Raw genomic sequence first — 55721 nt, 5'->3', positions numbered from 1 at the left:
ATGATGACGCGTCCCCAGCCGCTGACGGGCTCGTGCGCCTCCGCGATCAGGTTGAGGAACGATCCGCCGATCGCGAACGACGTGAAGGCTTCCTGCGGGCCGCCGTACAGAAGCGGGAAGCCGAGCGTCTGGTAGAAGCGCACCGCGCGCTGCATGTCGCGGGTGACGAGCGTGATGGCGCTCAGGCTTTCGAAGCTCGGCTCGGTCAGCTGGTTCATCGTCGGCGGTCGTCGGGGTCGTCAGTGATGATGGTGCTGCGACACGAGCGGCAACACGGAAAGATCCGGATGCGTGCCGTCGATGATGGTCTTGCCCACGTGCCGCGCGTCGTCGACGGCGTCGTCGGCGGACTTGAACTCGTCGTTGCCGTCGGCGTGGAAATGCACGGCTTCGCCGGGCGCATTCGCATTCGCTCCGTGCCGGCACACGTGGCCGATATACACGTAGCGCTCGATCGTGCGCGGCGGCGCGTGCTCCGGTGCCATTTTCAGCTGCGGCAGCACATGGATTTCGAAGCCTTCGTATTCAAACACGTGCCATTGAGCAGGTTCGTCGGGCATGAGCGCCTCCTTGTTGCCGAAATTTGCGGAGCGAACGTGTGTGTCGAACGCATTCCGGACGAGCGGCGAGATGCCGGGCCGCTCCGGTCCAACGTTACTCCAGTTGACGGTTCGAATCCATCGAACGGTGCGGCCGAAAGCCGGCTACCACTGTTCGATGCGGATCAGCCGCGCATTCAGGCGTCGCGCGAGCGCATGACCGCCTTCGCGCATGATCGCGTCGTGGTTCCAGCGAAAGACCGGACGCGCGAGCGGCGCGAGCAGGTTCATCCAGGCGCGTGTGGTGCGCACGTGCCAGTCGTAGCGGACCTGCGTTCCTTCGCCGAGCGCGCTGAATCGCCAGCAGCCGGTGCCTTCGACCGTGCCGCTCGCTTCGCCTTCGAGCGCGCTCAACGGCTCCACGCGGGTGATGCGCATGTCGAAGACCACACGATACGGCAGCACGCCGCGCCACACATAGTGATGCAGCGCGCCGACGCCGTCGTGGTCGCCGCTCTTCAGTTCGACGGTGCGCTCGACGTTCTTCCACCAGTCGGGCCAGCGCGCGGCGTCGTGGATGACGTCCCACACGCGCTCGATGCTCGCGTCGATGCACCAGACGGTCGAGAAGCGGTATTCGGTGAGTGGCATGATTCGTCGCGAATGTCCTTTGTAGCTACGGGTCGTGGTTCTGCGCTGCGATGTTCAATGCCCCGCGAGCGCCTCGTCGACGGCGGGCAGATAAGCCATCAGGCCCGCTTCCTCCAACTCGCCGCGCACGCGCGCGAGCTGTTGCTGTGTGGCTTCGTCGTCGTGTCCTTCCCGGGCAGCGGCCAAGGCCCGTCCGCGTGACGCGAAGAGGCTCGCCCACGATAGCGGCTCTTCGCGCGCGTACGCTTCCAGCGCCTCTGCATGACGACACGCACCGGCCGTATCGCCGGCCGCGAGCAACGCCTCGATCGCATCGCGATAAAACCACAGATGGTTGTGCCCGACCGCGCCCTGCCGCAGCAATTCGGCGCCTTGCGCCAGCATCCGCGCGCATTCGAGCGGGTCGCCGGACGTGCGCGCGAGCGCGCTCAGCGCCTTCGGTGCGCTGAACTGCGTGCCGACTTCATCGCAGATCGCAAGGGCCTCGCGCAGCAACCGGGCGGCGCGCACGGGTTCCTTCGCATCGATCAGAAGGCGCGCACGCATCTCCAGATTCTGTGCCTCGAAGCGACGCGCGCCGAGCTGACGGATCAGCCGCATCTCGCGGTCGAGATGCTCGCGCGTGGCGTCGGCATCGCCGAGTTCGTGCGCGGCGAACGCGCCCATCGTCTCGCCGAGCAGTTCGGCGCGCGGCTGGCCGACGAGCGCCGCCGCCCGCGCGGCCGCCGCGCCGTCCTCGCGGGCGAGCCGCGCCTCGTTCAGGTAGATGCGGCTGAAGCCCACCATCGACCGGTTCGCGACCTCGATACGCCCGAGGCCGTGCTCGCGGGACAGCGCGACGCACTGGCTGAAGTGCTCGAAGGCGGTGCGCATGCGGCCCTGCGCGTAGGCCGCGTCGGCGAGGCCGCCGAGCGCGCGTGCTTCCGCTTCGGGCGAACCCGAGCGCCGCGCGTGCGCGAGTCCGCGCTGATGCTCTTCGCGACAGCCATCGATCCGGCCGAGAGGAAACAGGATGTTGCCGCGCAGATGATGCAGACGCGCGAGTTCGGCGACCATGCCGTGACGTTCTGCGATCTGCTGCGCGGCGTCGAGCAGCGCCTGCGCCTCGGTCAGGCCTTCGCTCACCCGCAGGCTTTCCGCGAGCCCGAGTTGCGCGCGCGCGGTGCACGGTTCGTCGGGCGCGCCGGCCACCGCCAGCCGGTACGTGTCGATCGACGCAGCGATCTCGCCCAGATCGCGCTCCAGTTCGCCCCGCAGGCAGGTCAGCGCGTGGCGGTCGGCGGGCTCGCCCGCGATCTCGATGCCGCGCGCGATCAGGCGCAGCGCGGCATCGGGCAGCCACGCGGCGCGCTGTGCGAGCGCTGCTTCGAGATAGGCGCGCGGGGCGCCCGCGTCCTCGGCGCGGTCGAGATGCTGGGCGCGCAGCACGGGATCGCTTGCGGCGAACCAGTCCGCCGCCCGCCGGTGCAGCTCGCGGCGGCGCGCGCGCAGGAGCGTCGAGTACGCGCCTTCCTGAATCAGGGCGTGCGCGAACAGGAAGCCGTCGCCTTCGGGCAGCACGAGCGCATTCGCGACGAGCCCGTCGCACGTATAGTCCGGCGCGTCGGTCAGTTGCCGCAGGAGCCCGAGTCCGAAGCGCTGGCCGATCACGGCGGCCGCCTGGAACGCGAGCCGGTCGATGGCGTGCAAGCGGTCCATGCGCGCGAGCACGAGGCTCTGGATCGACGCGGGCACGGCTTCGCCGCGGCCCTCTTCGGCGTTGCGCAGCAGTTGTTCGAGAAAGAGCGGATTGCCGTCCGCCCGCTCGATGCACGCGAGTGCGACGCGCTGGGTCGCATCGATGAAGCCGTCCGCGAGACTGAGCGCCTCGTCGCGCCGCAGCGGGCCGAGGTCGATCGTCGCGAATGGCGTGCCGCGGCAGCCTGCGCGCCACGCGGCGTCGAGCGGATCGCCTTCGACGCGCGAGGTCATCACGACGAGCCCCGGCCCGTTCGCGACCGCCGCCGCCATCGTCGAGACGAACCCGAGCACCTGCGGATCGGCCCAGTGAAGGTCCTCGACGACGATCATCGCCGGCCCGCGACGGCAGGCGCCTTCGATGAGCGCAGCCACCAGTGCGCGCTTGCCGCGGTCGCGCGCGGCGTTGTCCATCGCGTCGTAGAGCGTGCGCCATTCGCCTGTCTGCGGCAGGTCGAGCAGGTCGTGCAGGAACATCAGCCGGTCGGCGCCGATGGTGCCAACGGCTGCGACGCGCGCGGCGGCCTCGCGCCGCTGGTCGAGGTCCGCGCCCGGCGCGAGCCCGAGCAGACTGCCTACGATCGCGCGCACAGGGTCCTGGCCGCGTCCCATGCCGAAGTCGAGCACGCGCCCGTGGTGGACCGCGAAGCCGAGCGGTTCGCCGAAGCGCCGGATCTCTTCGACGAGCCGCGACTTGCCGATGCCCGCCTCGCCGCGCACGCAGACGGCGTGACCCGCGTGGGCAGTCACGCACGCGCGCGCGATGCCGCGAAACTGTTCCAGTTCCGCATGGCGGCCGACGAAGCGGCTACGGTTGCCGTTCGAGCGCTCGCCCTCCAGGCTGGTGACGCCGGTGAGGCGCCAGACGCGCACGGGCGCGTCGATGCCCTTGAAGCGCAATTCGCCGAAGGCGTCGGCGCGGACCGCGTCGCCGAGCGCGCGATGCACCTCGCTCGCGATCAGCGTCTCGCCGGGGCCGGCGGCATCGACGAGACGCGCGGCGAGATTCACCGAGTCGCCGATCACGGTGTAGTCGTGAAAGCCCGCGCGGTCGTGCGCGCCCGCGATCACTTCGCCGCTCGCGATGCCGACATGCGCGACGAGCGGCCGCGCCGCCGTCTTCGAGAGATTCGCGAGTGCCGCGTGGATGTCGAGCGCGGCGCGGGCGGCGCGCAGCGCGTCGGTGTCGTGCGCGCGCGGGGCGCCGAAGAGCGCCATCACGGCATCGCCGATGTGCTTGTCGATCGTGCCGCCGAGACCGAGCACGATGTCGTCGACGAGCGCCGTATAGCGGCCGACGTGCTCGCTCAGTTCCTCGGCGTCGAGCGTGCGCGACAGCGCCGTGAAATTGCACAGGTCGGCGAAGAGGATCGTGACCTGACGGCGCTCGCCTGCTGCGGGCGCCGGTGCGGCAGCAGGCGGCGCGGCGACGGCGGCGCGCCCGGCAATCGCGGCGAGCAGCCGCTTGCGATGCCCGAGCGACGCCACGCCGATCTCCTTCAGGTCGGCGTCGTCGAGTTGGGCGAGCATGGCGAGATCGACGTCGTTCTCGGCGAACGCACGTTCGTATTGCCCGAGCCCGAGGGCATCGAGCCATTGACCGATGTCCATCGCCTGTGCCTTTTTGCCTTGGTCGCCGGCCGTCTCGTCAGATGAATGGGGCGATGCGCCTCACCGCCCGTTGCCTCTACAGTGTAGGTCGCGCCGTCCGGGCACGATATGCGCGGGCGCACGCGGAAAATTGACATGCCGGCGCGGCGCGGCGGATACTCGTCGGCGGACCGCGCGCCATGCGGCTGCGGCGCAAACCCGCATCCCCGCAGGCGCGAAAGCGCCGTTGCACGTTCAGCACCGTATCGCCGACACGCATCGGGAGAGCGCTGTGAAGCCAGCCACCGCAGGTTCCGGGAGCGATCGAAGCGACGCGCGCATCGCGCGCCTGTTCGGCGACCTCGCGGCCGGCACGCTCTCGACGCTCGTCATGCTGTGCTACGCGATGAGCCTCGGCACGATGATCTTCAGCGCCGACCTCGCGCGCTACGCCGAACTCGGCGTGCCGACCGCGCTCGTCAGTTGCGTCGTGACGGCGCTCGTCATCGCGCTCACGAGCTCGATGCGCATGAATATCGGCGGCCCCGACAGCAATGCCACTGCGTTTCTCGTCGGCGTGGCGGCGGGGGTCGCGAGCAGCGTGCGCGCGAACGGCGGATCGCCCACCGCCATCCTGCTAACCGTGCTGATCTCGATCGCGCTGTGCTCGATCGTGACGGGCATCATCCTCTTCTCGATCGGGTCGTCCAAGCGCAGCCGGTCGCTGCAATTCCTGCCTTATCCCGTGATGGGCGGCTTTCTCGCCGGCACGGGCTATCTGCTGCTTACGGGCGCGTTTCGCGTGCTGACTGGCCACGCGCCGAGCTGGCAGGCGGTTCCGCTGCTCATTCACCTGCACTGGCTCGCGTGGGTGCCGGCGCTCGTCGTCGGCGCGCTGGCGACCATTCTTCATCGCGTGTGGAAGCATGCAGCCGTGCTGCCGGCGACGCTCGGCTTCGGCATTCTGCTCTTCTATGTGCTGCTGCACGTGGCGGGCATCCGCATCGACGATGCGCGCGACATGGGCCTGTTGCTTCAGCACGTGCCGATGCATGCGCTGCAGCTTCCCGAACTGCACCTTCCGCGTTCGCTCGCGCAGGGCGAGGTCGACTGGCACGCGATCGGCGCGCATCTGCCGGAGACGCTCGTGGTGACGTCGGTGTCGGCGATCACGATCCTGATGAACTCGACGGCGATCGGCGCCGCGACGGGCCAGGACGTCGACCTGAACCGCGAGATGCGCGCGGCCGGACTCGCGAATATCGCGAGCGGGATGCTGGGCGGCATGGTCGGCTACCAGTCTTACAACCGCTCGATGCTCAACGCGCGCGCCGGCGCGACGAGCCGCGTCGCCGGCGTGTTCGCCGCGCTCGCGTGCCTTCTCGTGCTCGCGGTGTCTCCGGATCTGGTCGCGCTCTTTCCGGTCCCCGTGCTCGTCGGCCTGCAGATTTTCATGGGGCTGCGCCTCCTGATGGACTGGCTCGTCGGCGCGTGGGGCAAGCTCGACTGGAACGAGTATCTGCTCGTGCCGCTGATCCTCGGCGTGATCGCTGTCTATGGCGTAGTGGCGGGCGTCGTCGCGGGCGTGCTTGCCGCATGCGTGACGTTCGCGTTGCTCTACGGGCGCGTGAGCTGCGTGCGCATGGAGTTCGACGGCAGCACGCGCACCTCGAACGTCGAGCGCACCATCGAGCAGGCCGAACGCCTCAAGGAGCATGGCTCGCAGGTGTGCGGGACCTGCCTGCAAGGCTTTCTCTTCTTCGGCACCGCCAACTCGATCCTGCATCGCGTGCGCGAGCGGCTCGGCCGCAACGCACCGATGCCGGTGCGCTACGTCGTGCTCGACTTCGGTGCGACGAACGGCGTGGATGCTTCCGTGTCGGTCAGCTTCATGAAGCTCAAGCAGGTGTGCGAGGCGCGGGGCGTCCTGCTCGTCCTGACGGGGTTGCCCGCGCGCTCGCGGCAACTGCTCGCGCGAACGGGCACGCTGAGTCTCGGCATCCACGAGTTCGACACGCTCGATGCGGGGCTCGAATGGATCGAGGAGCGCCAGCTCGACACCGACGCCGGCAAGCATCACACCGACGAGGCCGATTTCCACGCGACCCTCGCGCATCACTTCACGCCGCTCGCGCTCGAACGATTGATGGCGTGTCTCGAGATGCGCGAGATCGGCGCGGGCGAGCTGCTGTTCCGGCACGGCGAGCCGGGCGATGCGATATTCCTCGTCGAGCGGGGGCACGTAAGAGTCTCACTGACGCTCGCGGACGGGCGCGCGGTGCGACTGCGCTCGTTCGGACCGGGAACGATCGTCGGCGAGATGGCGGTGTATTCGCAGCGTCCGCGCAGCGCGGACGTGATCGCCGACGAGCCCGCGCGGCTGTGGCGGCTGTCGCTCGCGGCGTTGCAGCAGCTGGAGCGCGACGAACCGCTGACCGCGCAGCAGTGGCACCGGTTTGTCGTGAAGGTGATGGCGTCGCGGCTCGCGATTGCGGACGACGCATTGCGCGTGGCGTTGTGAGCGGTGCGGTGACTCGGTGCAGGGTCACCGCACGCCGCGCATGCTTCAAAGATACGATCCCTTGATGCGGCCCTCGAAGATGGCAGTGTTGATCTCCCAGTCGTCGACCGTGCCGACACCGTTGTTGTCGACTCGCACCTGAACGGCCCGGCCGCCGGTAAGGCGCTTCATCTGCTCGCGGTCCAGGGTGGCTTCTTCGTCGGAAAAGGGAAGGTCTTTGATGATGAGTGCGCGTTCCATGATGGGCTCTTTGAGGTCGGACGCAAGCACGGCGTGTGCTCGCTGCGTGTTTTGCAAGGCCTGTGCCAATCGTGCGAAGAACGGTCGTCGCCTGCGTGAAGCGAAGAGGGATAAGGCTCGCGGCCTTCATGCCATGTGTGTGCGATACCGCTCGTGTTGGCTTCAGTCGAACAAGGGGCGCGCTGCAGTTGGTCCGCATGCGACGCATGCGCGTTGAATTACTGCCAGCGTTGATTTAACTTCGATCCCACGCACAGTCGTCTGGAAAAGGAGAACCCATGACCCGGCAGACCATCGCCTGCACCATTGCCGCGTGCCTCTGCATGCTCGCTTCGCCGTCGCAGGCCGCGCCCAGATCGATTGCGGTCGTCGACTGCGCGCTGATCGACGACAACGCCGCCTACAACGATGCCGAACTCACGCGCATTCAGAACGCGCGGCTCGGCATGATCAGCAACGAACTGCGCGACCAGTTGCGCTCGCGCGATCTCTTTCATGTCGCCGACAACGCGCCTGCCGGGAATCTGATCGCGAGCCTGCAGGCATCGCAGGATCTCAACGCGTGCAACGGCTGCGAGCTGGAAGTGGGGCGCACGCTTGGCGTCGAGCGCGTGGGCGTCTGCTGGGTGCAGAAGATCAGCAACCTGATCCTCAACATCAACCTGCGCGTGGAGGATGTCGCGACGGGCAAGGCGGTGTTCCAGCGCTCCGTCGACATTCGCGGCAATACCGACCAGTCCTGGCGACGCGGCGTGAAATCGCTCGTCGATCTGCTTGCCGCCGACGCCGACGCGACACGCTGACTCCGGCCGCTCGCAGCCGAATTCGGGAAAATCTCCCGCCATCTGCCATTGTCAAGCGAACGCCTGATGGGCTAACTTGGCTATCGGGGCTCGCGCATCGTGGCGGCATTGCCTGTGCGCGGCAAAGAACAATACGCCGGAGACGAACATGCAAGACAGATACAAGGCGGCGCGCCTCGTGCTGCTTTCCGCGACGACGCTTGCCGCAAGCGCCTTCAACGCCGCCCACGCTGCCGCGCCGGTGGCCTACGTGACGAGCGAGACGGCGGGTGTCGGCGTGATCGACCTCGACCAGATGACGCTCACGAAGACCATCTCGCTCGGCAAGGACGGTCCGCGCGGCCTGAGCCTGAATGCGGACGGCACGCGGCTCTACGTCGCGAACAAGGCGACGGGCGATCTCTCGGAGATCGATACGTCGACGGGACAGATCGTGCGCCGCGCGAAGATCGGCCAGAATCCGGAGTTCGTGCGGGTGTTCAAGGGCTACGCGTATGTGACTTACGAGCCGGGCGAGAGCGGTCCGCCGGGACAGCCGCCGCAGGAAGAGAAGGAAGATGAGAATTCACCGCCGGCGGAGGTTGCCATCGTCGACCTGAAGAGCCTGAAGGTCGTGCATTCGGTGAAGAGCGGGCATGAGACGGAGGGCGTCGAGTTTTCGCCGGATGGCAAGGAGATTCTCGTGACCAACGAGGGCGACGATACGGTGTCGGTGTATCGCGTGGGGACGGGCAAGCCCGTCCGCACCGTGAAGCTTGCGAAGGGGTCGCGGCCGCGCGGGATCAAGGCTTCGCCGGATGGCAAGCAGTATGTCGTCACGCTGGAGAACGCCAACAAGTTCGTCGTGCTCGACGGGCGCAGTCTGAAGACGGTGAAGACCGTCGATACGAAGACGGGGCCGTATGGGATTGCGTTCGGGCCGAACGGTAAGCGGCTCTTTGTGGCCGCATCGCGGGACAAGACCTTGCAGGTGTTCGATGGCAAGACTTATGAGCATGTGAGCGATGTTCCGGTGGGGCAGCGGTGCTGGCACTTCAGCTTTACGCCGGACGGGGGGAAACTGCTGCTCGCCTGCGGGAGGTCGAATGCGGTTTATGTGCTCGATGCCGAGAACTATCAGACGATCAAGCAGATCGGGGACCTGCCATTGGCCTGGGGGATCGTTACTTATCCCCCTTCGGCGGGGTCCATCGGACGGTGAGGTTTTTGCTGGCGCTTTTTGAACACCGTTTGATTTTGCTTCGCTTCTATGGAACTTGCTTTCTTGGCGGTCTATTAGCTCTGCCCCTGTCCGGGGCGGGACTTACTTTCTTTGCTGCTGCAAAGAAAGTAAGCAAAGAAAGCAGCTTTTCTGGCAGCAGTCACAGCACGTCAACGCCCTCGCACAACTGACTGGCCCAGCCCCTAAGTGTCGCCCTCAAAGGACCGACCCGGTTTGGCGCGCGCACGCACTGCACCCCTCGCAGTCCAACAAAGTGGTAAGCACTTCGTTCCGGTCCGTCCGCGCTTCGCTCGGACGACGGGCACAACCGAAAACCAGCGGTTTGCAACCTCGACCGCGAACCTCAACCGCGCGACGAATGTACCTTTCGTCCAGCGAAGCGAAAACGGATGAATGACTGCTGTGCCAACTTGTTCACTGTGCGATGTCACGGTGCGTGCCGCGCGCCAAGCCCCTGAAGTTCTTCGAGGGCGACACTTAGGCGGCATGTCCACTCAGTACTTCAAAGGCGTTGCCGTCCTAAGACTGCTGCTTGAAAAGCTGCTTTCTTTGCTTACTTTCTTTGCAGCAGCAAAGAAAGTAAGTCCCGCCCCGGACAGGGGCAGAGCAAATAGACCACAAAGAAAGCAAGTTCCATAGAGGCGGCAGAAACATCAAACGGTGTAAAAACCCAGTAGCACGAGCCATCACGAACCACGCGGTTTATCATCGAACGGCAGCGAGGCAACGAACGCATCAATCGCGCTGATGAGCGACGCGCGCGACGCGCCGTCGTGCGCCTGAACGGAGATGCCGCACAGCACGGTGACGCACAGCGCCGCGAGCGATTCGGTATCGACGGAAGGTGCGAGCTGGCCGTCTTCCACGGCTTTCAGAAGCCGCTTTCTGATCATCGAGGTGAGGCCAAGACGGCCTTTGCGCAACATGGCGCGCAGCGCCTCGTGTTCGGCGCCAACCCGGATCGTACCGAGAATCAGCATGCAACCACGCGCCCTGCCGGGCCGCGTGAACAGTTCGATGTTGCGTCTGAACATGGCGGCGATCGCTTCGCGCCCGCCTGCGTTTTCTTCGAGCGCCCTGCGCGCAATCGCCCCTTCCGCGCTTCCGTAAAGCCCGAGCGCCTCGCGAAAAAGATCTTCCTTGCCACCAAACGCCGCGTAGAGGCTCGGCGAATTGATGCCCATTGCGTCGGCGAGATCGCTCATCGACGTGCCGTCGAAACCCTTCTCCCAGAACACTTCCATCGCGCACCGCAAGGCGGCGTCGCGATCGAAGGCGCGCGGCCGGCCGCGTGGCCGCCGTGCCGCTTCCTCATTCACCGATGACATCTGCGCTCCTGTTCAACGGACGCCCGTTCGCGGCGTCTTCATTATTTATGTATCGAGCATAACAAAAATGCTGGACAGACACCAGCCGGTTCGACTAATATATGTATCAATCGTTACATAAATCAGATGACCGGCTTTTGCCGGCATCGTTCTGTTTTAAGGAGTTGTCTTCATGAAAGCACTGATCCGCGCGGCCATCGCCGCAGCCATTCTCGCCGGTCCCGTCGCTTCGTTCGCGCAGGCAGCTGCCGTCGCCGTGTCCACCGATTCGGCCAAGACCTTCGACATCTTCGTCGATCAGCCCACCGGCTTCACCTTCGTGAAAATGCCCGGCGGCTGGAAGTTCGTCGGCGCAGTGAACAAGGAAGAGGCGAAACACCTGCCGGCTACCGTTCTGACGTCGGTGCTGCCGGCGCAAGCGTCCCAGCAGGCGAGCGCCACCGTGCGCCAGTAACGCCGTTTGATCCGATCGAGCATGTTCATGAGTCTCACCGGCATTCACGAAAAACGCAGCGCCCGCTAAATTACGTTCCATCGACGGCCCGCCGCAACAAAGTGGGCCCGTCGCAATCCTTTCGGGAGGAACGGCGGTGAAAAAGAATCGTGGACCGATGCCGGTGGCGTTCTTCGGCATTGCGGTGGGCGCGCTGGCGATGGCGAATGCGTGGCGGGTCGCGGAGAGAATCTGGCCCGTGCCGGCCGCTGCCGCACACTGGCTGACGCTCGCGGCGCTTGCGGTGTGGGTCGCGGTGCTGGCCGGCTATGCGCACAAGTGGATCGTGCATCGCGACGCAGCGGTGGCCGAGATGCAGCATCCGGTGCAGTCGTCGTTTGCGGCGCTCGGGCCGGTGTCGAGCCTGCTCGCCGCGCAGGCGCTGATGCACTATGCGCGGCCGCTGGCCTTCGCGGTGTTCGTCGTCGCGGCAGCGAGTGCGCTCGCGCTCGGCGTCTACCTGCATGGCCGCTTCTGGCAGGGCGGACGCAAGCCGGAATTCACGACGCCCGCCATCTACCTGCCTTCCGTAGGCACCAGTTTCGTCGCCGGAACGACGGCGGCCGCATTCGGCTGGACCCAGGCCGGCGCGCTCTTCTTTGGCGCGGGCGTGCTGTCGTGGCTTGCGCTCGAATCGATGATGCTGCATCGCGCGGCGGTGCATGATCCGCTGCCCGACGCGCTGCGGCCGACGCTCGGCATCCAGCTTGCGCCTCCCGTAGTGGGCGGTGTGACGTATATGAGCATCACGAGCGGCACGCCCGACGGGTTCGCGATGATCCTGCTCGGCTACGGTCTCTATCAGGCGCTCCTGCTGTTGCGCCTCCTGCCGTGGATTCGCAAGCAAGCCTTCGCGCCGTCGTACTGGGCGTTCAGTTTCGGCGTCGCGGCACTGCCGACGCTGGCAATGCGCATGGTCGAGCGCGGCAGCACCGGGCTCGTCGCGTGGCTCGCTTCATCGCTCTTCATCGCTGCGAACGTGGTGATCGGCATGTTGGTCGTGAAGACGGTCGCGCTGATGTTGCGCGGCGAATTGCTGCCGCCCGCCGTCGCGCAAGCCGAGCCGCCGAAGGCCCGCGAAGCCGACGATCAGCGGATGAACGTGCCGACGCCGTCCTCGTCGTAATACTCGAGCGTCACGCGGTTGCTCAGGAACAACGCCTTCGAGATCGTGCCCGGCGATGCGTTCTCGTTGACGAGCGTGAAGGTGAAGACATCGCCGTCCCAATGCGTGAGCGGCAGCATCATCGGACGCGGTCCGATCGAGAGCACGAGCGAGCCGCCCCGATCGATCACCTGGATCGGCCCGTAGTAGTCGTTGCGACAGGTCCCCGTGTAGGTGGAAAGCGCCCGGGCCGGCAGCGGCGACGCGGGCGGCGCCACGCCGACGAGCGATCCCTCCGGCTTGCTGAGCGACGCGAACGCATTGGCGTAGAGCTTCGCCCAGTCGCGCTGGATCGAGCCGAACTGCACGAGATCGAAGAACTGTGCGGTCAGTGTCTCAGGCACGCCGATCGGATAGCCGTTGGTGAGCGCGATGATCGCGACTCCCGTCGACGGCACAACCAGAAAGTTGGTCGCAGCGCCCGCGCCGAACGCGCCGGAGTGACTGAAACTCGGGCGTCCCGCCGCAGTCGTGCCGACATTGAAGCCGTAGCCGTAAAAGCTCGCGGGATGGCCGTCGCCCTCCGGCACGGACTGCACCTGCGCGCTGGTGGCGGCGGCGAGCGCCTTCTCGTCGACGATGCGGCGGCCGTTGAACACGCCCTTGCCGAGCATCATCGCGAGCCACTTTGCCATGTCGTTGACCGACGAGCTGACGCCGCCCGCCGGCGATTGCGCATCGGGCGTCGTCCCGAGGCCCTGCACCCACTTGCCGTTCACCTTCACATGCCCGAGCGCGCGGTTGCTGCGCGCGGCGAAGTCGGCGTAGCGCGAACTCGTGCTGCTCATGCCGAGCGGCTGATAGATGACCTGCTCCGAGAGCGTCGCCCAGTCGATCCCCGCCGCCGCCGCGACGGACACCGCCGCCGCCGTCACCCCGAAGTTCGTATCGAAGTATGAGTTTCTGAACGGATGCAGCGGCAAAAAGCGCAGACGTTCGAGGATTTCCCTCTTACCATAGCCCATGTCCTCGAGACGGTCGCCGGCGTGATCGGGCAGACCCGAGCGGTGCGAGTACAGGTCCGCGATCTCGATGGTCTGACTCACTTCGGGATCGGAGAGCGCGAACCACGGCAGATGCGCGCGCACTGGCGTGTTCCACGCCACACTGCCTATCCCGACCTGATGCGCAACCACGCTCGACCCGACCGACTTCGATACCGACGCGAGCTGGAAGACGGTGTCGGCGTCGACCGGCTGGCCCGAGCCGACGAGCCGCGTGCCGAAGCCTTTCGCGTAGACCGTCTGGCCGTTGCGCACGACTGCCACCGCCATGCCCGGGACGCCGGTGCTCGACATCAGTTCGGCGGCGAGTTTGTCGATCTGTCCGATCGCGTCGTTGATCTGTTTCTCGGGGACGGGGACGGGAGCGGGCTGTGACTCGCCGGCGTTCGAGTTGCTGCCGCCGCACACTGCGAACGCGCCGCACAGCGTGGCGCCGAGAAAGCGGCGGCGTCCCTGCAAAGGTGTCGATCCCATCGAGGCTCTCCCCGGCCAAGCCGAAGCTGCGGCGCACGTGCGGCGCGATCCGGCTTCGAAGCTTCAGGCGCCCCGTGCGGAATCATCTGTGCGTAGCCGCTCACACGGCGATGGAATTCGTCCTGGTCAAGACTGCGCATGTAATCGATTGTCGCGCGGCTTTTCTCGCGCACGGTGCGCGAAAAGCGCGAACATGTCGTGCACAGTCGGACGACGCCAAACGGGCGCTCGTCCCGCCCTGATTCGACTGGATCAGCCCTTGACCCGGCTGGTCGACATCCATCCTTGCGCGACACCGACTTCCGCGATCTGCTTCGCGATCGAATCGCCGAGATGCTTCGCGTCGGCGGACACGCTGTCGCGCTTCGCTTCGGTCGCGCCGTGCAGGCCCGCACCCGCCGCGGCCGATACCCCCGCCGTTTCCGCGACGCCGGGCATCTTGCCGCTGTCGGCGCTCGCATCGAAACTCTGCACGAGCTGCGCGCCACCGCCCGCCGGCTTGTAGAGAATCTGCACCGACGTGCTCACCTCGCTCTTGCCCGCACCCAGCCCGACGAGCGTGCGGCGGCGGCGGCTGCCGGCATCGATGTCGTCGAAGTGGCCGGTCACGAGCAGCACGTTCTCGCCGGCCGGCGCGGGTGCGTCGGAGCGGACCGCATGCAGGCCCATCGACTGCAACTGCTTGACGATCTCGTTTGCCACGTCCTCGCGGACTTCGGCGGCGTCGACGGACTGCTCGTCGGCCGCCGACTTGCCTTCGACCCGCGCCTTCATCTTCTGCATGATGCCGCTGTCGAGCTTGACTTCGCCGGCTGCGCTGTCGAACGCGTACACGTAGATGTTGTCCGGCCGCGCCGCGGGTGCCGCCGAATATTGCGCGGCGGTAGCGCCGGTGCCTGCGCATCCCGCCAGCATCATCGAACTGAAGGCGATCGCCGCCGAAGCCATCCGCACACCCTTGCGACCCGCAATACCGAAAGAACCGATCGAAGCAAACATGTTCACCCTCTCAACCGACACAGCCGTGTCTCTATCGTGATCGACGTATCGCCGGACAATCCGGACATCGTTGTGCGATGTCGTTGCTGCGCGATACTCCTCGGCTGGCGCGCTTTCTTTCGTGCTCCAGCGACAGAGGCGAGTATGGGTGAGCGGCTTCGCGAACTCCATTCAACAATTATTTCGCGGTATGTCACGTGGCGCCGAGCCTTATGCGGCGGCCTTTTGCGCGGGATTGAAGACCGCCGCCGGCGCGCCGCCGAGGTCGGATGCGGAATACCTCAGCGGCCCGATTTTCGAGAGCATCCGCGCGTACTCCTCGCCCGCGATCTGGCGGAATTTCATCTGCACGAGCCCGAGCGGAATGTCCTTGTCGCCCTCCGCGACAAGCCTCGTGCGCACGGCTTCGGTCGCGACCGCGAACCCGTCGCCTTCGCTTTCCCGCTTCACGAGGTCGCAGATGGGACCGGCATCCGCGAGACCGAGCGGCACGAGTTCGCGTGCGCGGTCGCCAAGATGACGCCGCACGATGGCCTGTCCGCCGAGCCGGAGCACGAAGCGAAACGGCAGGCCGGTGCGGATCGCGAGCAGCACCGGGTCGGATGCGGCGATCTGCTCCACCGAATACACGCCCTCGGCAAGAAACAGCCCGACGACGGGCGTCGTCACGCCGGCGAGCGTCAGCAACTGGTCGCCCTTTTCCTCGGGATTGGTCTGCGCGAGCGACGCCGGATAGGCAAGGCGCCGGATCTCCTTCATCAGCACGTCGACCGGCAGCATCGCGACGGCGAATGCGAACACCGGCTTCATGCTGTCGCCGGGCGCGGCCGCGAAGAGCGTCGCGATGGGCAGGGCGAGAAACGCGCGCAACGCGTACCAGTAGACGTCGGACACGTTCAGCGAGCGGCGACGGATGTTGATGACGGCGTCGCTCACCGCGAACATGTAGGCGCCGGCAATCGCGCTGATCACGAGTTGCGCGCCGGCGCCGAAAATTACGCCGTGGCACGCGGGCGAATCGCCACCGCAGGCGCGCAGCGGCGCCAGCAGGACGGCTTCGGCATAGGTGATGACGACGAGCAGCAGGAACGGCGGCAGGAACGAATAAAGCCCGAACTCCTCGTGATAGATGGTCTCGAAGACGCGGCCGCTCACGTCCGCGTGGCGGGATTCGAGCGCCTTCCACGTCGCTTCTTCGCCGAGCGCTTCCTCGCTCGGCCGCTCGGCCGACGGACCGCGATGGATTTCGCCCAGGAGACGCACCGACCGGAAGCGCCGCAGGTACGCGAAGAGCGCGCCGTCCTGCAGGCTGTTGCGGAATTCGTCGAAGCGCGCGAACCAGCCGCGCGTGAGAAAGCCGATGAAGGGCGCGGCGATGAGCATCGAGGCGATCGCCGCCAGCAGGATCGCGACGACAAAATCGTCGGGTGACATGAGTCCGCGCAACGCGTCGCCGTGCGCGGGCGAGCGGCCGACCATGCCCCACAGCCACGAGCGCACACTTTCGGCGATGCCGCACTGCTCGTCCTGCCCGCAGTTGCCGGGCGGCATCAGCAGCCAGAGGAAGACGCCGCCCGCGATATTCACGAGCAGCACGAATGCCCAGAGCAGCCACGAGCGGCCGACCGGCCCGGCGAGCTTGACCGGTGCGCGCGCACCTTTTCTTCGCTGGGTCGCACGCGGCTCTCGTGCTGCGCCCGTGTAGCCGCGCGTTACCGGCTGCATAAAGTTGTCTGAAGGCATGTCGTCTCCTGTCGCCCGGGATTCGCGTCGCACCGACGCCTGGCGTCTTTTGCGCTTTATCCCACGACGACCGCCTTCGCACATCCCCGCTTACGGATGCCTACCTGCAGACCCGTCACGTTGTGCACCGCATCGATCGGCACGTGACGGAACGCTCACTACATTCATTCGTCGACGATCACCTGGAAGCCGCCGTAGATCAGACGGCGGCCGTCGAATGGCATCGGGTTGACGTCGGGCTGAACGCGCGGGTCGGCCATCACGGCTTTCATGCCGGCGTCGCGCGTCTCGCGCGACGGCCAGATGATCCACGCGAACACCACGACCTCGTCGCCCTTGCGCTTGACCGCCATCGGGAAGGACGTCAGCTCGCCGTCCGGGACGTCGTCGCCCCAGCACTCGACGAGCTTCAGCGCGCCGTGCTCCTTGAACACGGCCGCGGCGAGGCGGGAATGCTTCACATAGGCCTCGCGATTGGCGACGGGCACCGCCGCGACGAATCCATCGACGTAATTCATGTACCACCTCCAATTTCCGATGAGGGAACGGGCGCGCAACGTGCGCCTCCCATCGATACGACGAACGGCGCGCGCCGGAATCGACATCGTCCCGGCTCCCGATTGTTGCGATCGCCGCGCTCTGCCGGTGGCCGTAGACGTCGCGCCAACAGGTCTAGAATCGGACCAAAGAACACGGAGCTGCCGATGGAGCATGCCTATTTCAAGTTGCTGCATATGCTGTCGGGGCATCCCGGGTGGGCGCTCGCCGTGGTCGCGCTTGCGGCGCTGCTGGAGTCGGTCGCATTCATCGGAACGTTCGTCCCGGGAAGCACGGCGATGTTCGTCGCGGGCGCGCTCGTCGGCACGGGCACGCTCAATCTCGGCTGGGTATTCGTCTGCGCGATCGCGGGCGCCATCGCCGGCGACGCTGCGAGCTACTGGGTCGGCGCGCGCTACCAAGAGTCGCTCCGGCAGATCTGGCCGTTTCGCACGCATCCCGCGGTGCTCGCGGCGGGCGAGAAATACTTCGTGATGCACGGCGCAAAAAGCGTCGTGACGGCGCGTTTCCTGCCGCCGCTGCGCGCGGTCGTGCCGGTAGTCGCGGGCATGCTCGGCATGGCGCCCGCGCGCTTTTTCGCGGTCAACGTGCTCTCCGCGCTGCTGTGGGCGCCCGTGCACATCCTGCCGGGCGTGGTGTTCGGCGCGTCGATCGAACTGGCGGGCGCGGTGTCGTTCCGGCTCGTGGTGGTCGTCGCGATCGTCGCCGTCGCGGCCTGGCTCACCTACAACGTGATCCGCATCACGGTTTCGCACGCGCGCTCGTGGACCAGCAGCTCGCGGCAACGCCTGATCGCATGGGCCGAGCGGCATCCGGGGCGCTCCCGGCGCGTCGTGATGCGCGCGCTCAGTCCCGAGAGCCCGGCGGCCGGCCTGATCGCGACGATCTCGGTGTTCCTGCTCGTATCGGCGGCGGTGTTCTTCTCGACGCTCGAGGACATCGCCCACGGCGACCCCATCGTGCAGGTCGACATGTCGGCGTACCGGTTCCTGCAGTCGTTCCGCTCGACCTGGGCCGACGACCTCCTCGCCGTATTCTCGACGCTCGGCAGCCTGCCGACGCTCTCGGCGCTCGTCGTGCTGGTGATCGCGTGGATGGCGCTAGAGCGGCGCTGGCGCACCATCGCTTACTGGCTCGCGGCCGTGGCGTTCTCGCAGGTGCTGATCCTCGCGATCCAGATCGCGACGCGCCATTTGCCGCTCGGCGCGCTGGCGTCGAACGCGCGCGCCTTTCCGAGCAACCACGTCGCGGCGGCCGTCATCATCTACGGTTTTCTCGCATTTATAGTGGAGCGGCGCGTGGGCACGGTGGCGCGCGTGCTGGTCGCGGTCGCGACGGTCGCGGTCGTCTCGGCCGTCACGCTCGCCGGACTCTACTTCGACCGCTTCACGCTCTCCGACGCGCTCGGCGGCGCGGCGCTCGCGGCGATCTGGGTGTTCCTGGTCGCGTTGACGGCGGTCTGGCGCCATCCGGAAAAGCCGCGCGCGCGACCCCTGATGCCCGTGGCCGTGCTGGCGGTGATCGGCGTGGCGGTCGCGGTCCAGCTCGCGACCGGGAACGCCTTTCCGACAGCCGAGGGCGCGCAGCGTCCGGAGGTCATCGTCGTGACCCCGGGGCAATGGACCGACAAGATCTGGCGCACGTTTTCGTGCTATCGCTCGAACATGGAGGGCGACCGGCGCGAACCGATCACCGTGCAATGGGCCGCGACCGCCGAGCAGATGAAGGCGCAACTCGAAAGCCGCGGCTGGACCGAAGGCACGCGGCTGTCGGCGCACAGCCTGTTGTCGCTGGTGTCGCCGAACGTCACGGCGACGGCGTTGCCGGTGCTGCCGCGCCTGAACAACGGCGAGCCGTCGCAGCTCGAATTCGTGCGCTCGCACGAGGGCGACGACCAGCGCGACGTGCTGCGCTTCTGGCCGACGCGTTATGCCGTCGAACGCCAGGACGGCTCGCCCGCCGCGCCGATCTGGCTCGGCTCGCTGGTTCACGAGCGCCTGCGCCGCCCGTCGTGGCCGTTCAACGTGCTCCGTCCGACCCGGCAGGTCGAGCCGATGATCGCCGAGCACGGCGAAGGATCGCCGTGGCACGACATCGAGGTGGCGCGCAGCATGGGCTGCGAGGGTGTACGGGTGACGCTGATCGCGTCGCGCGCGCAGTGACGCGGCGGGCTCGCCCCGGTGGGGCTCAGCGAGGTGCGGCGGTGCATGCAACAATGAAACGCGGCCGCGCGACGGTGCAGCAGCAGCGGGAAACGATGGAAGGAGGCGGTAATTGATACACGTCACGCCAGCAGCGGTCACGGCATGGGGCAGCGAGGCCGTGTTCGTCAATGTGTTGTGCACGCGTCTCGGCGTGCCGGTGCCGGCGGTGCCTGTGCTCGTCTTCGCGGGCTCGGCGGTGGCGCACGGCACGCTCTCGTTCACGCACGTCCTGCTCGCCGCGGTGCTCGCCGCGCTCATCGGCGACGGCGTGTGGTTTTCGGCGGGGCGCGTCTACGGACGGCCGCTGATCAACCGGCTCGCGCGCTTTTCGCTTTCCATCGACTCCAGCGTGCAGACGACGCGCTCGCTCTTCGAGCGCTTCGGCGTGCCGATCGTGTCCATCTGCAAGTTCGTGCCGGGGCTCGCGCTCATCACGCCGCCGCTGATGGGCACGACGCGCATCGCGGCCCGGGCGTTCGTGACGTGGGATGCAATCGGCGCCGTCGCGTGGGCGGGCTTCTGGCTGCTCGGCGGCGCGCTTTTCAGCCGGCAACTGGCGATGCTGCTGCGCACCGTCGAGCAGCATGGCGCGACGGTCGTCGACCTGCTGCTGGCGCTTGCGCTGCTCTACGTCGGCTATCGGTACCTGCGGCGCTGGCGCCTGCGCAAATGGCTGCAGGACCTGACCATTTCGGCGGAACAGCTCGACGCGATGATGCATTCCGCCGCGCCGCCCGTCGTGCTCGACGCGCGGCTTGCCACCGCGGTCAGCCAGGAGCCGTACCGCATTCCCGGCGCGCTGCTGCTCGACCCGAACGCGCCGCGCGCGCTGGGCTCGGGGTTCGCGCAACGCGAGGTCGTCGTGTATTGCGTGTGTCCGAACGATGTCACCGCGAAGAGGGTCTGCGGGCGCCTGCGGGGCGAGGGTTTCGAGCACGCGCATACGCTCAGGGGCGGACTCGACGCATGGGTCGCGCGCGGCTATCCGGTCGAGCCAGTGCCGGCGCGGCCGGAACCCTTTGGGCGGTCGTTCGCGCGGCAGTAAGGTGCAGGGCGGTTGTAGCAGGCATTCCGGCGAGGCGCGACGGCCATCTCGCGGAAGTCGCCGGGGCGCACGGATTCGCCGCGTACGCGAACGCGGCGAATCCGGCAAAGCGGCCGCAGCGGCGCTCAGGCCGAGAGGCCGAGCGCCGTCAGGATGAAGCGAAGGCCGAAAAAGCACACCGACGAGCTCAGCGGCAAGCCCAGAAACGCCGAGCCATACCGAAGGCCGACCACGCAGGCCGAAGGCCACAGACGCAGCCCGGACGCGAGGGAATCGGCGACTCTTCGCCTGAGTCGGTTCATTTTCGTTCCACCACGACTTCGAGATACTCGCTCGGCAGTACGAGCGTCGCGTCGCCCGACCGGTTGCGGCTCTCCATCAGCGCCATCAGCTCGCCGAGGAACGCGGCCTGCCGCTCGCCTTCGAGCGCGGCGAACGCCTTGTTCATCGGCCCGTAGTAGGTGCGGAACACTTCGATGAAGTGCGCCGGCGACCGGTAGCGGAACGTGAAGTCGCGGCTCGTCGCGACGATGCTCGCGGCGCTGCCGCCGAAAAGCTCCTCCAGCCGGGCTTTCGTGCCCCAGAGCGCCGGCGATTTCACGCCTGCGGGCGGAGCGATGTACTTGCCGATCGTCTTGAAGAGCTGGCCGATGAAGCTCTCCGGCGTCCAGTTCGCCAGGCCGATCTTCCCGCCCGGCTTGCAGACGCGCGCGAGTTCGCTCGCCGCCTTTTCCTGGTTCGGCGTGAACATCACGCCGAAAGTCGACATCACGACGTCGAACGAGGCGTCGGCGTACGGCAGCGCTTCGGCATCCGCTTCCTGGAACTGCACCGCGAGGCCTTCGGCCCCGGCGCGCGCGCGGCCGGCGTCGAGCAGCGAAGCGACGTAGTCGGTCGAGGTGACGTCGCACCAGCGGCGTGCGGCGGCTAGCGTCGCGTTGCCGTTGCCCGCGGCGACGTCGAGAACGCGGCTGCCGGCGCGCAGGTCGAGCGCCTCGCAAAGATTTTCGCCGACGATCTGCAGCGTGGTACCGACGACGGCATAGTTGCCCGTCGACCAGGCGGCCTGTTGACGGACCTTGACGGCGGCGAGGTCGGCGGCGGGCGAGAAAGCGGTATCGACTGCGGACATGGCGATGCTCCTGAGAGGCAAGATGGCAGCGATGCGGGAGTGCATGGTCTTGCTGCCTGTTCTAATGTCGCCGCGGCTTCGGACTGCGCGTGACCCGCGCGGCGGGCGGGCAAAGGAAAGCGTGAATGCGAGGGACGCGGGACGGCTACTCGGCGACGCCGATGCCCGAGCCGCCCATTTCCTTCGGCAGGTCCTTCAGTTTGGGCAGGCCGTCCTTGATGGGCAGCCTCGATTCGGTGTAATGGACGTGCACGCCGGCTTCATACGGAAAATCGGGAATGACGGCCGCGTAGACATCCGTGAGCCCGAGCCCCGGATGCTCGGTAAAGAGATGTCCGCCGCACGTCGTGCACCATTTGCGGTAGCTGTGCTCGGTCTTGTTGTAAGTGCCGATATGGTCCGCGCCGCGCGTGACGCGCACGGACTCCGGCTTCCAGAGCGTGAACGCGTTGACGGGTCCCGCCGACCAGGTCCGGCACGACTCGCAATGGCAATAACCCATGCCCGCGGGTTCGCCGCTCACCGTGAACTGCACTGCACCGCAAAAACACTGGCCGTGATAGGCATCTGCGTGACTCATGTCGGTCTCCTTCGAGGGTGTGGGTTGCAGGTTCCGCCGCGAGCGCTTGACCGTTCGTTGTTGCGGAATCGCGTGAGTGCTAGTATCAGCGCGCGAGCGGTATCGATGAATGACCAGGCGTCCAGATGTTTTGCGCAGGACGCCGAAACTGATGGGCCTGTCATGGATGCTTTATCCGACGTCCTTCGCGTGGTGCGTCTCGGCGGCGCGGTTTATCTAAACGGCGACTTCACCGCGCCCTGGTGCCTGTACGGCCAGGCGAACGCGGCGTTGTGCGCCGCGTTCCTGCCGCGCGCCGAACGCGTCGTCTCCTATCACCTGATCACCGAAGGAAGCTGCTGGGCCGGTCTCGCGGACGATCCCGCGTCCGCCATCCGCGTGGATGCGGGCGAACTGCTGGTCGTGCCACAAGGCGAATCGCACCTGATGGGCAGCTCGCTCGAACTCGCGCCCGCGCCCACGGGCGATCTGCTGTCGAGCCAGCTCGAAGCGACGCCCGGCCAGGTGATGAAGCTGAGCTATGGCGGCGGCGGGGCGCGCACGCGTCTCGTGTGCGGCTTTCTCGCCTGCGACGACACGCTGAGCAATCCCGTGCTGTCGTCGCTGCCGCGCATCTTCAAGATCGACATGCGCAACGATCCGCAATCGGCATGGCTCGAATCGTCGCTGAAATTCGCGGCGGCCGAAGCGGCCGAATGGCGCGTCGGCAGCGCGATCGTGCTCGCGCGGCTCTCGGAACTGCTCTTCGTGGAAGCGGTGCGCCGCTGCATCGACGCGCTGCCCGCCGATCGAAAGGGCTGGCTCGCGGGCGTCGGCGACCGTTTCGTCGGAAGGGCGCTCGCGTTGCTGCACGCGCAGCCGGCGCATGCCTGGACCGTCGACGAACTTGCGCGCAAGGCCGGCCTGTCACGATCGGCGCTCGCACAACGCTTTACCCAGCTGCTCGGCCAGCCGCCGATGCAGTATCTCGCGCGCTGGCGCCTGCAGATCGCGTCGCAGGAACTGCTCACCGGCACCCGGTCGCTCGCGGCGGTGGCGGAACGGGTGGGGTACGAATCTGAAGCGGCGTTCAATCGCGCGTTTAAGCGTGAATTCGGCATGCCGCCCGCCGGATGGCGACGCAACCACGGCAAGGCGGATAACACCGGTTCGCTGTCCGAATCGGACGAGACGAGCGGTCTGTCGATCGCCGAATTGGCGCCGGTACCCGCAGGCGCGCCCGACACGCCCGCCGTTCCCGCACCGGCCGCGCTCTCCGACGGCACGCCCCGCGCTCCGCTCGCGTAGCCGCAGAGGCCCGGGCGACGGGCCTCTCGCGCGCGTGAAATCCCGTGAAATAAGTTTGCGACAGACCGCGCCGCCGCGTTCTTCTATAGTCCATTCCGTCGCCACGCCGCACCGCGCGAAGTGGCCCGAACCGCGAAGGACATCCCGTGAACATCTCATCGTCTGTCAGCCCGAATGCCGGCGTCACGTTTGCCGCACCGGCCGCACGCATCAACCTGCGCCACCTCGTTTTCGCGGCGGCCGCCGCCGTGTTCGCCTTCGCGAGCGCGCCGGCTTCAGCAGGATGGGCGCAGCACGGCACGATGTCGACGTCGCGCGGGGTGTACAACGGCGCGCACTTCGGTTCCTGCGGCGGTGGAAGCTGCTCGCACGCGGGCGGTGTCGCGGGACCCTTCGGCGGCGTTGCCACCAACACCGGCACGGTGACCCGCAACTCGCCCGGACAGTTCTCGAACTCGGGCACCGCGACGGGCCGCTACGGCAACTCCGTCCAGCACGCGGGCGACACGAACTGCGCGGGCGGCAGCTGTTCCCACTCCGGCAACCTGACCGGTCCCGACGGCAAGACGGCCACCACCGACGGCTCCGTCACGCGCACGGCGCCCGGCCAGTATTCGTCGTCGGGGACGATCAACGGTGCCAGCGGCAATACCGTCGGCCATTCGGCATCGACGAACTGCGCGGGCTCGACCTGCTCGCGTTCGGGCACGGTGACGGGCAACGACGGCGGCACCGTCGAGCACGGCGGCAGCGCGACGCGCGTCGCACCGGGCGTCGTGACGACGACCGGCAGCGTGACCGGTGTGCACGGCAGCACGGTCACGTCCAGCGGCACGGTGACGAGATCGTCGACCGTCACGACGGGCAGTGTCACGACGACCGGCACCACGGTGGCGGTCGTCGCCACGGCGCCGGTTGTCGTCGTGCCGCCGCCCCCGCCGCCGTCCACGGTCGTGGTCGTGCCGCCGGCGCCGTCGACCGTGGTGGTGGCCGCGCCGCCGCCCGCGCCGGTTGTCGTGACGCCTGCGCCTGCGGTCGTCGTGGCTCCGCCGCCGCCGTCGCACGTCGTGTATGTCGCGCCGGCACCGCGTCCTGTCGTATGGGTGCCCGCGCACTGGGTGGGACGGGTGTTCGTCCCGGCGCACTGGGCGTGACCCGCGTCGCCGATCGTGGATTGTTCGGCTGAAACGACATCTTTGTTTGTTGCGCCGGCGTTTTTCCCCAGCATCCGATGACGTAGCATGATCGGATGGTCGGCCAGTCCCGGCGGCCTCGTTGCAGGAACATGTTCACGTCATGTCAGGAGCCGAATCGAATGCAGACGCAAACCAGAGTCAAGCGAATCCCGGGGCCCGATCATCCGATCGATATCGCACCGACATCTTCACGAGTCGTGGTCAAGGTGGCGGGCCGCGTGATCGCCGATACGCGCGACGCGCTCACGCTGCGCGAGGCGGCGTATCCGCCGGTGCAATACATTCCGCGCAAGGATGTCGACCTGTCGCTTTTGGCGCGCACCGATCATCAGAGCTATTGCCCGTACAAGGGCGAGGCGTCGTACTACAGCGTGAGCGTGGCGGGCGAGCGCGGCGTCAATGCCGTCTGGACGTACGAGGCGCCTTATGAGGCGGTGGCGCAGATCGGGGAGCATCTGGCGTTCTATCCCGATCGCGTCGATTCGATCGAGGTGCTGGCGGACTGACGCTGCGGCGCCGCACGAGGCGTTCGGCCATCGAAAGTAAAATGGTGCGACCGCACAGGCTTTCGAAGGCATCGGCTTGACTCAGGCACCTCAGGAACGGCAGGCACAACAGGGTTTTCTTCTGACCCGTCACTGGCGCGACACGTCGGCCGGGACGGAGGTCGAGTTCTGGCTCGCCACCGACGACGGCCCGCGACGCATCCGCCTCGCGCCGCAGCCGTCGGTCGCGTTTGTTCCGGCGGAGCAGCGCGAGCGCGCGGAGGCGATCATCGGCGGCGCGCGCGGCGTCGAGTTGCGGCCGCTGCCGCTTTTCGACTTCCAGCATCGCCCGGTGCTCGGGCTCTACTGCCAGCAGTACCGGCAACTGGCCGCGCTCGACAAGGCGCTCAAGGATGGCGGCGTGCAGGTCTACGAGGCGGACATCCGCCCGCCCGAACGCTATCTCATGGAGCGCTTCATTACCGCGCCGGTGTGGTTCAGCGGCGAGTCCAATGGCGACGGCCCGCGGCTGGCGAGCGAACTGCGAGCTGCGCCGGAGTATCGTCCGCGCCTGAAGGTGGTCTCGCTCGACATCGAAACGAGCGAGCACGGCGACCTCTATTCGATCGCGCTCGAAGGCTGCGGCGCGCGTCAGGTGTACATGCTCGGCCCGGCGAACGGCGTCGACGGGCCTCGCGATTTCGATCTCGACTACTGCGAGAGCCGCGCGCAACTGCTCGAACGGTTCATCGAATGGATGAAGCGGCACGATCCCGATGCGATCATCGGCTGGAACGTCGTGCAGTTCGACCTGCGCGTGCTGCAGAAGGAAGCGGACCGCCACGGTGTCGCGCTGCGGCTCGGGCGCGACGGCAGTCTCGTCGAGTGGCGCGAGCACGGGCTCAAGCAGAATCACTACTTCACGTCGGTGGCGGGGAGGCTCGTCATCGATGGCATCGAGGCGCTCAAGTCCGCGACGTGGACTTTTCCGTCGTTCAGCCTCGAATTCGTCGCGCAGGCGCTGTTGGGCGAGGGCAAGTCGATCGAGAGCCCGTATCAGCGCATGGACGAGATCAACCGCCGCTTCGCCGAGGACAAGCCCGCGCTCGCCCGCTACAACCTGAACGACTGCGAACTCGTCACGAAGGTCTTCGCGAAAACCGAACTGCTCACCTTCCTGCTCGAACGCGCGACGGTCACGGGGCTCGCGGCGGACCGCAGCGGCGGATCCGTCGCGGCGTTTACGCACCTGTACATGCCGCGCATGCATCGCGTCGGCTTCGTCGCGCCGAATCTGGGCGACGTGCAGCTCGAATCGAGTCCCGGCGGCTTCGTGATGGATTCGAAGCCCGGCCTCTACGATTCCGTGCTCGTGCTCGACTACAAGAGCCTCTATCCGTCGATCATCCGCACGTTCCTGATCGATCCGGTCGGACTGGTCGAAGGCCTGCGCCATCCCGACGACCGCGATTCGGTACCCGGCTTTCTCGGCGCGCGTTTTTCGCGCAGCAAGCACAGCCTGCCGGCGATCGTCGGACAGGTTTGGGAAGGCCGCGACACCGCGAAACGCCAGCAGAACAAGCCGCTGTCGCAGGCGCTCAAGATCATCATGAATTCGTTCTACGGCGTGCTCGGGTCGAGCGGCTGCCGCTTCTTCGATCCGCGGCTCGCTTCGTCGATCACGATGCGCGGGCACGAGATCATGCACCGCACGCGCGAACTGATCGAAGACGCGGGCTTGCAGGTCATCTATGGCGACACCGATTCCACCTTCGTGTGGCTGAAGCACGCGCGCTCGGAGGACGAGGCGCAGCGCATCGGCGGCGAACTGGTCGAGAGGGTCAACGGCTGGTGGCACGCGCATCTGCGGGAGCAGTTCGGTCTGGAAAGCGCGCTGGAACTCGAAGTCGACACGCATTACCGGCGCTTTTTGATGCCGACGATCCGCGGCGCCGAGCAGGGCAGCAAGAAGCGCTATGCGGGCCTGACCGTCGATGCGCGCGGCGCCGACGAGATGGTGTTCAAGGGCCTCGAATCGGTCCGCACCGACTGGACGCCGCTCGCGCAACAGTTCCAGCAGCAGCTTTATCTGCGCATCTTCAAGGGCGCGCCGTATCAGGAGTTCGTGCGCGACTACGTCGAGCGCACGTTGAGCGGCGAACTCGATGCGCTGCTCGTCTATCGCAAGCAGCTTCGGCGGCGCCTGTCCGACTATCAGCGCAACGTGCCGCCGCACGTGCGCGCGGCGCGCATCGCCGACGAATTCAATCGCCGGCAAAACCGTCCGCTGCAATACCAGAACGGCGGCTGGGTCAGCTACGTGATGACGGTCGCGGGACCGGAGCCCGTGGAGACGCAGCGCTCGCCGGTCGATTATGGCCACTACCTGACGCGTCAGCTTCAGCCGGTCGCCGATGCGATCCTGCCGTTCCTGCGCGACGACTTCGCCACGCTGATGACGGGGCAGCAGGAACTTTTCTAGCCCACGCCGCGCAATGAAACACACAGGTTAGACGCACGGCGCAATATCGCCGGCGTTGGCATCCGTTATATTCTGTCGTATATTACGCAAGGACAAAATAGCGACTGGGATGCTGGAAAAGCGTATGCCGATGCGCAATCAAACGAGAGTGCCGGAGCGCCGGACGGGCATCGGCACGAGCGAGCGCGATTACACCGCGACGATCGTGCCCCTCAAAACCACGCCGGATCACGAGCGGGCCGAACTGATCCGCGCGGTCGTCGATGCGTACGGGCGTCTGCAGGACAGCGTGCGCCGCTTTCTGCTGATGCTGGCCGATGCGCTCGCCGATGTGCGTCCGGGCGAGGCGCTCGCGTCCGCTTCGTTCGACGATCTGCTGACGCTGCTCGCCCGGCACGCGAAAGCGGTCAGCTTTGGACGCATCGTCGAATTGACCGAAGCGATCGACGAGGCACGCAGCGCCGAAGCGCGCCGCAACGTCGTGTTTTCGAGCGCCTTCAGCCACGATGCGGCGGCGCTGCGCGCGGCCGCAGCGATGCTCGAACGGCTGGATGCGGTCTTCGTCGGGCTGTGTGTCGATCATGTGCTCAAGGCCCATTCGCGCTCCGCGCTCGCCAGCGCCTACCCGGACTAGTCCGGACACGAGGTCAAAATGGAAACTCCGCCGTTTCGCCTTGCCCGCTCGCCCGGCGTGAGCATCGCCGACAGCCGCGATCCGCTGCGTATACGTTCCGCCGACGCATGCTGCCAGCCCGCGCAGCCGGCGCTTCGACTGTTGCGGCGGCGCGTGCGCCTCGCGGAACTGGACTCGCATCTGCATTGCTCGGTCATCGGCACGTGCCTCAGCACGAACGAACTGCGCAAGCTCGTGCCGAAGTTCGCCGAGATCGATCGCCAGCGCGCGAGCGATCTCGAGATCCATCACACGGCGGTTGAGCTGGCCATCGCCGACGGTCCCGGCAGCAAGGCGCTGCACAAGGCGCTCGACGAACGCTACGCCGGCGCGATCCGGCGCTTCGAGACGGCCCGCGATCCGCAGGCCGTGCTCGCGCTTTGGGAAGAAGCGTGCAGGAACGGTGACATCCCGCCCGCTTACTGGGCGCTGATGACGCATCCGCAGTCGACGATAGAAGTGCGGCAGACCGCGTTCGGCGAGTTGCACATGCTGTCGCATCTCGTGGGCGCGGCGAATCGCGCAGACATCCGGCGGCTCGTCGCGCTTGAAAAGGAGAACGCGGCGCTGAAGGACAAAGTCGAGCGCCAGCAGGGCCGCCTGCAGGACATGGCCGCAGAACGCGACGGCGCGCTGCGCGAACTGGCCGAACAGGTCGCGCGGGCGGCTTCGCACGCGCACGCCGTCGACGCCGGATCCGAAGTGCTTCACCTGAGAGAAAACCTGGAAGACTGCGAGCGCCGGCTCGCGCTCCATGCGAGCCGCTGCGAAGCGGCCGAAGCGCGCGCCGTCCTCGAACAGGAAAGCGCGCGGGCATTGCGCGCGTGTCTCGACGAGGCGCAGTCCCTCCTCAAGGTCATGCAGGCCGAGTGCCATGCGCTCGAACGCGCGATGACGCCGCAAGCGGACCGCCCCGGCACGCGCCGCAGCGGCTATGCGTGGATCGGCGGCAGACGGATCGTCTACGTCGGCGGCCGGCCGGGTTCGAATGCGGCGCTCAAGGCGCTCGTGGAATCGGCGGGCGGCGAGTTCGTCGTGCACGACGGCGGCCTCGAAGACCGCAAAGGTCTGCTGGCCGCCGCGCTACCCGGAGCGGACCTCGTGGTGTTCCCGGTCGATTGCATCGATCACGACTCGATGAACATGGTGAAGCGCGTCTGCGACCGTCATCAGGTGCGTTATTACCCGATACGGACGGCGAGCGTCGCAAGCTTCGTCGAATTGATGGCGCGTCTCGCGCCCGGCGAGCCGGTGCGCGCGGGCACGCCGCCCGGATCGGCGTTCTGTCTGCGGCACGGCTAAGCCGCGGGCGCGGCGAGCTTCTACCGGATCAGCTTCGTCAGCGCCGCGATCTGCGTGGCGCAGGCGGCTTCCGCCTGCGTCTCGACCTCGCGATACAACCGGACGATATTCTCGCCGACCGGCGTCAGCACGCACCCTCCGCCGCTCTGGCCGCCTTGCTCGGAGACAGTGGCCGGCTCCTTGAGCGAGCGGTTCAGTTCATCGATCAGAAGCCAGGCGCGCCGGTATGACATGCCGAGGCTGCGCGCAGCAGCCGAGATCGAGCCGTGCTCGTGCACGGCTTCCAGCAGCGCGACCTTGCCGGGTCCGAGCGCGACGGTTTCGCCTACGCGGATGCGCATGCGAAAGCGCACTTCGGGACGAATGCGGGCGGCCTGTTTTGTCTTAAGGGGCGTGACCATGCCCGAGAGGATACACGAAGGCGTATGAGCGGGATTCGTGCAACGGTGTGTCGAATGCGCCACGAAGCGTGATTATCGAGTTTACTGGACTGTAACTGTTCGTTATATTTACGCAAACATAACGGTGCGCATCGCGCGCCGCAAAGAAGTGAGGCATCGCCGCGCGGCGATCCTCGTGGCGATCACGCCGAATCCTGGCTCGCGTCCGACCGGATGTCGACGCGACACCAACGTAGAGAAAACCAATGAAAAAGACGACGCGTTCGCGCGTTCCAACGCATCTCCTCGGCAAGCGCGAAACTGACGTCCGATTGCCATTTGAGCGCTGCAGGCCTGACCTGTAGCGCTCTTTTTTTCGCCGCGCCCGAAGGCGGGTTGTTGAAGACCCAGCGCCGGCTCACTCCGCATGCCGCACGCCGGGCATCACATCGGCGGCGGCCAGTTCGAACTGGAACGTCGTTCCCCGGCCGTCCCGATCGACGAGCCGAATCTGACTCTCATGCAATTGCAGCATGCGCTGCACGATCAAAAGCCCGAGCCCGCCGCCGCGCTGCGCTCCGCCCGAGCTGAACGGCCGCTGAAAAAGCGCCTCGCGCAGCGCGCCGGGAATGCCGGGGCCGGTATCGCTGACCGTCACCGAAACCTTGCCGTCGACGTTCGCGAGTGCCACCTCGATTTCACCTCCGGGCGGCGTATGGCGAATCGCATTGTCGAGCAGGTTGGTGAGCACGCGCTCGATCATTGCGACATCGGCGACGACGGACGCGAGGCGCGGCGGAATGCTCGCCCGCAGTTCGACTCCGCGCGACTCGGCAGCCAGTTCGAACTTCTCGAAGACGTCCTGCAACAGGTCCGCGAGCGAGAACGCCTCGCGCTCGGGCGCGACCATGCCGTGCTCCAGCCGCGCGAGTTCGAAGAGCGCCTGCGCGAGCCGGCCGACCTTCGCGCTCTGCGCGAGCGCGATCGCGAGATAGCGGCGGCGGTCCGTGTCGCCGAGCGCGTCGGCCTTGAGCGAAAGCGTTTCCAGATAGCCGTGCAGCGACGACAGCGGCGTGCGCAGATCATGCGAAATATTCGCGACGAGTTCGCGCCGCTCGCGATCCTGCCGCGTCAGCGCGCGCCATTGTTCGCCGATGCGTCTCGCCATCTGCTCGAACGCCGTCTCCAGCACGACGATCTCGTCGTCCTTGCTCGCGTAGGGCGAGCGCGGCACGCTCGGCTGGTCGTCGGGCGCGCCGTTCGCGTCGAAGCGGCGCATCGCGTCGGTCAGGCGGCGCAGCGGGCGCGTGATGAGGCCGAAGGCGACCAGCCCCGCGACCAGCGCAAGCAGCGTGACGAGTGCCATCGACGCGAGCGTCGTGCGCAGCACGCCGCTCGCCGATACGCGCGCCGCCAGCTCGTCGTGCTCCTCGCCGAGCAGCACGACGTAGATGTAGCCCGCCGGCGCGCGCCCGGTCGACACGAGCGGCGCCGCGCTGAACACCTTGTGACTGTCCATGCCGCGCGGATCGTCGCCGAGAATCGGCAGCGCGTCGCCCGCGATGAAGCGCTGCACGGGCGCGAGATCGACGTGGTCGCGCCTCAGGTGACCCGGCGGTGCGTCGTGCGCCTTGATGTTTCCGTCCTTGTCGAGCAGATAGACCTCGACGCTCGGGTTCACCACCATCAGTTGCATGAACAGCTTGCGCACGGCGTCGGGATTGAGGCCGTTCGTGTCCATCAGCGCGGCATCGCGCGCGATGTGCCCCGCAAGCCCCCGCGAAAGGCTCTGGACGACTTCCTTCTCGCGCAGGTCGCTCGCGCGGATCTGCAGCCACGCGGACGCCCCGCAGCAAGCGAGCAGCAAGACGCAGAAGACGGCCGCGAGCCGCTGCGTCAGGGTGAGTTTCGGCGTGAGTCTCACGGCGCCTCTCCGGGTGTTGCGTCGGCTGCGAGCTTGTAGCCGTGGCCCCAGACCGTGAGAATGCGGCGCGGCTCCGACGCGTCCGCCTCGACCTTCGCGCGCAGCCGGTTGATATGGGTATTGACGGTGTGTTCGTAGCCTTCGTGGCTGTAACCCCACACCGCGTTGAGCAGGTCCATGCGCGAGAACACTTTGCCCGGATGCCGCGCGAAGTGATACAGCAGGTCGAACTCGCGCGGCGTCAGCTCGATGCGCTGCCCGTCCACCGACGCCTCCCGCGCGATCGGATCGATGGAAATGCCGGCCACGTCGAGCTGCCCGGCATCGAGCCGCTGGTCCTTCGCGACCGCGTCGACGCGGCGCAAGAGCGCCTTTACCCGCGCGACCAGTTCGAGCACGGAAAACGGCTTCGCCAGATAGTCGTCGGCGCCGAGTTCGAGACCGAGGATGCGATGCACCTCGCTCGAGCGCGCGCTCGTGATGATGATCGGCGTATAGCGGGTCATCGCGCGGGCGCGGCGGCAGATTTCGAGGCCGTCGACGCCCGGCAGCATCAGGTCGAGGATCAGCGCGTCCCAGCCGCCCTGTTCGAGCAGGCGCAGGCCTTCCGCGCCGTCGGCGGAATGCACGACTTCGTAGCGCTCGTCGCGCAGGTGCAGGCTGAGGACATCGGCGATGTGGACGTCGTCCTCGACGATCAAGATGCGCTTCGGTTGTTCCATGCGATGCCGGTTTCCCTTCGGTTCGAAAGCGGCCGTGGTCCGGACGGGCACCGTGGCTGCCCCGTCATTGTGCAAAAAATCCGCGCCGCCAGGTATCACGATTAATTTAACTTTTCGTGAGGACTTCGACACCGTGCGCGCCCGATCATGCGTCTACACGAAATGGATCGAGGAGCACATCATGAACACACGAAGGCGCTTTCTGCTCACCGCCGGCGCAGCGGCCGCGGCGCTCGCCGCGGCGGCGGTGCGCGGGACGGAGGCGGCCCGGCCGCGCGAGGCCTTCGACGTCGTCCACACCGACGACGAATGGCGACGGCTCCTGAACACCGCCCAGTACGACGTGCTGCGTCACGAAGGCACCGAACGCCCGTACACGAGTCCGCTCAACGACGAGCATCGCGCGGGGCGCTTTTCCTGCGCCGGCTGCCGGCTCGACCTGTTTTCGTCGCGCACGAAATTCGACAGCCATACCGGCTGGCCGAGCTTCTGGGCGCCGCTCGACAAGGCCGTCGCGACGCGCTCGGACTTCTCGTTCGGCACCGTGCGCACCGAAGTGCATTGCAGCCGTTGCGGCGGCCATCTCGGCCACGTCTTCGACGACGGCCCGAAGCCGACCGGCCTGCGCTACTGCATGAACGGCGTCGCGATGAATTTCACGCCCGGCGCCGCCTGACGCGCTGCCATTCCTCAGACTGAACCTCCACACGAACATGTTACTCATCGTCCTTGCCTATCTGGGCGGCGCGCTCACGATTCTCAGCCCCTGCATCCTGCCGGTGCTGCCGTTCGTGTTCGCCCGCGCCGACAAGCCTTTCGTGCGCAACGGCCTGCCGCTGCTCGCGGGCATGTCGCTTACGTTCGCGCTCGTCGCGACGCTCGCCGCCGTCGGCGGCGGCTGGGTCACGCAGGCGAACCAGTACGGGCGCTGGGTCGCCATCGCGCTGCTCGCCGTGTTCGGCCTGACGCTCTTGCTGCCGGATTTCGCCGAGCGCCTGATGCGCCCGCTCGTGAACGCGGGCAACCGGCTGTCGAATTTCGCGCAGCGCGACGGTACGGCAGCGGGCGGCGAGTCGTCATTCATGTCGTCGTTCGGGTCTTCGTTCCTGCTCGGCATCGCGACCGGGCTGCTGTGGGCGCCCTGCGCCGGCCCGATTCTCGGCCTCGTGCTGACCGGCGCCGCGCTGCGCGGCGCTAGCGCGGGCACGACGCTCCTGCTCGTCGCCTACGCGGCGGGCGCGGCGACCTCGCTCGCGGTCGCGCTCCTGATCGGCGGCCGGGTGTTCACGGCGATGAAGCGCTCGCTCGGCGCGGGCGAATGGGTCCGGCGCGGCATCGGCGCGGCGATGCTCGCGGGCGTCGTGGCGATTGCCCTCGGCTTCGACACCGGCGTGCTCGCCCGCGTCTCGACCGTGGCGACGAGCGGCATCGAGCAGCAACTCGTCGACCGCTTCGGCGGCGGCTCACGGATGAAGCCCGCGCAGACGGCAGGCGCGCCGGCTGCCCCGGCCGCCGACTCCTCCGCGACGCATGAAACGCCTGCGACGCAAGGCATGATGCGCGCGAGCACCGCCGCGGAACCGGCGCTGCCGGTCGAAGGCAAGCTGCCGTCGCTATCAGGCGCCGTGGAGTGGATCAACTCGCCGCCGCTGACGGCCGAAGCGCTGCGCGGCAAGGTCGTGCTCGTCGACGTCTGGACCTATTCCTGCATCAACTGCCTGCGCACGCTGCCGTACGTGAAGGCGTGGGCGCAGAAATACCGCGATCAGGGGCTCGTCGTGATCGGCGTGCACGCGCCTGAATTCGCGTTCGAGCGCAATATCGACAACGTGAAGAAGGCGACGCGCGATCTCGGCATCGACTATCCGGTTGCGATCGACAACAACTTCGCGATCTGGCGCGCGCTCGACAACCAGTACTGGCCGGCGCACTACTTCGTCGATGCACAGGGGCAGATCCGCTATCACCATTTCGGCGAGGGCAACTACGCGGAATCGGAGAAGGTGATCCAGCAGCTGCTTGCCGAAGCGGGCCACGGCGGAGTCGCGAAAGTCGCCACCGGTCTGATGAATGACGGCGCGCAAAACGCGCAAGGCGTGCAGGCCGCCGCCGACATGGCCGACGTGCGCTCGCCCGAAACCTATCTCGGCTACGAGCGCGCCGAGCATTTCGCGTCGCCCGGCGGCGAGGCGCGCGACCGCGTGCACGACTACGCCGCCCCCGCGCAGCTTGCGGTCAACGACTGGGGGCTCGCCGGCGCGTGGCGCGTCGGCGGCGAGCGCGCGACGCTTGCCACGAATGCGGGCCGCATCGTCTATCGCTTTCACGCGCGCGACCTGCATCTCGTGCTCGGGCCGTCGCCGGACGGCAAGCCGGTGCGCTTTCGCGTGAGTATCGACGGCGCAGCCCCCGGCGACGCGCACGGCACCGACGTCGCCGCCGACGGCAGCGGCACGGTCACCGAAGAACGCCTTTATCAGCTCGTGCGCCAGTCGGGCCCGATCGAGGATCATACTTTCAGCATCGAATTTCTGGACGCGGGCGTCGCGGCTTACGCCTTCACGTTCGGCTGATCCGCTTTCGCCAGGCGAACCGGCACAACCCGTCAAATTTGAAGGAGTGGCAATGTCGACTCAATTTCAGGCTCGCAAACCGTGGTTCAAGGCAGCGGGCGCAGCGATGCTCGTCGTCAGCGTGTTCGCGCTGCAGCGCGTCGCCAATTCGACCGAAGAGGCGACGAAAATCGCCCCGCCCGCGCAGGACGAGCGCGTCAGCGCGACCCACACGGCCACCGCCGTGTTCGCGGGCGGCTGCTTCTGGGGCGTGCAGGGCGTGTTCCAGCACGTGCGCGGCGTGAAGCAGGTGGTATCCGGCTATTCGGGCGGCGCGGCGAATACGGCGCACTACGAAGTCGTGAGCGAAGGCGATACGGGCCATGCCGAGTCCGTGCAGGTCACCTACGATCCCGCCCAGATCAGCTACGGGCGGCTGCTGCAGGTGTTCTTCTCGGTCGCGCACAATCCGACCGAACTGAACTACCAGGGGCCCGATCACGGCACGCAGTACCGCTCGGCCGTGTTTCCGCTCAACGCGGAGCAGCGCACCGTCGCAAACGCGTACATCGCGCAGCTCGATGCATCGCACGCGTTTCACGGCAAGATCGTCACGCGCGTCGAGGACTTCAAGGGCTTCTATCCCGCCGAGAACTATCACCAGAACTACCTGACGCTGCATCCGGACAGTGGCTACATCGCGATCAACGACCTGCCGAAGATCGACTATCTGAAGCAGATGTTCCCGGACCTGTATCGCGACAAGGCGGTGCTGGTTGCGAACGTGTCGAACTGAGGCGAGGTTGCGCCGCGGGGTTGCCTCGATACTGGCCTTTGCTCAAGCTTTCCGGCGCGCTGCCGTAAACGTCGGGGAGAACTCACAGCAAAGGCCGGTTCATGAACGACAACGCAGTCAGCGACGCCGTGCTCGGCGCGCAATTCCTCCGTCACGATGAGGCGTTGAGCGCCCGCTCCGACATGGAGCACGGTGCCGCGGTCTACAGGACGCTGCTCGAATCCACGCGCGCCATTCCGTGGAAGATCGACTGGCACACGATGGAGTTCGAGTACATCGGCCCGCAGATCGAAGCGCTGCTCGGCTGGGCGCCGTCGACCTGGAAGACCGTGCAGGACTGGGCCGAGCGCATGCATCCGGACGACCGCGCGCAAGTCGTCGAATTCTGCGTGTCGCAGTCGACGGCGGGCGTGGACCACGAAGCCGACTATCGCGCACTGACAAGCAGCGGCGACTATGTGTGGCTGCGCGACGTCGTGCACGTGGTGCGCGACGAGCACGGCGCGGTAAAGGCGCTCGTGGGTTTCATGTTCGACATCAGCGAGCGCAAGCGCACCGAGGAAAAAGTCGCGCGGCTGCAGCGGGAACTGGAAGAGCTGTCGTTCAAGGACGGTCTGACTGGAACCGGCAACCGTCGCATGTTCGACATCGTGCTGAAGCGCGAATGGGACGCGGCACTGGCGGTCGGCGCGGCGCTGTCGCTCGTGATGATCGACATCGATTTCTTCAAGTCGTACAACGATTACTACGGCCACGTACAGGGCGACGAGTGTCTGAAGCGCGTCGGCGGGATTCTGGGCGAAGGTCTGCGGCGCGGCGACTTTCTCGCGCGCTTCGGCGGCGAGGAATTCGTGCTCGTGCTGCCGAACACGCCTGCCGACGCCGCGATGCGCGTCGCGGAACGTTGCCGCAACCTGATCGCGGAGGCGCAGATCGCGCACGAGCGCTCGCCGTACCGGCAGGTCGTGACCGCGAGCTTCGGCGTGGGTACGATCGTCCCGTCGCACGACCTCGATCCGACCGGCTTCGTCAATCTCGTCGATGCGCAGCTCTATAACGCGAAGGACAACGGCCGTGACTGCATCGCGGCGATCGATCGCCCGGCGCTTCGGTCGCGGTGAGCGATCAGCGTTCCGGCGCAGACGCGTGCGAAGACGCGCCTTCGCTTCTTAGCCGGATCGTCTGCCCGTGCCGCAGCACGGTGAACGCATCCGGCGCAAGACCCGCCTTCGCGACCGCATCGGCGAGCAGGCGCGGCGGCTCGTCGAGCGGGTCGTCGGCGAGTTCGAACGTGCCCCAGTGAATGCCGATCGCGCGCTTCGCCCGCAGATCGCGGAAGACGCGCACCGCTTCGTCGGGATCGACGTGCTGCGCGTGCATGAACCAGCGCGGCGCGTATTCGCCGATCGGAATCAGCGCAAGGTCCACGCCGCCGAATGCCTCGCCGATGTCGCTGAAGTCCTTCGAGTAACCCGTATCCCCCACGAAGCAGAACGAGAAGGGGCGCGCCGCGCCCTGCGGCGTCTTCACGACCCAGCCGCCCCATAGCGTCTTGGCGCGGTCGGTCAGGCCGCGCGCCGACCAGTGCTGGCTCGGCACGAACCAGACGTCGAGCCCGGCGGCGCGCGTCTCGTCGCCCCAGTCGAGTTCCTCTACGTTCGTAATGCCCTCGTCCGCCATCCACGCCTTGATGCCGAGCGGCACGAGAAAGAGCGGCGGCCCGCCCGGCTGCGCGTTGAGCGCCTGCACGCTCGCGGTATCGAGGTGGTCGTAGTGGTTGTGCGAGATCAGCACGACGTCGATGTGCGGCAACTCCCCAATCGATAGCGCCGCGGGCACCTTGCGCTCGGGACCGGCGAACGACACCGGCGACGCGCGGTGCGAAAACATCGGGTCGGTCAGCACGTTCACGCCGTCGAGCTGCACGAGCGCGCTCGCGTGGCCGATCCAGGTGAGCGTGTCGGCGCTGCGGTTCGCCTTGAGCCACGCGACATCGGGACGGTCGACCGGAAACCGGTAGCCGTTGGCGGGCGGCTTCGGCAGGCCCTGCGTCCAGCGTTCCCAGCGCCACTTCAGAAACGATTCGTGCGGCAGGTCGCCGTAGTTGTTCACGTAGCCGGACGCCGTATGGCGCGCGTGATGCAGCGGCGGGCGCGTATTGGCGAGGATCGCGGCCGGACGCTGGCTCGCGGTCTGTGCAGGCGTGCCGACGCACGCCGAGAGCAGCGCGCCGAGCATCAGCGAGGAGAGTGAGAAGCGCATCGGGGCGATTAGTCGGGAAAGAACGCGTCGATTGCCTGCACTGTGCCCGAAATGCGCCGCGCGCGTTTGCACGTGCCCGGCGCGCGGACCACAGGCAAGCGCCGGATTCGTCTCACGTGCTCGTCGCGAGCGGCTGCGTTCGCGCCGGGCGGGGCTTCGCCGTGGCCGGGAAAACGACCGCCACGCGCAGTCCCGTCGCGCCCGAAGGCCACGGCGCGTTGCCGAGCGTCACGCTGGCGCCGAGCCGCGCCGCGATCGTCTGCACGATCGACAGCCCGAGCCCGGAGCCCGACTGCCCGCTGCCGAGCACGCGATAGAAGCGGTCGAACACGCGCTCGCGTTCGCTCTCAGGAATGCCGGGGCCGGTATCGTCGATGAAGATCGACGTCGCGCCCTGATCGACACGCACCGACAGGTCGATGCGGCCGCCCGGCGGCGTGTAGCGGATTGCGTTGTCGATGAGGTTCTTCAGCATCGTCGCGAGATCCGGCTCGCTCGTTTCCACGACGGCCGCCGCGTCGCCCACCACGCCGATGTCGAGCTTGCGGGCCTGCGCGATCGGGACCAGATCTTCGAGGATCTGCCTGAACACGGCCGCGACGGGCACCGGCCCGACTTTCGCATCGGCGACATCCTGCACGCGCGCGAGGGTCAGCAACTGTTCGAGGAGCGCCCGCGTGCGCGCGATGGCCTGGCGCAGCGTAGCGAGCCGCTCGCGCGCCGGCACCGACAATTCCGCCGCTTCGAGCCGCTCCGCGTAGAGCGAGAGCGCCGTGAGCGGCGAACGCAGTTCGTGCGCGGCATCGGCAACGAACCGGCGCTGCACTTCGACGGCATGCGCGACGCGCGCGAGCAGCCGGTTGTTCGCCACGACGAAGGGCGTGATTTCGGTCGGCAGACGAACGCCTGCCGTGTCCGCGACCGGCGACAGGTCGTTGGCGTTGCGGTTGTCGAGTTCGGCCGCGAGCCGCGCGAGCGGCCGGAACGTGCGCCGCACCAGCACCGCGACGATGGCGAGCAGCACCGGCACCAGCACGATGAACGGAATCAGCGTCGCGGCGGCGCTGTTGCGCGCGATCTCGTCGCGATCCCGCGTCTGCTGGCCGACAGCGATGCGCGTATCGGCGTCGAGCGTCTTCACGATCACGCGCCATTCGAGACCGCCGATCGTCACCGTATGGATGCCGTCGCCGAGCGAATGCGCGAGCCTGAAATACGTGCCTTGCAGGGCGTCGCGCTCGGGAATGCGCTCGACGACCACCTTCGCCTCCGGCTCCTGGGTCGGCACGTAGCGAGCGGAGCCATGTGCCATTTCGTCGACGTTGTGGCTCGTCACGAGCGACGCGACTTCGTGCAACTGGGTGTCCTGGATCAGGTTGGCTTCGTGAAACGCCGCCGCGAACGAAAACACGCCGGCGGCGAGTGCGCTCGCGAGAATCGCCGCCGCGAGCCACAGCGAGAGCCTGAATTGCAGCGATTGCGTCATTTTTTCTTCGAGACCATCCATTCCACGCCTCTGACGTTTTTATCGGATTGGCGCCGGGCTTCGCGCGCCACGCATGAATCAGGAAGTCGCAGACGCGATCTTCCGGTTCGGTTCGCGACAGTATCGCAAGATGGTTGCCTGCGCCTGCGTCACATCTTAGCCGCATCGTCACGGGGAAAGCCGCGCCTGCAGATGCGGTAAAGTTGCCGGGATTCGAACCACAACCACGGAGAACAACGTCATGAAAACCAGCGCACGCAATCATTTCTCAGGCGAAATCACCGGTATCAAGTCCGGCGCGGTCAACGACGAAATCACGCTGAAGGTCGACGGCGCGACGCTCGTCGCGGTCGTCACGCAGGAAAGCACGAAGTCGCTCGGGCTCGCGGTCGGCGGGAAGGCGTCGGCGCTCATCAAGGCGTCGTCGGTGCTCGTCATGGTGGACAGCGATCCCGCCAAGATTTCGGCACGCAACGTGCTCACCGGCACCGTCGCGAGCGTCAAGACGGGCGCGATCAACACCGAAGTCACGATTTCCGCAGGCGGACTGCAGATCGCCGCCATCATCACCAACGACAGCGCCACGCGCCTCGGCCTCGCCAACGGCACGCCGGCCAGCGCGGTCATCAAGGCGTCGAGCGTGATCATCGCGGTGGATTAAGCTGGCGCGCGCGCTCAGTCCATCGGCAGCACGCGCAGACGGCTCGGACGGGCGGACCCGCGCGCCCGGTCCACCGCGATAATCCGCTTCTTCGCGGCATCGACGGCGACGCCGCGCGGCTCGTCGAAATCGTCGGCGACGACGGTTGAGTGCCCCGTCGCCGAAAAGCGGCACAGCGCGTGCTGGCCGCATTTCGTGTATAGCGTGCCGTCCGGCGACGCGGCGAGCAGGTCCGGCGCCGTCACCTGTGCGAAGACATCGGCCGTCACGAGCGACGGAGCCGCCAACGCCGCGCGCAAGGCCGTTCTCACGATGCGGTCATTCGTCTGATCGGTGATGTAGAGCGTGTCGCCCGCGACTGCGATGCCCACCGGCTTGCCAAGCCCGACGACGAGATCGCGTTCGGTTGCGATATTCTTCGACGGATCGAGGCTGACGAGGCTCACTCCTCCTTGTGCCGGTTCGTCGCCCTGCTTCTGGAACCAGCTCGAAAGGAGTTGCGTCCCGCTCAGCACGACGAGGCCGAGACGCCTGCGCTCCGGATGGGTGTTGCTCGCAAGCGTGACGCGGCCAGCGGCATCGACGCGGAAGATCGCGCTCGACTTGCCGAACCCGAAGCGCTCGACGAACAGTTCGCCGCCCGCGCCGGTCGCGATCTGGCTCAGGCTGTGGCGCTCGCCGGCGGTGTCCGGAATCGTCGCACGGGTGCTGAAACGGACGCCGTCGGACGAGGCGAGGATGGCATTCGAAGTATCGTCGGTGACGTAGATCGTGCCGTCCGCCTGCCGGACCGCGACACCGTTCGGCGCACCGTCGAGCGTTATCGTCTGCGGCGCAGATGGCCCGGGCAACCCGCACGCGGCAAGGCAAAGCGAAACGAGGCACGCGAGTGGCGGCCGCTTCATCGAACGGTCTCCCTGGCAATCATGCGCCGACGAACATGACCGGCATGCGGCGAATATCCTGGCATTGATGCGAACCTCGTCATATCCTCGGCTATATTACGGCATTCGCCTCAGCCCGATTCGAACGTTTCCAGCGAGCCTTGCACATGGACGAATCAACCATTCTTCAACTGGCCGAACCGGTCGTGACGATCGACGGGAACGTCGAGCGGCCGATGTCGCTCGACGTTCCCGCGCTGCGCGAATTCGAGAGCGTGGCGCTCGAACCTTTCGACCTGTTCTGCTTCACGAGCGGCCGTTTCATCCGCTTCGTCGACAGCTATCGCGGCGTGCAGTTGCGCGTGCTGCTCGACGCGGCGGGCGTGCGTCGCCCGGGAAGCTCAGACTTCAAGCGGACCGTGTTCCTCGCGCACGGGCACGATGGCTATGCGGTCACTTTTTCGTGGCACGAGCTTTTCAATTCGCCCGTCGGCGATCGCGCGCTGGTCGCGTATGCGTGCGGGGAAAAATCGCTGGATATCGACGAGGGCCTCCCCGTGCTCGTCTCCGGCGCGGATACCGTGCGTGCGCCACGGCATGTCAAGCGCCTCACGCGCATCGAGGCGATCGTGCTCGGCTCGCCCAGGCCATGAACGACGCGGTCGCGCCCGCGGACGACGCGCTTGCGCTCATCGCGTGTGCGGACGACCCGGCTTCGGCCGACACCGTCGCTTTCGCTCGTCTGATCGGTGCGCGCATCGGGTCCGGTGAGCTTCTCCTGCTCGGCCTCTCGCGCACCGAACTGGACGCGCTGATCGCGCGCCATTTTCCGCGCGCCGCGAAGCGCGCCGGCCTCCCGCACGCGATGCTCTGGTCGCCTCACTGGGCTTTCGTGAGCGAACTGCGCGCGCTTTTGCTCGCGCACGATGTCACCGCGGCGACGCACCCAACCGATGCGCACTGTCTCGCGACCATCATCGCCACTGCCTGCCTGCGTCCCGATCATTTGTGGCGCGACCTCGGGCTCTCGGGTCGCGACGACGTCACGGCGATCCTTGAGCGCCACTATCCCGGGCTCGTCGAAAGGAACGTGAACGCGCTGCGCTGGAAGAAGTTTCTGGCCCAGGAAGTGGCGCTTGCGCATGGCCGTGCCGTCACGGGCGCACCCGGTTGCCCGGGTTGCGAGGACTTCGGATTTTGCTATCCCGTCGATGCGGGCTGAATGCCGGTAAGGACCTCACTGCGGGGATGTCACGCTTACCGGCGACGGATGCTCGCGATCCATCGCGGCTTCGCTCAAACGGTCGCGCACGAAGCCGACGTGCTCGCGCAGGACATAGAACGCATCCGCATGAGCGAGCGGCATGCGCAGCGTGTTGAGCGACTCCTCGATATGGTCGAGTTCGTCAAGCAGTGCCTTGCGTTCTCCGGAAGTCGAGTGATCGAGGGCGCGCCGTTCGATCGCGATCAGCGAACCATAGTAGCGATAGATGCGCGAGCGCACGCGCCACTGGTAGAGCGCCGGAAGCAGCCGCAGCGCCGGAACGAACAGGACCGCGACGGGCAGCAGCAGGAACAGCAGCCGGTCGACCACGCTCGCGACCCAGAACGGCATCGTGCGGAACAGCAGACTCTTGCCCGAACGGTAGTAGCGCTTGGCGTCATCGCTGATCGCGTATTCGTGCGTGACGGGGCTCGGGAATTGTCCGGCCTGTTGCATAAGGCCCGGCCTTCCGTGGATTTCCTGCGCGGCTTCGATGATGAGGTCCGAAATGGCCGGATGAAGATTCGGACGCGCGACGATTTCCACCGTCGGGCTGATCAGATGCACGGTCTCGGGTGGAATCCGGCGTGCGAGGTCGAGCACGCCGGGCGGCAGGTCGATTTCATCGAGATAGGGAAAAAGGCGCGTATAGGCGGCTGCTTCCGAGAAATCCATCACCGAGATGCCGGGCACGCGCAACAGACGCAGCATCAGCGCGCGCGTGGCGGAATCGCCGTTGAGGATCGCCGCATCGGCTTCTCCCGCGACCAGTTGTTTCGCGGCGTCCAGGCCGTCGGTGGGCAGCAGCGTCGTGCCGGTGCCGGCACCGTTGGCCGGGTCGATGCCGTTGGCGGCGAGCAGCTTCAGCGAGAGCATGCGCGTGCCGCTGCCTTCGCGCCCGATCGCGATCCGCTTGCCCATGAGTTGCGAAAGCTGCGTGATGCCACGTCCGCGATAAAACACGACGACCGGCACATAGAAGACATTGCCGAGCGAAATGAGCGACGACGTATCGAGCCCGTCCGACACGCCGCCCTGCACGAGCGCCAGATCGACGTGCTCCTTCGGATCCAGAAGCCGCTGGAGATTCTGCACCGAGCCATCGGAGAGCAGCACGTTGAGCTTGATGCCGTTGCGCGCGAGGATCTTGCGATACTCCTCGGCGGTGACGAAGAACGAACTGTCGCGCGGGCCGGCGCTCATCGTGATGCTGCGCGGCGGAGCCGGATTGACGACCCAGACGACGAGCGCCGCCACGACCACGAAGATCAGCGCGAAAGGCGTGAAAGCCACTGCCAAGTCGCGCCACGCCGCTCTCGTGTGTTCCTGAGGGATATGCGGCCGATGCGGACGACGATGCTTCATGAGTGCCCCATCCGGATGGTCTGAACCGGCACGCCACGAGTAACGGTCTTCGTAGCGCTTCTGACGGTGCGCGGGGGAACGGTTCGCGTGTCCCTGCCGCGCGTCGACAAGCCTATCTTAACCCCGCGCCCGCAGCCTTTCGAGCGTGACGCGGCGGCGCGCGCATCATTCGCCGGGGTCCCTCGGTCCCGGCCATTCGGGGCGCGCATCCGGCGTCACGACCGACATGCAGGCGCCCGGCGTCACGCGCACGGGGACCGCGGCAGGGTCGAAGCCGGCGAGGCAGAAAACGTTGACGCCGTAGTGGTCAGGCGCCGCGCGCTTGCGATGAAACGTGTAGATGCCGCAGCGTGAACAGAAATGATGACGGGCGCGCCCGGTGTTCCACCGGTATGTCGAGAGATGCTGCGCGCCTTCGAGAATCTCCAGCTGGCTCTCGTGGACCTTCGTCATCAGCGCGTTTTTCATGCGGCACAGCGAGCAGTCGCAAGTCGTCAGCTCGGCGATGTCGGCATCGACGCGAAAGCGCACCGCGCCACAGTGGCAGGAACCGCGATAGCTTGTCATGACATGAGGGATCGGCTGGCGCCGTGGTCTTCGTGTTCGTCTTCGTTCCCGCAGATCATCGGGCGTTCGCGCGCGCGTGTCAACGCGGCCCGGACGCCGCGATAAGATGTGTGCTTCGCGACCAACGCCCGCTTCGACATGACCGACATCGACCCTTCATTCATGCAGCCGACCCTGACCGGCACGACGGTCGAACTGCGCCCGCTGGAGGCCGACGATGCACCCGCGCTCCTTCAGGCAGCCGCCGACGGCCAGTTGTGGAGCATGACGCTGACAGTCGTGCCCGGGCCCGAAACGGTCGAGCGATACATCGCCGCGGCGCTCGCGGGCCGCGAAGCGGCAACCGTGATGCCCTTCGTGATCGCGATGCGCGAGACGGGTGTCGTCGGCAGCACGCGCTTCTGGAAGATCGACCGCGCGAATCGCAAGATGGAGATCGGTCATACGTGGCTCGCCGGATCGGTGCAGCGCTCGGGCGCCAATACGGAGGCGAAGTACCTGCTGCTGACCCACGCGTTCGAGGCCATGAAGGCGGTCCGCGTGCAGTTCACGACGGACGAACTCAACGAGAAGTCGCGCGCCGCGATCCTGCGGATCGGAGCGAAGCAGGAAGGCATCGTTCGCAACGAGCGGATCATGCCTGATGGCCGTGTGCGCAACTCGGTGCGCTTCAGCATCATCGATTCGGAGTGGCCCGGCGTGAAGGCGATGCTCGAGGCCAGAATGGCGCGCTAGCGTCTACGGCGCCGCCTTGCGCATGAGGCGCATGCGGGCCTCGGCGGTCGTCTCGAAGACGCCGGCCGCGTCGTCGAACACGGACACTTTTCCGTGCCCGATGTCGTACACCCAGCCCTGCACCTGCAGCGTGCCGAGCGCGAGCCGTCCGGCCACCGCCGGATGCGTGCGCAAATGGTTCAACTGCAGACGGATGTTTTCTTCCACCATCGCCTGCACCATCTGTTCGTCGTGCAGCTTGCGCGCGATCGCGACACTGCGCGCGGCCTCTGCGTTGCGCAGCCACGCGTGCACGGTGGGCATTTCATCGGCGATGGTCGCGCCCGACGCGAGGCCCTTCATCGCACCGCAGTCCGAGTGGCCGCAGATCACGATCTGCCGCACGTTCAGCGCGAGCACCGCGAATTCGACGACCGCCGACACGCCGCCGAGCATCTCGCCATAGGCGGGCACGATGTTGCCGATGTTGCGGCACACGAAGAGCTCGCCGGGACCGGTCTGCGTGATCATTTCGGGCGAGACGCGGGAATCGGCGCAGGTGATGAAAAGCGTGTGCGGCGCCTGATGAGCGGCGAGACTGCGGAACAGGTCTTCGCTGCCCGGGAACACGTCGCGGCTGAACTTGTCCGCGCCCTTGAGCAGGTACAGCAGGTCGTGCTCGCCGGAGCCGTTGCGGTCTTCGCTGGTGGACGTATTGTCGGACATGGAGAGGGGTTCCTTCGGGGGGGGCGTGTCTGGACGATGCAGGGATCATGATACGGCAAGCCGCCATGCGCCATTTTACCGGCTGCGCGGCGGCGTCATTTCAGCACATCGGCGGGCGATGCGCACGTTCAGGCCCGCTCGCGCACGTTTTCGGGGCAATGCGAGCGCAAGAAACGGGGCGTGCGCGATGCTCCGATGCGCTAGCGTGAGCGTCTGGCGCGTGCGCGCGATTTGCCGCCGACGGGAGTTCGATCATGCCGCGATCATCGAAATGTTTTGCGCTGTGCATCCGCGCCGGAGCGGTGGCGGTCGTCCTTGGCCTTTGGGGCTTGCCGGCGGCGGCCGGGAAGGCGGCGGACACACCTGCGCAGCAAGCCCCGTCCGAGCCGCCGAAGACCCTCAAGGAACGCCTGGGCGACAAGGCGAGCGACGACCAGCGCGTCGATAATTGCAAGGTGCCCGCGGAGCGCCGCGGTTCGAAAGCGCGGCCGGACGCGTGCAGGCGCTAGCGCCCGGCGCCGATTGTCCTGTTTTGCCCCAAACCAACCGTATCTGTGACGAAAAGACGAATTCGCCGACAATCGCTTCACATACGGCAAAAAACAGGTACTCCCATGACCGGCAACGCGATCACCACGGCGAACCTGCTGTTCGCCTACTCGGCCTACTTCGTCGGAACGGCCAGCCCCGGGCCGAGCAACCTCGCGATCATGTCGATCGCGACGACTACCGGCCGCAAGGCTGCGTTCACGTTCGCGGCGGGCGTCATTTCGGGATCGTTCTTCTGGGCGACGCTCGCGACGCTCGGATTGTCGGCAACCCTGATGGCCTATTCGGGTTTTCTCGTCGCGGTGAAGGTGTTCGGCGGAATCTACCTGCTCTGGCTCGCGTTCAAGTCGGGCAGGTCGGCGCTGTCTGCGAAGCCGCGCGCGACAGCCTCGCCCAATGGCGACCGGCCGCTGCACAGTCTCTATGTGCGCGGCGCGCTCATGCACCTGACGAACCCGAAGGCCATCCTCGTGTGGATTTCCGTCGTGGCGCTCGCCTCGCCGGCCGGCGCGAGCGGGCAGCACATGGCGGCCGTGGTCGGCGGGTGCCTCGGCATCGGATTGTTCGTTTTCGGCAGTTATGCCGCCTTGTTCTCGACGTCGTCGGCCCGCAGGATCTACGCCGCGCTGCGCCGGTGGCTCGAAGCGGGCCTCGCCGTCGTGTTCGGCATCGCGGGAATCAGGCTTCTGACATCGCATTCGTGATGCGCCGTGCGGGGCGATTCGAACGCGTCGGCGCAGGCAAAGGATAGAGGGCTCAACGGCGGCGTATTGGGCTTCCGGCGCGCCCGCGATACCCCGCTTCCCGCCATCTAAATCCGTCCGGGCGCAAAATCAGGCAAAATTCAGGGTTCGGCGCTGGCCTGCGCCTCGCCGCTGCGCCGCAGCCGCCGGTTTCCGACCAGCTTCCCAACCCGTTTCTCGAACTTGAGACAAGCGATGAGTACCCAGCAACCGACGATCATCTACACCCTCACCGACGAAGCACCGCTGCTCGCGACCAGTGCCTTCCTGCCCATCATCCGCACGTTCACCGCGCCGGCAGGGATCAACGTCGAGACGAGCGACATCTCGGTGGCGGGCCGCATCCTGGGCGAATTCCCGGAATTCCTGACGGAAGACCAGCGCGTTCCCGACAATCTCGCCGAACTCGGGCGCCTGACGCTCCTGCCCGACACCAACATCATCAAGCTGCCCAACATCAGCGCATCGGTGCACCAGCTGATCGGCGCGATCAAGGAACTGCAGTCGAAGGGCTACAAGGTGCCGGACTTCCCGGAAGAGCCGAAAACCGAAGCCGAACAGGCGATCCGCCACCGCTATTCGAAGTGCCTCGGCAGCGCGGTGAACCCGGTGCTGCGCGAGGGCAACTCGGACCGCCGCGCGCCCGCTGCCGTGAAGAACTACGCGAAGAAGAACCCGCACAGCATGGGCGACTGGAGCATGGCGTCGCGCACGCACGTCGCGCACATGAAGCACGGCGACTTCTACCACGGCGAAAAGTCGATGACCCTCGACCGCGCGCGCGAAGTCAAGATGGAACTCGTGACGAAGAGCGGCAAGACCATCGTGCTGAAGCCGAAGGTCAAGCTGCTCGAAGGCGAGATCATCGACAGCATGTTCATGAGCAAGAAGGCCCTCTGCGAGTTCTACGAAGAGCAGATGGAAGACGCGCGCAAGACCGACGTGATGTTCTCGCTGCACGTCAAGGCGACAATGATGAAGGTCTCGCACCCGATCGTTTTCGGCCACGCGGTCAAGATCTTTTACAAGGAAGCGTTCGCGAAGCATGAGGCGCTGTTCGACGAACTCGGCGTGAACGTCAACAACGGCCTCGTCAACCTGTACGACAAGCTGGAGTCGCTGCCGAGCACGAAGCGCGAGGAAATCATCCGCGACCTGCACGCGTGCCACGAGCATCGCCCGGAACTGGCGATGGTGGATTCGGCGAAGGGCATCTCGAACCTGCACGCGCCGAATGACGTGATCGTCGACGCATCGATGCCCGCGATGATCCGCATCGGCGGCAAGATGTGGGGCGCCGACGGCCGTCCGAAAGACACCAAGGCAGTGATTCCGGAGAGCACGTTCGCGCGCATCTATCAGGAAATCATCAACTTCTGCAAGACCAACGGCAACTTCGATCCGCGCACGATGGGCACGGTGCCGAACGTCGGCCTGATGGCGCAGAAGGCGGAAGAATACGGCTCGCACGACAAGACGTTCGAAGTGCTGGAAGCGGGCGAAGCGCGCATCGTCGACAACGAAACGGGTGACGTGCTGCTGGCGCAGGACGTCGAGGAAGGCGATATCTGGCGCATGTGCCAGGTCAAGGACGCGCCGATCCGCGACTGGGTGAAGCTCGCCGTCACGCGCGCGCGCAACTCGGGCATGCCGGCCGTGTTCTGGCTCGACCCGTATCGTCCGCACGAAGCCGAGCTCATCAAGAAGGTCGAGACGTACCTGAAGGATCACGACACCGAAGGCCTCGACATCCAGATCATGTCGCAGGTGCGCGCGATGCGTTACACGCTTGAGCGCGTGATCCGCGGCCTCGACACCATCTCGGTCACGGGCAACATCCTGCGCGATTACCTGACCGACCTGTTCCCGATCATGGAACTCGGCACGAGCGCCAAGATGCTGTCGATCGTTCCGCTGATGGCGGGCGGCGGCATGTACGAAACCGGCGCGGGCGGCTCGGCGCCGAAGCACGTGAAGCAACTGGTCGAAGAGAACCATTTGCGCTGGGATTCGCTCGGCGAGTTCCTCGCGCTCGCGGTGTCGCTGGAAGATCTCGGCATCAAGACCGGCAACGCGAAGGCGAAGATCCTGGCGAAGACGCTCGACGCCGCCACGGGCAAGCTGCTCGACAACAACAAGAATCCGTCGCCGAAGACCGGTCAGATCGACAATCGCGGCAGCCAGTTCTACCTCGCGATGTACTGGGCGCAGGAACTCGCGGCGCAGACGGAAGACGCCGGGCTGGCCGAGCAGTTTGCGCCGCTCGCGAAACGTCTGGCTGAGAACGAGAAGGCGATCGTTGCCGAACTGACGGAAGTGCAGGGCCAGGCGGCGGATATCGGCGGCTATTACAAGCCCGATTTCGACAAGCTCGACTCGGTGATGCGCCCGAGCAAGACGCTGAACGCGGCGTTGTCTACGACGCAGGGGTAAGCCCTCGTCGAGCATGCTCCTTTCGGGTTGCGGAAGGAGCACGTGAAGAACACGCTTCAGCCTTCGAGTTTCAGATGTATGCCGGCCGCCCGCAGGGGCGGCTTTTTTTTGCTGCGGCTTCTGGTCCCTACCTTCGCGGCCAGCCTTGATGCGGGTACCCGCCATCAGTCCAGTCGCGCACACTCGTGACACGCTGGAGATCGCGAAATCGACGTCCGGCGCCAATCACCGCAGATCGGAACCGGTTGAGCGCGCTTCTAGTGGCCTTCATGCGCCGATGTGCCGCAATCCGATGCAATCATTGGGAGCTATGCCATGTACATCGGACTTCTCGTCTCGCAGAACCGGCACGCGCAGGACTACAGCCCGCACCACGCCGACATGCCGCCGCCGGATTTCACGCACGTGCATCGTTTCGCGGCTTTGCTGCGGGCTTTTAAGAGCTTGTTTCAGAGGCGGGCCTGAATGCGTTACGCGCCGGTCGGCGATCGCCGCCGGGCAACCGGCAAGCGATTGTTCGCCAATCGGCAAGAGTGATTTCGTTCTATCAGCATGGTAGTTCGATAGATGCGACCTAAACTGGATCGTATCGACTGTCGCGAACGCCGGTCTCAGTGCGTGCGCGACGCTGCTCAACTCGCCGTCGTCTTGGACGGCCATTCAGGGGCATCGCCATGCTCAGGATTCTGGAAGCCGTGTTGTACCTTGCGGCACTCTTGCTGTATCTCGCGCCCGCCATCGTCGCGGACATGCGGGCGCGCGACGACGCGTTCGCCATCACTATCGTGAACGTGCTGCTCGGCTGGACGATCGTCGGCTGGATCGCGGCGTTCGTGTGGGCGCGTCATCCCGTCAGCGAGAGGCGCATGTCGCGCGTGGCGAAAAGTACCCGCAGGAACATGGCGAAGGTGACCATCGGCGCACTCGTCGCACGTTCGCGCCGTCGCCGGACGGCCTGAAGCGGCACTTCAGCGCTTCGTGTAACGCAGCCAGACGGCGTCGTGCTCGGTCTTCTCGACCGATGCCAGCTTCAGGTATGACGGCGCCTTCCACTGCTGCATCGGCACTTCGAACGAAGACGGATGCTCGTCACGTCCGTCGACGAGTGGCAGGATCAGCACGCTGACTTCGTCGACCAGTCCCGCATGGACGAACGCACCGCTCACGTGCGATCCGCCTTCGACGATCAGCTTCTTCACGCCCAGTTCGCGCGCGAGCGTCTCGACAACCGAAGCAAGGTCGATATCCGACTTGCCGCCGAACAGATACGACGCGCCGATCGATTGCAGGTAGGCGAGAAAGTCGTCGGGCACTTCCTCGCTCAGCACTTCGACCACATGCGATTCGAGCGCCGTGTCGCTTTTCCACGCGACACGTCCTTGCGGATCGATCGAGATCGCATATTGCGAGGCGTCGCGTTTCACGAAATGGTTAGTGCGCGCAATCGGCGACTTCGCGAGACCCTTCGGATAGTCCTTGCCGTGTGAGATTTCCTGCATGGTCACGCGCCCGCAGATCCATCCATCGGCCTCGAAGGTCGCGGCGGTGCTCTCATAGAGTTCGCTGGCGTAATCGAGATTCCAGCCGTCGGTGAGACTGCGGCCATCCACCGACGACATCATGTGGGCAACGATATAAGGCTTCATCGGGGTGAACTCCTTGCAGTGGACGGAAGATCCATCTGCGCAGCAAGTGTCGTTCCGCAAGCGTGCTTCAACAGATCCTGCAGCCTCGCCTTCAGCACCAGACGACGCGATCGTAGCCGACCGTGCGACGGAAGACATGCCGGTCGCCCCACGTGGTGTACTCCATGTAAGCACATTCGAGCACCACGATCCAGTTACGCAAATTCATCGACGTTCTCCTCTTACTTGGCCCGTCGCCGTTTCGACATGATTCAAGTCTAGCGACGCCGCACGCGGAACAATTGGGCGAATAGAGGCACCTGTCGGGCTCAGTTCGCCTCACGAGCGGAAGGGTCGTCACGCGGGCTGTTTGGCCCGTGACGCGCGTTGCGGGATGAGCCCGGAGGCGGCACGCGTGGCGCGCTTCATGGCGCGCGGGCCGCCCGCAGGAGAAAGATGGGCGTGCTCCGGCCGGACGATGGCGGGCGAGAGCACGTATCCGTGTGGACCGCTATTTGAAGTCGCCTGTTTCCAGTTCCACCGACTGCCCGCCGTTGTGATCGAGCACGCGCCGCGCGGCTTCTTCGATGCGCACGCGGCTGCCTTCGAAGGTGCTCAAGAGTGCATGGGAAGACGTGCCGGCGTTGCCGAAGTGATCGTTGAGCGCATCGAGAGACACACTGCACCAGACCTCACGGCCGTCGACACTGGCTTCGAACGCGACACGCGAAGCAGCTACGATGTGACGCCGGCCGCTGAATTCAATATTCATGTCATCTCTCCGTGATTGAGTCGCAAAGCCTCGGATAGCACGGCGTGTGCCAGCGGACAGGCGCTGGCCCGTGACGCCGGCCGCGCGCAAATCCTCGCGCGGCGCTTCCAATTATAGGAACTACCTACGGCTTTTCCCGGAGCATTTTGCCGGCGCCCTGCGACGGGCCGCCGTCAGGGTGCACGGCGCCGGCGCGCTCGCAGGTTCAGCGCCTCCGAAACGGCTTCGCGCACGCATTCTTCGACGAGCCCGGACGCCTGTGTATGCACCGCGCCCGTCGCGCGCGCGATCACGAGCGGCTGGCGCACGGTCGCTTCGCGAATCGGCCGCTCGACGATGCCCGGCACCTGCGTATTCGTAGCGCCCTGCGTAATCAATAGCGAAACGCCGAGCCCGTTTGCGACCATGCCCCTCACAAGTTCCATCGACGTCGCCCGATAGCGGACCTCCGGCGCGAGCCCGAACTGCCAGAACGGCGCCATCAGGAAATCGCGGCTGTGCGGCAGGTCGATGAGGATGAACGGTTCCTTCGCGAGCTCGGCGAGCGGGATCGTGCCGCTTCCTGGCAAGGCGCGATCCTTCCGGCACGAGCGCGTAGGGTTGCAGTTCGGCCAGGCACTCGCGCTCGATCTCGGAGGGCAACGCGACGTCGTAGGTCAGCGCGAGTTCGATGCGGCCGCTTTTCAGCCACGCTTCGATTTCGGCGAGATCGCCTTCGACGAAACGCACCGCGAGGTGCGGATAGCGTTCGCGCGCGATGCGCAGCACGAGCGGCAGGTACACCGGCGCGATCGTGCTGAACACGCCTATCTGCACTTCGCCGCGAGTGGGGTCGCCGCCGTCGTCGGCCTCGAAGGCGGCGGCGGCCTTGAGGAGCCGGCGTGCTTCGTCGAGCTTGCGCGTGCCGAAGCGCGTCAGCGACATTTTCGTCCCCGGGCCGCGCGCAAAGAGATCCTCGCCGAAGAGCGCTTCCAGTTCGCGGACCGCGACCGAGATGGACGGTTGCGACACGCTGAGTTCGTTCGCAGCAGCGGTCGTGCTGCCCGACTGCGCGGCGGCGACGAAGTAGCGAAGCAGGCGCAACGAGACGGGCATCAGGAAATCCTATAGGGCCTAATTCAATCCGATATTTTACTTGATAGGTTCCGAGGAACAGAATCGACAAATCTGAAAAAGGAGATCGACGTGAGCGAAGACGCGTTGCCACTGGCCGGCATCCATGTGATCGATTTTTCCCGCGTGCTCGCGGGCCCTTACTGCACGGCGCTGCTCGCCGATCTGGGCGCGGAAGTCATCAAGATCGAGCCGCCCGATGGCGACGATTACCGCGCGGTCGGCCCGTTCAGCGACGGCGAGAGCGGCCTCTTCGCCGCGCTGAATCGCAACAAGCAGAGCATCGTCATCGACCTGAAGACCGACGCCGGACGCACCCTCGCGCAAACCCTGTGCGCGTGGGCGGATGTCGTCGTGGAGAATTTCCGGCCGGGCGTCGCCGACAAGCTCGGCATCGGCCATGCGCAATTGAGCGAAGTGAACCCGGCGCTCGTCTATGCAAGCGTGTCGGGGTTCGGGCAGACGGGACCGCACGCGCACCGTCCCGCCTACGACATCATCCTGCAGGCGATGTGCGGTTTGATGGATGCAACCGGTTCGCCGGACGGCCCGCCGACGTTAGTCGGCGAATCGGTGTCGGACGTGGTGAGCGGACTCTTCGCGTCGTGGGGCGTGCTGGCCGCGCTGCTGGCGCGCGAAAAGACAGGGCGCGGCACGCACGTCGACGTGTCGATGTTCGACGCGACGCTTGCCCTCTCGGCCACGCTCGTCGCGCGCTACGCGGCGACGGGCATCGCGCCCGTGCGCACGGGCAACAGGCATGCGTCATCGGCGCCGTTCGGGGCATATCGTGCCGCCGATGGCTTCTTCGTCGTGGCCGTGCTGAACAACCGGCTCTTCGAGGCCTTCGCGCAGACGATCGACGCGCCGCAACTCGCGAGCGACCCCCGCTTCGCCGACGATCAGTCGCGCTGCGAGCACGAAGCGGCTTTGCGGGACGTGATCGAAGGCTGGTCGCGGGAGCGGTCGGTGGAAGAAGTCAACACGATTCTCGATGCCGCGCGCATTCCGGTCGCACCGATCCGCAACGTCCAGCAGGCGCTCGAAAGCGACCACGCCGTATTTCGCGGCTTGCTGCGCGAGCCGCCTTCCGGCGGCCGCGCGCAGCGGCTGCCTTCGCAACCGGTGAAGTTCTCGGCGTACGCGGGCAATCGCGTGACGCGTGCGCCCGCGCTCGGCGAGCATACCAGCGCGATCCTGCGCGGCCAGCTAGGCATGAACGCGAACCAGATCGAAGCGTTGCAGAGGCTTGGCGCCTTCGGAAACACCGCGCAAAAGGAGAGCGATCATGCTTAAGCGACTCGGCATCGAAGACGGCGATATCGAAATTGCCGATGCGATCGCGCGCTTCGCGCAGACCGAGCTTGCGCCGCAGGCCGCCGTCGTGGACCGCGACGAGATTCCGGCGACGCGCTACGTGCCGCAACTGGGCGAACTCGGCGTGATGGGCATGAACATGCCTGAACGCTGGGGCGGCAGCGGCGCTTCGCCTGCCGCGATCATCCTGGCGCTCGTCGAGATCGCGCGTGCGTGCGCAGCGACGTCGTCGATGATCGGCGCGCATTATCTCGCCACTGATTCGATTCTGATCGGCGGCGACGATGCGCAGCGCGAGCGCTTTCTTCCCGACGCAGCGGCGGGGCGCAAGCTCGGCGCATTCGCGCTCACCGAACCGCGCGCGGGCTCGAACCCCGCCGACATGGCGACGCGCGCCACGCCCGAAGGCGACGGCTACCGGCTCTCCGGCGTGAAGCACTTCATCTCGAACGCAAACGCGGCCGACTTTATCGTCGTCTACGCGAAGACGAACGGGGATGCGGGTGCGCGCGGGATCAGCGCGTTCGTGGTCGACCGGCACGCGGCGGGTGTCGATGTGGCGCCGCCCGAGAAGCTGATGGGTATTCATGGGGCGCCCGCGCACGAAGTGTCGTTCGACTGCTTCGTGCCTGCCGTCAACCGGCTCGGCACCGAGGGCAGCGGCTTTCGCACGGCGATGAAGGTGCTGGACAGCAGCCGGCTCGATGTGGCGGCGACTGCGCTCGGCATCGCCGAGGCAGCGCTCGCGCATGCAGTCGGCTGGGTGAAGGAGCGCCGTGTGGGCGGCGAGCCGCTCGCGCACAGGCAGGGGCTCCAGTGGGTTCTCGCGGACATGAAGACGCGGCTCGAAGCCGCGTGGCTGCTCACGCTTCAGGCGGCGGCGCGGCGCGCGGCGGGCGAGCCGTTCACCGACGCTGCATCGATGGCGAAGCTCTACGCAACGGAGATGGCCGGGTTCGTCACGGACGCGGCATTGCAGATGCACGGGGGCTACGGCTACACGCGCGAGTTGCCGCTCGAGCGGCTCGTGCGCGATGCGCGCATCCTGCGCATCTATGAAGGTTCGTCGGAGATTCAGCGCACGGTCATCGCGCGCGCATTGCTTGCGTGAAGACCGCTTCCCGTCATTTCTTCGGAACCCGCCCCATCAAAAAGAACTCGTCGTTCGGCCGCATCGAAATCACGTTCGCCATCCGGTTCGAGAGCCCGAAGAAGGCCGTGATGGCGGCGATGTCCCAGATGTCCTCGTCGGAAAAACCGTGCTCGCGCAGCGCCGAGAAGTCGGCTTCATCGACACTGCCCGACGCGCGGCACACCTTCAGCGCGAAGTCGAGCATCGTCTTTTGCCGAGGCGTGATGTCAGCCTTGCGATGATTGACCGCGACCTGATCGGCCACCAGCGCATTTTTTTCA

Annotated in this window: 53 protein-coding genes and 1 pseudogene (2 of these 54 running past the window's edge); 27 read left to right on the top strand and 27 right to left on the bottom strand. The window is 66.4% G+C overall.

From position 1 onward, the window contains the following. The 4 genes from AWB81_RS06320 to AWB81_RS06305 form a co-directional block, all read right to left on the bottom strand. Window positions 1–218, bottom strand: partial view of a VOC family protein gene (locus AWB81_RS06320; protein WP_062633328.1) — the 5' portion only. 157 nt of this gene lie to the left of the window's left edge; the window shows 218 of its 375 coding nt (coding positions 1–218); its start codon is at window positions 216–218; the stop codon falls past the left edge of the window. 21 nt (window positions 219–239) lie between these two features. Continuing rightward, complete coding sequence (locus tag AWB81_RS06315; RefSeq protein ID WP_062633326.1) at window positions 240–560, bottom strand: hypothetical protein; 321 nt, start codon at window positions 558–560, stop codon at window positions 240–242. Between the two features lie 144 nt (window positions 561–704). After that, window positions 705–1190, bottom strand: coding sequence for an SRPBCC family protein (locus AWB81_RS06310; RefSeq protein ID WP_062633324.1), 486 nt, complete (start codon window positions 1188–1190; stop codon window positions 705–707). Window positions 1191–1244: 54 nt separating this feature from the next. After that, entirely contained in the window at window positions 1245–4538 is a 3294-nt protein-coding gene (locus AWB81_RS06305; protein WP_062633322.1) for an adenylate/guanylate cyclase domain-containing protein, read from the bottom strand. A gap of 271 nt (window positions 4539–4809) precedes the next feature. Here AWB81_RS06305 and AWB81_RS06300 point away from each other — a divergent pair, with 271 nt between their 5' ends. Further along, entirely contained in the window at window positions 4810–7038 is a 2229-nt protein-coding gene (locus AWB81_RS06300) for a SulP family inorganic anion transporter (protein WP_062633423.1), read from the top strand. Window positions 7039–7083: 45 nt separating this feature from the next. On the opposite strand, the gene AWB81_RS06295 is transcribed toward AWB81_RS06300, so the two are convergent. Continuing rightward, window positions 7084–7278, bottom strand: a complete 195-nt coding sequence (locus AWB81_RS06295) for a hypothetical protein (RefSeq protein ID WP_062633420.1) — start codon at window positions 7276–7278, stop codon at window positions 7084–7086. 278 nt (window positions 7279–7556) lie between these two features. Between AWB81_RS06295 and AWB81_RS06290 the strand changes: the two genes are divergently transcribed. Both AWB81_RS06290 and AWB81_RS06285 read left to right on the top strand, forming a co-directional pair. Next, window positions 7557–8081, top strand: coding sequence for a DUF3280 domain-containing protein (locus tag AWB81_RS06290; RefSeq protein WP_062633320.1), 525 nt, complete (start codon window positions 7557–7559; stop codon window positions 8079–8081). A gap of 148 nt (window positions 8082–8229) precedes the next feature. Beyond that, window positions 8230–9282, top strand: a complete 1053-nt coding sequence (locus AWB81_RS06285; protein ID WP_062633318.1) for a beta-propeller fold lactonase family protein — start codon at window positions 8230–8232, stop codon at window positions 9280–9282. A 707-nt stretch (window positions 9283–9989) separates the two neighbouring features. Here the strand turns inward: AWB81_RS06285 and AWB81_RS06280 are convergent. Beyond that, window positions 9990–10631, bottom strand: coding sequence for a TetR/AcrR family transcriptional regulator (locus AWB81_RS06280; protein WP_062633316.1), 642 nt, complete (start codon window positions 10629–10631; stop codon window positions 9990–9992). A 172-nt stretch (window positions 10632–10803) separates the two neighbouring features. Between AWB81_RS06280 and AWB81_RS45630 the strand changes: the two genes are divergently transcribed. Together AWB81_RS45630 and tehA are read left to right on the top strand one after the other, a co-directional pair. Then, a complete protein-coding gene (locus AWB81_RS45630; RefSeq protein WP_062633314.1) occupies window positions 10804–11085 on the top strand; it encodes a hypothetical protein in 282 nt (93 codons plus the stop codon). Between the two features lie 136 nt (window positions 11086–11221). Continuing rightward, window positions 11222–12250: a dicarboxylate transporter/tellurite-resistance protein TehA gene (gene tehA / locus AWB81_RS06270; protein ID WP_087134827.1), complete on the top strand. Its 1029-nt coding sequence runs from the start codon at window positions 11222–11224 to the stop codon at window positions 12248–12250. Here tehA and AWB81_RS06265 read toward each other — a convergent pair. The 4 genes from AWB81_RS06265 to AWB81_RS06250 form a co-directional block, all read right to left on the bottom strand. Continuing rightward, on the bottom strand, window positions 12214–13767 hold the full coding sequence (locus AWB81_RS06265; protein WP_062633310.1) for a serine hydrolase: 1554 nt from the start codon (window positions 13765–13767) through the stop codon (window positions 12214–12216). The genes tehA and AWB81_RS06265 overlap by 37 nt on opposite strands. Window positions 13768–14019: 252 nt before the next feature. Then, window positions 14020–14766 carry a DUF4410 domain-containing protein gene (locus AWB81_RS06260; protein ID WP_062633308.1) on the bottom strand — a complete coding sequence of 249 codons (747 nt, stop codon included), beginning with the start codon at window positions 14764–14766 and terminating at the stop codon, window positions 14020–14022. Between the two features lie 210 nt (window positions 14767–14976). Further along, window positions 14977–16509: a hypothetical protein gene (locus tag AWB81_RS06255; RefSeq protein WP_144444084.1), complete on the bottom strand. Its 1533-nt coding sequence runs from the start codon at window positions 16507–16509 to the stop codon at window positions 14977–14979. A gap of 164 nt (window positions 16510–16673) precedes the next feature. Then, on the bottom strand, window positions 16674–17027 hold the full coding sequence (locus tag AWB81_RS06250) for a DUF1428 domain-containing protein (protein WP_062633304.1): 354 nt from the start codon (window positions 17025–17027) through the stop codon (window positions 16674–16676). A gap of 186 nt (window positions 17028–17213) precedes the next feature. Here AWB81_RS06250 and AWB81_RS06245 point away from each other — a divergent pair, with 186 nt between their 5' ends. Beyond that, on the top strand, window positions 17214–19229 hold the full coding sequence (locus tag AWB81_RS06245) for a VTT domain-containing protein (RefSeq protein ID WP_062633302.1): 2016 nt from the start codon (window positions 17214–17216) through the stop codon (window positions 19227–19229). Between the two features lie 112 nt (window positions 19230–19341). Then, window positions 19342–20316: a VTT domain-containing protein gene (locus tag AWB81_RS06240; protein ID WP_062633300.1), complete on the top strand. Its 975-nt coding sequence runs from the start codon at window positions 19342–19344 to the stop codon at window positions 20314–20316. A gap of 125 nt (window positions 20317–20441) precedes the next feature. On the opposite strand, the gene AWB81_RS45625 is transcribed toward AWB81_RS06240, so the two are convergent. The 3 genes from AWB81_RS45625 to AWB81_RS06230 form a co-directional block, all read right to left on the bottom strand. Continuing rightward, complete coding sequence (locus tag AWB81_RS45625) at window positions 20442–20618, bottom strand: hypothetical protein (protein WP_159938831.1); 177 nt, start codon at window positions 20616–20618, stop codon at window positions 20442–20444. After that, complete coding sequence (locus AWB81_RS06235; RefSeq protein WP_062633299.1) at window positions 20615–21448, bottom strand: class I SAM-dependent methyltransferase; 834 nt, start codon at window positions 21446–21448, stop codon at window positions 20615–20617. Before AWB81_RS06235 ends, AWB81_RS45625 begins: the two co-directional genes overlap by 4 nt. Window positions 21449–21593: 145 nt before the next feature. Then, on the bottom strand, window positions 21594–22028 hold the full coding sequence (locus tag AWB81_RS06230; RefSeq protein WP_062633297.1) for a GFA family protein: 435 nt from the start codon (window positions 22026–22028) through the stop codon (window positions 21594–21596). Window positions 22029–22190: 162 nt separating this feature from the next. On the opposite strand from AWB81_RS06230, the gene AWB81_RS06225 reads away from it, so the two are divergent. From AWB81_RS06225 to AWB81_RS06200, 6 genes are all read left to right on the top strand, one after another. Then, window positions 22191–23315 carry an AraC family transcriptional regulator gene (locus tag AWB81_RS06225; RefSeq protein WP_087134826.1) on the top strand — a complete coding sequence of 375 codons (1125 nt, stop codon included), beginning with the start codon at window positions 22191–22193 and terminating at the stop codon, window positions 23313–23315. Window positions 23316–23461: 146 nt separating this feature from the next. Then, a complete protein-coding gene (locus tag AWB81_RS06220; RefSeq protein ID WP_062633295.1) occupies window positions 23462–24469 on the top strand; it encodes a hypothetical protein in 1008 nt (335 codons plus the stop codon). Window positions 24470–24630: 161 nt separating this feature from the next. After that, a complete protein-coding gene (locus AWB81_RS06215; RefSeq protein WP_062633294.1) occupies window positions 24631–25017 on the top strand; it encodes a DUF427 domain-containing protein in 387 nt (128 codons plus the stop codon). A 76-nt stretch (window positions 25018–25093) separates the two neighbouring features. After that, window positions 25094–27478: a DNA polymerase II gene (locus AWB81_RS06210; protein ID WP_062633291.1), complete on the top strand. Its 2385-nt coding sequence runs from the start codon at window positions 25094–25096 to the stop codon at window positions 27476–27478. Window positions 27479–27608: 130 nt separating this feature from the next. Then, the gene (locus AWB81_RS06205) at window positions 27609–28112 is read left to right on the top strand and encodes a hypothetical protein (protein WP_143753554.1); all 504 of its coding nucleotides are present in this window, start codon (window positions 27609–27611) and stop codon (window positions 28110–28112) included. 18 nt (window positions 28113–28130) lie between these two features. Continuing rightward, on the top strand, window positions 28131–29453 hold the full coding sequence (locus AWB81_RS06200) for a DUF2325 domain-containing protein (protein ID WP_062633288.1): 1323 nt from the start codon (window positions 28131–28133) through the stop codon (window positions 29451–29453). Window positions 29454–29473: 20 nt separating this feature from the next. On the opposite strand, the gene AWB81_RS06195 is transcribed toward AWB81_RS06200, so the two are convergent. The 3 genes from AWB81_RS06195 to AWB81_RS06180 all read right to left on the bottom strand — a co-directional run bounded on the left by AWB81_RS06195 (window position 29474) and on the right by AWB81_RS06180 (window position 32479). Next, the gene (locus AWB81_RS06195) at window positions 29474–29854 is read right to left on the bottom strand and encodes a winged helix-turn-helix domain-containing protein (protein ID WP_062633286.1); all 381 of its coding nucleotides are present in this window, start codon (window positions 29852–29854) and stop codon (window positions 29474–29476) included. A gap of 397 nt (window positions 29855–30251) precedes the next feature. Beyond that, window positions 30252–31757: a sensor histidine kinase gene (locus tag AWB81_RS06185; RefSeq protein WP_062633281.1), complete on the bottom strand. Its 1506-nt coding sequence runs from the start codon at window positions 31755–31757 to the stop codon at window positions 30252–30254. Then, entirely contained in the window at window positions 31754–32479 is a 726-nt protein-coding gene (locus tag AWB81_RS06180) for a response regulator transcription factor (protein ID WP_062633279.1), read from the bottom strand. The genes AWB81_RS06185 and AWB81_RS06180 overlap by 4 nt, the downstream gene beginning before the upstream one ends. Window positions 32480–32660: 181 nt before the next feature. Here AWB81_RS06180 and msrB point away from each other — a divergent pair, with 181 nt between their 5' ends. From msrB to AWB81_RS06160, 4 genes are all read left to right on the top strand, one after another. Then, window positions 32661–33155, top strand: coding sequence for a peptide-methionine (R)-S-oxide reductase MsrB (gene msrB / locus AWB81_RS06175; RefSeq protein WP_062633278.1), 495 nt, complete (start codon window positions 32661–32663; stop codon window positions 33153–33155). A gap of 37 nt (window positions 33156–33192) precedes the next feature. Beyond that, a complete protein-coding gene (locus tag AWB81_RS06170; protein ID WP_062633276.1) occupies window positions 33193–35052 on the top strand; it encodes a cytochrome c biogenesis protein DipZ in 1860 nt (619 codons plus the stop codon). 106 nt (window positions 35053–35158) lie between these two features. Next, window positions 35159–35827 carry a peptide-methionine (S)-S-oxide reductase MsrA gene (msrA, locus tag AWB81_RS06165; RefSeq protein ID WP_087134835.1) on the top strand — a complete coding sequence of 223 codons (669 nt, stop codon included), beginning with the start codon at window positions 35159–35161 and terminating at the stop codon, window positions 35825–35827. Window positions 35828–35928: 101 nt separating this feature from the next. After that, window positions 35929–36948 carry a sensor domain-containing diguanylate cyclase gene (locus tag AWB81_RS06160; RefSeq protein WP_062633271.1) on the top strand — a complete coding sequence of 340 codons (1020 nt, stop codon included), beginning with the start codon at window positions 35929–35931 and terminating at the stop codon, window positions 36946–36948. A 4-nt stretch (window positions 36949–36952) separates the two neighbouring features. Here the strand turns inward: AWB81_RS06160 and AWB81_RS06155 are convergent, their stop codons facing one another. Beyond that, window positions 36953–38089: an MBL fold metallo-hydrolase gene (locus AWB81_RS06155; RefSeq protein WP_062633269.1), complete on the bottom strand. Its 1137-nt coding sequence runs from the start codon at window positions 38087–38089 to the stop codon at window positions 36953–36955. A 112-nt stretch (window positions 38090–38201) separates the two neighbouring features. Next, complete coding sequence (locus tag AWB81_RS06150; RefSeq protein WP_235025727.1) at window positions 38202–39575, bottom strand: ATP-binding protein; 1374 nt, start codon at window positions 39573–39575, stop codon at window positions 38202–38204. A gap of 241 nt (window positions 39576–39816) precedes the next feature. Here AWB81_RS06150 and AWB81_RS06145 point away from each other — a divergent pair, with 241 nt between their 5' ends. Next, window positions 39817–40236, top strand: coding sequence for a TOBE domain-containing protein (locus AWB81_RS06145; RefSeq protein ID WP_062633264.1), 420 nt, complete (start codon window positions 39817–39819; stop codon window positions 40234–40236). A gap of 14 nt (window positions 40237–40250) precedes the next feature. On the opposite strand, the gene AWB81_RS06140 is transcribed toward AWB81_RS06145, so the two are convergent. After that, entirely contained in the window at window positions 40251–41141 is an 891-nt protein-coding gene (locus tag AWB81_RS06140; RefSeq protein WP_062633262.1) for an NHL repeat-containing protein, read from the bottom strand. A 146-nt stretch (window positions 41142–41287) separates the two neighbouring features. Here AWB81_RS06140 and AWB81_RS06135 point away from each other — a divergent pair, with 146 nt between their 5' ends. Both AWB81_RS06135 and AWB81_RS06130 read left to right on the top strand, forming a co-directional pair. Then, window positions 41288–41773, top strand: coding sequence for a molybdopterin-dependent oxidoreductase (locus AWB81_RS06135; protein ID WP_062633260.1), 486 nt, complete (start codon window positions 41288–41290; stop codon window positions 41771–41773). Continuing rightward, window positions 41770–42342 carry a nitrogen fixation protein NifQ gene (locus tag AWB81_RS06130; protein ID WP_062633257.1) on the top strand — a complete coding sequence of 191 codons (573 nt, stop codon included), beginning with the start codon at window positions 41770–41772 and terminating at the stop codon, window positions 42340–42342. Before AWB81_RS06135 ends, AWB81_RS06130 begins: the two co-directional genes overlap by 4 nt. Window positions 42343–42357: 15 nt before the next feature. On the opposite strand, the gene AWB81_RS06125 is transcribed toward AWB81_RS06130, so the two are convergent. Further along, window positions 42358–43749, bottom strand: coding sequence for a TAXI family TRAP transporter solute-binding subunit (locus AWB81_RS06125; RefSeq protein WP_062633256.1), 1392 nt, complete (start codon window positions 43747–43749; stop codon window positions 42358–42360). A 165-nt stretch (window positions 43750–43914) separates the two neighbouring features. Beyond that, the gene (locus AWB81_RS06120; RefSeq protein ID WP_062633254.1) at window positions 43915–44316 is read right to left on the bottom strand and encodes a GFA family protein; all 402 of its coding nucleotides are present in this window, start codon (window positions 44314–44316) and stop codon (window positions 43915–43917) included. A gap of 138 nt (window positions 44317–44454) precedes the next feature. Here AWB81_RS06120 and AWB81_RS06115 point away from each other — a divergent pair, with 138 nt between their 5' ends. Continuing rightward, window positions 44455–45051, top strand: a complete 597-nt coding sequence (locus AWB81_RS06115; protein WP_062633418.1) for a GNAT family N-acetyltransferase — start codon at window positions 44455–44457, stop codon at window positions 45049–45051. Window positions 45052–45054: 3 nt separating this feature from the next. On the opposite strand, the gene AWB81_RS06110 is transcribed toward AWB81_RS06115, so the two are convergent. Further along, window positions 45055–45756, bottom strand: coding sequence for a carbonic anhydrase (locus AWB81_RS06110; RefSeq protein ID WP_062633252.1), 702 nt, complete (start codon window positions 45754–45756; stop codon window positions 45055–45057). A gap of 254 nt (window positions 45757–46010) precedes the next feature. Between AWB81_RS06110 and AWB81_RS06105 the strand changes: the two genes are divergently transcribed. The 3 genes from AWB81_RS06105 (at window position 46011) to AWB81_RS06095 (ending at window position 49481) form a co-directional block, all read left to right on the top strand. Then, the gene (locus AWB81_RS06105) at window positions 46011–46265 is read left to right on the top strand and encodes a hypothetical protein (RefSeq protein WP_096032053.1); all 255 of its coding nucleotides are present in this window, start codon (window positions 46011–46013) and stop codon (window positions 46263–46265) included. A 105-nt stretch (window positions 46266–46370) separates the two neighbouring features. Next, window positions 46371–47009: a LysE family translocator gene (locus tag AWB81_RS06100; RefSeq protein WP_062633250.1), complete on the top strand. Its 639-nt coding sequence runs from the start codon at window positions 46371–46373 to the stop codon at window positions 47007–47009. Between the two features lie 234 nt (window positions 47010–47243). Next, window positions 47244–49481, top strand: coding sequence for an NADP-dependent isocitrate dehydrogenase (locus AWB81_RS06095; RefSeq protein WP_062633248.1), 2238 nt, complete (start codon window positions 47244–47246; stop codon window positions 49479–49481). Between the two features lie 267 nt (window positions 49482–49748). Here AWB81_RS06095 and AWB81_RS44560 read toward each other — a convergent pair whose 3' ends face one another. Continuing rightward, window positions 49749–50141 carry a hypothetical protein gene (locus AWB81_RS44560; protein ID WP_143753553.1) on the bottom strand — a complete coding sequence of 131 codons (393 nt, stop codon included), beginning with the start codon at window positions 50139–50141 and terminating at the stop codon, window positions 49749–49751. Between the two features lie 14 nt (window positions 50142–50155). On the opposite strand from AWB81_RS44560, the gene AWB81_RS06090 reads away from it, so the two are divergent. Further along, entirely contained in the window at window positions 50156–50440 is a 285-nt protein-coding gene (locus tag AWB81_RS06090; protein ID WP_062633246.1) for a superinfection immunity protein, read from the top strand. A gap of 9 nt (window positions 50441–50449) precedes the next feature. On the opposite strand, the gene AWB81_RS06085 is transcribed toward AWB81_RS06090, so the two are convergent. The 3 genes and pseudogenes from AWB81_RS06085 to AWB81_RS06075 form a co-directional block, all read right to left on the bottom strand. Further along, on the bottom strand, window positions 50450–51127 hold the full coding sequence (locus AWB81_RS06085) for a dihydrofolate reductase family protein (RefSeq protein WP_062633244.1): 678 nt from the start codon (window positions 51125–51127) through the stop codon (window positions 50450–50452). 490 nt (window positions 51128–51617) lie between these two features. Continuing rightward, the gene (locus AWB81_RS06080) at window positions 51618–51878 is read right to left on the bottom strand and encodes a DUF1488 family protein (RefSeq protein ID WP_062633243.1); all 261 of its coding nucleotides are present in this window, start codon (window positions 51876–51878) and stop codon (window positions 51618–51620) included. A gap of 173 nt (window positions 51879–52051) precedes the next feature. Further along, a pseudogene (locus AWB81_RS06075) lies at window positions 52052–52973 on the bottom strand (LysR family transcriptional regulator). 90 nt (window positions 52974–53063) lie between these two features. Between AWB81_RS06075 and AWB81_RS06070 the strand changes: the two are divergent. Further along, window positions 53064–54287, top strand: coding sequence for a CaiB/BaiF CoA transferase family protein (locus tag AWB81_RS06070; protein ID WP_062633241.1), 1224 nt, complete (start codon window positions 53064–53066; stop codon window positions 54285–54287). Then, entirely contained in the window at window positions 54280–55419 is a 1140-nt protein-coding gene (locus AWB81_RS06065) for an acyl-CoA dehydrogenase family protein (protein WP_062633239.1), read from the top strand. The genes AWB81_RS06070 and AWB81_RS06065 overlap by 8 nt, the downstream gene beginning before the upstream one ends. 13 nt (window positions 55420–55432) lie before the next feature. On the opposite strand, the gene AWB81_RS06060 is transcribed toward AWB81_RS06065, so the two are convergent. Then, a protein-coding gene (locus AWB81_RS06060) for a peroxidase-related enzyme (protein ID WP_062633237.1) crosses the window boundary here: on the bottom strand, window positions 55433–55721 show its final stretch. The gene runs 296 nt beyond the window's last position; the window shows 289 of its 585 coding nt (coding positions 297–585); the start codon falls outside the window, past its right edge — the gene reads right to left on this strand; it ends in the stop codon at window positions 55433–55435.

Source organism: Caballeronia arationis (genome assembly GCF_001544975.2).
Classification (GTDB): Bacteria; Pseudomonadota; Gammaproteobacteria; order Burkholderiales; family Burkholderiaceae; genus Caballeronia; species Caballeronia arationis.
Note: the sequence above shows the minus strand (reverse complement) of the source record. Positions and strands in the feature narration are given on the sequence as shown.

Coding starts and splice junctions, on each gene's coding strand:
- AWB81_RS06315 (WP_062633326.1), bottom strand. CDS start 560: ATGCCCGACGAACCTGCTCAATGGCACGTGTTTGAATACGAAGGCTTC.
- AWB81_RS06310 (WP_062633324.1), bottom strand. CDS start 1,190: ATGCCACTCACCGAATACCGCTTCTCGACCGTCTGGTGCATCGACGCG.
- AWB81_RS06305 (WP_062633322.1), bottom strand. CDS start 4,538: ATGGACATCGGTCAATGGCTCGATGCCCTCGGGCTCGGGCAATACGAA.
- AWB81_RS06295 (WP_062633420.1), bottom strand. CDS start 7,278: ATGGAACGCGCACTCATCATCAAAGACCTTCCCTTTTCCGACGAAGAA.
- AWB81_RS06290 (WP_062633320.1), top strand. CDS start 7,557: ATGACCCGGCAGACCATCGCCTGCACCATTGCCGCGTGCCTCTGCATG.
- AWB81_RS06285 (WP_062633318.1), top strand. CDS start 8,230: ATGCAAGACAGATACAAGGCGGCGCGCCTCGTGCTGCTTTCCGCGACG.
- AWB81_RS06280 (WP_062633316.1), bottom strand. CDS start 10,631: ATGTCATCGGTGAATGAGGAAGCGGCACGGCGGCCACGCGGCCGGCCG.
- AWB81_RS45630 (WP_062633314.1), top strand. CDS start 10,804: ATGAAAGCACTGATCCGCGCGGCCATCGCCGCAGCCATTCTCGCCGGT.
- AWB81_RS06265 (WP_062633310.1), bottom strand. CDS start 13,767: ATGGGATCGACACCTTTGCAGGGACGCCGCCGCTTTCTCGGCGCCACG.
- AWB81_RS06260 (WP_062633308.1), bottom strand. CDS start 14,766: ATGTTTGCTTCGATCGGTTCTTTCGGTATTGCGGGTCGCAAGGGTGTG.
- AWB81_RS06255 (WP_144444084.1), bottom strand. CDS start 16,509: ATGCCTTCAGACAACTTTATGCAGCCGGTAACGCGCGGCTACACGGGC.
- AWB81_RS06250 (WP_062633304.1), bottom strand. CDS start 17,027: ATGAATTACGTCGATGGATTCGTCGCGGCGGTGCCCGTCGCCAATCGC.
- AWB81_RS06245 (WP_062633302.1), top strand. CDS start 17,214: ATGGAGCATGCCTATTTCAAGTTGCTGCATATGCTGTCGGGGCATCCC.
- AWB81_RS45625 (WP_159938831.1), bottom strand. CDS start 20,618: ATGAACCGACTCAGGCGAAGAGTCGCCGATTCCCTCGCGTCCGGGCTG.
- AWB81_RS06235 (WP_062633299.1), bottom strand. CDS start 21,448: ATGTCCGCAGTCGATACCGCTTTCTCGCCCGCCGCCGACCTCGCCGCC.
- AWB81_RS06230 (WP_062633297.1), bottom strand. CDS start 22,028: ATGAGTCACGCAGATGCCTATCACGGCCAGTGTTTTTGCGGTGCAGTG.
- AWB81_RS06225 (WP_087134826.1), top strand. CDS start 22,191: ATGGATGCTTTATCCGACGTCCTTCGCGTGGTGCGTCTCGGCGGCGCG.
- AWB81_RS06215 (WP_062633294.1), top strand. CDS start 24,631: ATGCAGACGCAAACCAGAGTCAAGCGAATCCCGGGGCCCGATCATCCG.
- AWB81_RS06205 (WP_143753554.1), top strand. CDS start 27,609: ATGCGCAATCAAACGAGAGTGCCGGAGCGCCGGACGGGCATCGGCACG.
- AWB81_RS06200 (WP_062633288.1), top strand. CDS start 28,131: ATGGAAACTCCGCCGTTTCGCCTTGCCCGCTCGCCCGGCGTGAGCATC.
- AWB81_RS06195 (WP_062633286.1), bottom strand. CDS start 29,854: ATGGTCACGCCCCTTAAGACAAAACAGGCCGCCCGCATTCGTCCCGAA.
- AWB81_RS06180 (WP_062633279.1), bottom strand. CDS start 32,479: ATGGAACAACCGAAGCGCATCTTGATCGTCGAGGACGACGTCCACATC.
- msrB (WP_062633278.1), top strand. CDS start 32,661: ATGAACACACGAAGGCGCTTTCTGCTCACCGCCGGCGCAGCGGCCGCG.
- AWB81_RS06170 (WP_062633276.1), top strand. CDS start 33,193: ATGTTACTCATCGTCCTTGCCTATCTGGGCGGCGCGCTCACGATTCTC.
- msrA (WP_087134835.1), top strand. CDS start 35,159: ATGCTCGTCGTCAGCGTGTTCGCGCTGCAGCGCGTCGCCAATTCGACC.
- AWB81_RS06160 (WP_062633271.1), top strand. CDS start 35,929: ATGAACGACAACGCAGTCAGCGACGCCGTGCTCGGCGCGCAATTCCTC.
- AWB81_RS06155 (WP_062633269.1), bottom strand. CDS start 38,089: ATGCGCTTCTCACTCTCCTCGCTGATGCTCGGCGCGCTGCTCTCGGCG.
- AWB81_RS06150 (WP_235025727.1), bottom strand. CDS start 39,575: ATGACGCAATCGCTGCAATTCAGGCTCTCGCTGTGGCTCGCGGCGGCG.
- AWB81_RS06145 (WP_062633264.1), top strand. CDS start 39,817: ATGAAAACCAGCGCACGCAATCATTTCTCAGGCGAAATCACCGGTATC.
- AWB81_RS06140 (WP_062633262.1), bottom strand. CDS start 41,141: ATGAAGCGGCCGCCACTCGCGTGCCTCGTTTCGCTTTGCCTTGCCGCG.
- AWB81_RS06135 (WP_062633260.1), top strand. CDS start 41,288: ATGGACGAATCAACCATTCTTCAACTGGCCGAACCGGTCGTGACGATC.
- AWB81_RS06130 (WP_062633257.1), top strand. CDS start 41,770: ATGAACGACGCGGTCGCGCCCGCGGACGACGCGCTTGCGCTCATCGCG.
- AWB81_RS06125 (WP_062633256.1), bottom strand. CDS start 43,749: ATGAAGCATCGTCGTCCGCATCGGCCGCATATCCCTCAGGAACACACG.
- AWB81_RS06120 (WP_062633254.1), bottom strand. CDS start 44,316: ATGACAAGCTATCGCGGTTCCTGCCACTGTGGCGCGGTGCGCTTTCGC.
- AWB81_RS06115 (WP_062633418.1), top strand. CDS start 44,455: ATGACCGACATCGACCCTTCATTCATGCAGCCGACCCTGACCGGCACG.
- AWB81_RS06110 (WP_062633252.1), bottom strand. CDS start 45,756: ATGTCCGACAATACGTCCACCAGCGAAGACCGCAACGGCTCCGGCGAG.
- AWB81_RS06105 (WP_096032053.1), top strand. CDS start 46,011: ATGCCGCGATCATCGAAATGTTTTGCGCTGTGCATCCGCGCCGGAGCG.
- AWB81_RS06100 (WP_062633250.1), top strand. CDS start 46,371: ATGACCGGCAACGCGATCACCACGGCGAACCTGCTGTTCGCCTACTCG.
- AWB81_RS06095 (WP_062633248.1), top strand. CDS start 47,244: ATGAGTACCCAGCAACCGACGATCATCTACACCCTCACCGACGAAGCA.
- AWB81_RS44560 (WP_143753553.1), bottom strand. CDS start 50,141: ATGGCCGTCCAAGACGACGGCGAGTTGAGCAGCGTCGCGCACGCACTG.
- AWB81_RS06090 (WP_062633246.1), top strand. CDS start 50,156: ATGCTCAGGATTCTGGAAGCCGTGTTGTACCTTGCGGCACTCTTGCTG.
- AWB81_RS06085 (WP_062633244.1), bottom strand. CDS start 51,127: ATGAAGCCTTATATCGTTGCCCACATGATGTCGTCGGTGGATGGCCGC.
- AWB81_RS06080 (WP_062633243.1), bottom strand. CDS start 51,878: ATGAATATTGAATTCAGCGGCCGGCGTCACATCGTAGCTGCTTCGCGT.
- AWB81_RS06065 (WP_062633239.1), top strand. CDS start 54,280: ATGCTTAAGCGACTCGGCATCGAAGACGGCGATATCGAAATTGCCGAT.